The organism is Zobellella taiwanensis (assembly GCF_003012795.1).
In the GTDB taxonomy this organism is placed as follows: domain Bacteria; phylum Pseudomonadota; class Gammaproteobacteria; order Enterobacterales; family Aeromonadaceae; genus Oceanimonas; species Oceanimonas taiwanensis.
The window spans coordinates 1-57671 of sequence record NZ_PXYH01000013.1; the positions used below are offsets into that span (position 1 = coordinate 1).

Here is a 57671-nt window from a genome sequence, read left to right on the forward strand (position 1 = left end):
AAACAGTATTTTTTGTTTCCCAATCGACTGCGAGTGCCCACACAGTTTGCTTGATAGATTGTTAAAGAGCGTTGACCGTTATCGGGTCAGGGCTGCGTATTCTACGCAATCCTTGGTGTTCGTCAAGCGGTTAAACCGAAGTTTTTACTGCTTGTTGACGTTGGCGTGTTGTGCCGTGTCAGTGAGGGCGCATTATAGGGAGCCGCCGGATTTGCGCAAGGGCTTTTTGGTGAAAAAGCCCACTTTTAGCATCATTCGAACGAAAATCAACCAGAACGGCTATTTTGTTCTCTTTTCTCCTCAGGAACCGGCTCGGGCTGGCCTATCCGGGTCACCAACAGCTGGTCTATTTTATAGCTGTCGATATCCACCACTTCGAATTTATAACCGGCGTGCAAAACGAAATCGGTGCGTTTGGGGATCTTGCGCAACATGTACATCATGAAACCGGCGATGGTTTCGTAGTTTTCATCATCGGGAAAGCCGTCGATGTCCAGCACCCGCATCACGTCCGCCAGTGGTGTCAGCCCTTCCACCAACCAGGAGCTGTCGTCCCGGGCCACAATTTGTTCTTCCTCGGAATGCACCAGTTCGCCCATGACAATACTCATCACGTCCTTGAGGGTGATGATGCCCACGACCAGGGCATATTCGTTCATGATGATGGCGAAGTCTTCTCCCGTGCTCTTAAAGTGTTCCAGCACTTCATACATGGACAGGGTATCAGGAATGATCAGGGGCGTGCGGATGATGCCCTCCTTCTGCAGGGATATCGGCTGCTGGTGCAGTACCTGCATTAGGATATCACGTGAGTCCACATAACCGATGACCCTGTCCAGGCTGTCCTCGCACACCAGGAACTTGGCATGGGGATGCTCGGCAATTTTACCCTTGATGCTGTCCTGGGTTTCACTGAGGCTGAAATAAATCAGGCTCTCCCGCGCAGTCATAGCGGAGGTAACGGTGCGCGATTCCATCTCGAACACATTTTCGATCAGATGGTGCTCCTGCTCCTGCAATACCCCAGCCTGGGCGCCAGCATCCATCATGGCAATGATGTCTTCCGGTGTGATCTCGTCCTGACGCATGGTCGGCACCCGGAACAGGCGGAAGAAGAGGTTGGCCAGGCCATTGAAAAACCACACCAGGGGTTTGAGCACAACAATAAAAAAGCCCATGGGACGGACCACGGCAACGGCTATCTGCTCGGGCGCTATCATCGCCAGTCGTTTGGGCATGAGATCGGCAAACAGGATAAACAACGAAGTCACAATAAAGAAAGACATCACAAAGGCGGTCTTGTCGACCCAGGCCCCCTCAAAAAACAGCCCCAGCACCTCGCGAGCAAAGGGCGTAAAGGCTGCCTCACCCAAAATACCACCAAGGATGGCGACGGCGTTGAGGCCGATCTGCACTACGGTAAAAAAGTTACCTGGCTGCTCCTGCAGCAGCAGCACCTTCTCGGCATTGGCGTTGCCATCACTGGCCATCAGCCTCAGCTTCATCTTGCGTGCTGCCGCCAAGGCGATTTCGGAAACGGAGAAAAAGGAGCTGATGGCCACCAACAGGGCTATCACCAACACATGCTCTAGGACTGTCATTTTATGTATTACCGATAAGGGAGGGATACCGCCATAGCAGCAGAGTAAGAGAAAAAGTGTCACAAAATACTAAACAGGCAAAAAAGGTAGCAGAACGTTGACGGCTTTACCACTGCCTGTGTATGGAATCCCGAGCAGGGGCCCGCACTCCGATACACCTGACACAGATCTCAGTATTTAAGCAACTCAAACGAAACCCTTGGTATCTTTACCTCCATCTGGGTAGATTGGGGTTGCTAATTTAGCAAATTGCGTACCTGCAGCATGGTCTATTCTCTGAATAAGCAAGACAAACCAAGGGCCCGCCCGGGCCGGCGACGACTCTTTGTTACCACACCAACGCGATAAGGGACGTTCAAGATGAGTCAACACAGCAACACACCTTCCGGCAAGTGCCCCGTTATGCATGGCGGAAATACCACCACCGGCACCGCCATCATGGACTGGTGGCCCAAGGCACTGAATCTCGACATCCTGCATCAGCACGATGCCAAGACCAACCCTCTGGGCGAAGATTTCAACTACGCCGAAGAATTCCAAAAGCTGGACCTGAACGCGGTCAAGCAGGACCTCAAGAATCTGATGACCAACAGCCAGGACTGGTGGCCGGCGGACTGGGGCCACTACGGCGGCCTGATGATCCGCATGGCCTGGCACTCGGCCGGGACCTATCGCATCGCCGATGGCCGGGGTGGCGCCAATACCGGCAATCAGCGTTTTGCGCCCATCAGCTCCTGGCCCGATAACGGCAACCTGGACAAGGCACGGCGCCTGCTCTGGCCGATCAAGAAAAAATACGGCAACCGTCTGTCCTGGGCCGATCTGATGATACTGGCCGGTAACATGGCCTATGAATCGATGGGCTTTAAAACCTTCGGTTTCGCCGGCGGCCGCGAAGATATCTGGCACCCGGAAAAGGACACCTACTGGGGATCAGAGAAAGAGTGGCTGGCCAAATCGGGCAGTGAAGGCAGCCGCTACTCCGGCCAGCGCGATCTGGAAAACCCGCTGGCAGCAGTAATGATGGGGCTGATCTATGTCAACCCGGAAGGTGTTGACGGTCAGCCAGATCCGCTGAAAACCGCCCAGGATATGAGAGTGACCTTTGCCCGCATGGCAATGAATGATGAAGAAACCGTGGCGCTGACCGCCGGCGGCCACACCGTCGGCAAGGCTCATGGCAACGGCAGCGCCGCTAACCTTGGCCCCGAGCCTGAGGCCGCCGGCCTGGAAGAACAGGGGTTGGGGTGGATGAACCATCAAACCCGCGGCATCGGCCGAGATACCGTCACCAGCGGTATCGAAGGAGCCTGGACCACGCATCCTACCCGCTGGGATTACGGCTATTTCGACATGCTGCTGAACCATGAGTGGCAGTTGACCAAAAGCCCTGCCGGAGCCTGGCAGTATGAGCCGGTGAACATCAAGGAAGAGGACAAGCCGGTAGATGTGGAAGATCCTGCCATCCGCTGCATGCCGATGATGACCGACGCCGACATGGCACTCAAGGTTGATCCTGAGTACCGCAAAATCTCCGAGCGTTTCCAGCAGGACCCCGCTTATTTCGATGATGTGTTCGCCCGGGCCTGGTTCAAGCTGACTCACAGGGACCTGGGACCCAAGAGCCGTTACCTGGGTCCGGATGTTCCCGCCGAGGACCTAATCTGGCAGGATCCCGTGCCCACCGTCGACTACCGCCTGAGCGACACCGACATTGCCGATATCAAGGCAAAGATCCTGGTCAGCGGCCTTAGCATCGGCGAATTGGTTGCCACCGCCTGGGACAGCGCCCGCACTTTCCGCGGCTCCGACTATCGGGGCGGCGCCAACGGCGCACGCATCCGCCTGGCACCGCAAAAGGATTGGGAAGGCAACGAACCCAAACGGCTGCAAAACGTCCTGAGGGTACTGGAAAATATCCAGGCCGGCCTTGCCAAGAACGTCAGTATGGCCGACCTCATCGTGCTGGGCGGTACAGCTGCGGTAGAAAAAGCCGCCAAGGATGCGGGGGTCAATATCACGGTTCCGTTTGCGCCGGGCCGGGGCGATGCCAGTCAGGAAATGACCGACGTGGAGTCCTTCGAGGTACTCGAGCCGCTACACGACGGTTACCGCAACTGGCTGAAAAAGGACTATGTGGTCACGCCGGAAGAAATGATGCTGGATCGCACCCAGCTGATGGGTCTGACAGCACCGGAAATGACAGTGCTGGTGGGCGGCATGCGGGTGTTGGGCGCCAACCATGGCGGCAGCCGGCATGGGGTCTTTACCGACAGGGTCGGCGTACTGAGCAACGACTTCTTCGTCAACCTCACCGACATGGCCTACAGCTGGAAGCCGGCCGGCACCAACCTGTACGACATCGTCGAACGCAAGTCCGGCAAGGTGAAATGGACCGCCACCCGGGTTGATCTGGTGTTCGGCTCCAACTCGATACTGCGCTCCTACGCCGAGGTCTATGCCCAGGACGACGCCAAGGAGAAATTCGTCAAGGACTTCGTCAGCGCCTGGACCAAGGTGATGAACGCGGATCGTTTCGATCTGAAGTAAGAGCCATGCCGAAAACAACATGCCGGGGCAAGCCCCGGCATGTTTTTATCTACCCTACCGTCTTTCTTATTCAACCGTGACCGATTTTGCCAGGTTGCGGGGCTGGTCGACGTCGGTGCCCTTGATCAGGGCCACATGGTAGGACAGCAGTTGCAGCGGCACCGTGTAGACGATGGGTGCGATCAGCTCATCCACGTGGTTGAGCGGCATCACCTTCATGGTGGCGTCGCCCTTGAAGCCCGCTTCCTTGTCGGCGAACACATAGAGGATGCCGCCCCGGGCGCGGACTTCTTCCACGTTGGACTTGAGCTTTTCCAGCAGATCGTTGTTGGGCGCCACTACTATGATCGGCATGTCGGCGTCGATCAGCGCCAGCGGGCCGTGCTTGAGCTCGCCGGCGGCATAGGCTTCGGCATGGATATAGGAGATTTCCTTGAGCTTGAGCGCCCCTTCCATGGCGATGGGGTACTGATCACCGCGGCCGAGGAACAGGCTGTGGTGCTTGTCGGCAAACTCTTCCGCCAGGGCTTCGATGTCCCTGGCCAGCGCCAGGGTCTCGCCGATATGGGCCGGCAGGCTGCGCAGCGCCTGCACCAGCCGGGCTTCGGTGTCGGCATCCATGTTGCCGCGGCAGCGGCCGATGGCGGCCACCAGCATCAGCAGGCCGGCCAGCTGGGTGGTGAAGGCCTTGGTGGAAGCCACGCCGATTTCGGCGCCAGCCCGGGTCATGAACGCCAGATCGGACTCACGCACCAGGGAAGAACCGGGCACGTTGCAGATGGCCAGGCTACTCATAAAGCCGGAGGCCTTGGCCAGGCGCAGCGCCGCCAGGGTATCGGCGGTTTCACCGCTCTGGGACAGAGTGATCAGCAGGCTGTTGGGCCGCACCACCGACTTGCGGTAGCGGAACTCGGAGGCGATCTCGATATCGCAGGACACCCCGGCCAGGGCCTCGAACCAGTATTTGGCGACCATGCCGGAGTGGTAGGAGGTGCCGCAAGCAATCAGCTGAATATGCTCCACCCGTTCAAAAATGGCGCGGGCACCGTTGCCGAAGGACTCCACCACCACATGATTGTCGGCAATGCGCCCTTCCAGGGTGTCGGTGATGGCCTTGGGCTGCTCAAAGATTTCCTTGAGCATGTAGTGGCGGTATTCGCCCTTGTCGCCCGCATCGTGGGATACGTCGGACTCCAGCTCGTCGCGCACCACCGGCGCGCCGTTCACATCGAAGATGCGGATATCGCGGCGGGTCACCTCGGCCACGTCCCCTTCCTCCAGGAACAGGAAGCGGCGGGTCACCGGCAGCAGCGCCAGCTGATCCGAGGCGATAAAGTTCTCGCCCAGGCCCAGGCCGATTACCAGGGGCGAGCCGGAGCGGGCCACCACCAGCCGGGAGGGATCCCTGGTGTCCATCAGCACGGTACCGTAGGCCCCGCGCAATTCCTTTACCGTGGCCTGTAGCGCCGCCAGCAGGGAGTCGCAGTGCTGGCGGTGCCAGTGCACCAGGTGAGCAATCACTTCGGTGTCGGTGTCGGACACGAACTCGTAGCCCTTGGCCTGCAATTCGACGCGCAGCTCCTCGTGGTTTTCGATGATGCCGTTGTGCACCACTGTGATATCGCCGGACACATGGGGATGGGCGTTGCGTTCCGAGGGCTCGCCGTGGGTGGCCCAGCGGGTATGGGCGATGCCGGTGCCGCCGGCCAGCGGCTGCTCATTCAGGGCATCGGCCAGGGCCTGCACCTTGCCGAGGCGCCGCATCCGGCCGAGTTTGCCCTCGTTGTCGATCACCGCCACCCCGGCCGAGTCATACCCCCGGTATTCCAGGCGGCGCAGGCCTTCCACCAGTATTTCCGCCACGTCCCGCTGGGCAACCGCCCCTACAATTCCGCACATAGTCAAATCCTCAGTGTTCGGGGGCAATAACCAGGTTAATGCCCTTCTGTTCAAGTTGTTCTCGGGCGGCGGCCAACAGGCCGCCGTCGGTGATCAGGGTGTGGATGGCCGTCCAGGGCAGCTCCAGGTTGGGGATCTTGCGGCCTATCTTGTCCGACTCCACCATCACCACCACCTCCCGGGCCACTTCCGCCATCACCCGCGACAGGCCGGTCAGTTCGTTGAAGGTGGTGGTACCGCGCTGGATGTCGATGCCGTCGGCGCCGATAAACAGCTGATCGAAGTCATAGGAGCGCAGTACCTGCTCCGCTACCTGGCCCTGAAACGACTCGGATGATGCATCCCAGGTGCCGCCGGTCATCAGCAGGGTCGGCTCCGGCTCCAGTTCGCGCAGGGCATTGGCGATATTGAGCGAATTGGTCATCACCACCAGGCCGTGCTTGCTGCCGAGTTCGCCGAGCAGCGCCGCCGTGGTGCTGCCGCTGTCGATGATGATGCGGTTGTGATCGCGGATGCGCGCCGCCGCCGCCCGGGCGATGGCCTGCTTTCGTTTCGAAACCGGCTCGCCGCCGTGCTCAGCCACCATTTCGCTGGGCACCGGCACGGCGCCGCCGTAGCGGCGCAGCAAGAGGCCGTTCTTCTCCAGGGCAGCCAGATCCTTGCGGATGGTCACTTCCGAGGTCTCGAAGCGGCGGGCCAGCTCGTCCACCGTCAGTTCGCCCCGCTCGTTGAGCAGGGAGACGATGATATGACGGCGCTGTTGGGTATTGCGTTTCGACATGGTCGCACTAAGTTTCGAATCGAAACCGAATGCTAGCAGATCAAAAGATAAACGATCAAGAACTAAAGCTGGAAGAATACGGAGCAGAGTTAATGCTATGAAGCGCCGAGGAAATAAAAAAACGCGGCTGTGAAATCGCAGCCGCGCCGTCTCTCTTCAAGCTTAAAGCTTATAGCTATTTTTTAACCGGTCTGGGCCAGTTTTTGATATGGCGCTGGGGCACCCGCGTGATCACCAACTCGGCCTCGGCCACGTCCTTGGTGATAGTGGAGCCGGCGCCCAGGGTGGCGTTTTTGCCGATGCGCACCGGGGCCACCAGCTGGGTATCGGAGCCGACGAAAACGCCGTCCTCGATCACCGTCTGGAACTTGTTTACGCCGTCATAGTTGCAGGTGATGGTGCCGGCGCCGATGTTCACCTTATCGCCTACCTGTGCATCGCCCAGGTAACTCAGATGGCCGGCCTTGGAGCCCTTGCCCAGCCGGGCCTTTTTCATTTCCACAAAGTTGCCCACGTGGGCATCTTCCGCCAGCACGGCGCCGGGGCGCAGCCGGGCAAAAGGGCCGGCGCTGCTGGCCTGGCCCAGTTCGGCACCCTCGATAAGGGAGTAAGGCTTCACTTCGGCGTCGTCCCCGATCACGCAGTTTTTAAGGATGGCGCCGGCGCCGATACGCACCCGGTTGCCCAGCCGTACCTCGCCTTCGATGATGACGTTGACGTCGATCACCACCTCTTCGCCCACGCTCAGCTCGCCGCGCAGATCGAAGCGGGCCGGATCCAGCAGGGTTACCCCTTCGCGCATCAGCCGCTCGGCCTGCATCCGCTGGTAGGCCCGCTCCAGGCCGGCCAGCTGCAGCCGGTCGTTGGCCCCTTCCACCTCAGCGGTGCTGGCCGGGTGCACGGTATTGATATCGCAGCCCTCGGCATGGGCCATGGCGAAGATATCGGTCAGGTAGTACTCACCCTGGGCGTTGTCGTTGTCGAGCCGGCCCAGCCAGGACTTGAGCTGTCCGGCCCTGGCCACCAACACCCCGGTGTTGACCTCGTCGATGGCCAGCTGTTCGGGGCTGGCGTCCTTCTGCTCGACGATGCCCACCACCTTGCCATTTTCCCGCACGATCCGGCCATAGCCGGTGGGATCGGGCAGCCGGACGGTGAGCAGGGCGATACCGTTGTCGGGATGGGCGGCCAGCAGCCGGCCCAGGGTGTCGGCCTGCAACAGGGGGGTATCGCCGTAGAGCACCAGCACCCTGTCGTCGTCGTCGAGATCCGGCAGCGCCACCGCCACCGCATGGCCGGTGCCCAGTTGCTCCTGCTGGTGTACCCAGGTGATGCCGGGTTCCTCGATCCTGGCCTTGAGCTGGTCGGCGCCATGGCCGTAGACCAGGTGGATGCCGTCCACGCCGCAGGCCCTGGCCGCCGCCAGCACATGGCTCACCATGGGTCTGCCCGCCACCGGGTGCAGCACCTTGGGCAGGGAAGAGCGCATACGGGTGCCCTTGCCCGCCGCCAGAATAACCGCCTGAATACTCATAAGCTTGATAATCCCATCTCTGTTTGCTGAATTCTGCTGCGGGTTATTCTGATTTTTTTACAAAAAAAAAGCGACCCTGAGGTCGCTTTTTCGCACGTTAGGCTTAACGCACGTTTTTCTTAACCAACTGCAGCACTCGCAGTTTTGCCATAGCCCGGGCCAGCTCGGCGGCTGCTTCCGCATAGTCGGTGTCATGAGACGAACCATGCAGCTTGGCTTCCGCCGCTCTTTTGGCTTCTTCGGCCTTGGCTTTATCCAGATCTTCGGCGCGAATCGCAGTGTCGGCCAAAACCATTACACTGCTGCCCTGCACTTCCAGCATACCGCCGGAAACGTACAGGACTTCCTGCTTGCCGGCCTTGGTGACGTACTGTACCAGGCCGGGACGGATTGCCGTCAGCAGGGGGGCGTGTCCATAACGGATCCCCAATTCACCCTCAGAGCCGGAGACAGTCACCGCACTGACAGAGCCGGAGTACAGACGTTCTTCGGCGCTGACGATGTCCAGGTGAAAGCTATAATCAGCCATCAGGTCCTCCTTCGAGGCTTACAGTTTCTTGGCTTTTTCGACCACTTCGTCGATGGAGCCAACCATGTAGAACGCCTGCTCGGGCAGCGTGTCGTAATCGCCGTTCAGAATACCCTTAAAGCCGCTGATGGTGTCTTTCAGCGACACGTACTTGCCGGGAGCACCGGTAAATACTTCGGCCACGAAGAACGGCTGGGACAGGAAACGCTCGATTTTACGGGCACGGGCTACGGTCAGCTTGTCGTCTTCGGACAGTTCGTCCATCCCCAGGATGGCGATGATGTCTTTCAGTTCCTTATAGCGCTGCAACACGGTCTGCACGCCACGGGCCACTTCGTAGTGCTCCTGGCCAACTACCAGCGGATCCAGCTGACGGCTGGTGGAGTCCAGCGGATCAACGGCCGGATAGATACCCAGGGCGGCGATCTGACGGCTCAGTACCACGGTCGCGTCCAGGTGGGCGAAGGTGGTGGCCGGTGACGGGTCGGTCAGGTCGTCCGCGGGCACGTAAACGGCCTGTACGGAGGTGATGGAGCCGGTCTTGGTAGAGGTGATACGCTCCTGCAGAACGCCCATCTCTTCGGCCAGGGTCGGCTGGTAACCTACTGCGGAGGGCATACGGCCCAGCAGTGCGGATACTTCGGTACCGGCCAGGGTGTAACGGTAGATGTTGTCCACGAACAACAGCACGTCACGACCTTCGTCACGGAACTTCTCGGCCATGGTCAGACCGGTCAGGGCCACGCGCAGACGGTTGCCGGGCGGCTCGTTCATCTGACCGTATACCAGAGATACCTTGTCCAGTACGTTGGACTCGGACATTTCGTGGTAGAAGTCGTTACCTTCACGGGTCCGCTCACCCACACCGGCGAACACGGAGTAACCGCTGTGCTCAATGGCGATGTTACGGATCAGTTCCATCATGTTTACGGTTTTGCCCACGCCGGCGCCACCGAACAGACCCACCTTACCACCCTTGGCGAAGGGGCAAACCAGGTCGATAACCTTGATGCCGGTTTCCAGCAGCTCGGTGCTGTTGGACTGCTCTTCGTAGCTGGGGGCTTCGCGGTGGATGGACCAGCGCTCTTCTTCGCCTACCGGACCTTTTTCGTCGATGGGGTTGCCCAGCACGTCCATGATCCGGCCCAGGGTTTTCACGCCCACCGGCACCTGGATAGGCGCATTGGTATTTTCCACATCCAGGCCGCGGCGCAGGCCGTCGGAGGAACCCATGGCGATACAGCGTACTACACCGCCGCCGATTTGCTGCTGAACTTCCAGAACCAGACCCTGGCCCTGGCCTTCAGTCGTGATCTTCAGTGCGTCGTAGACGTGAGGAACCGCATCTTGCGGGAATTCCACGTCCACGACCGCGCCGATGATTTGGACTATGATACCCTTACTCATGTCAAATCCTCTAAACCTTTGAATACCTTTGCCTTTATACGGCACCGGCCCCGGCAACAATCTCGCTCAGTTCCTGGGTAATGGCGGCCTGACGGGCCTTGTTGTACACCAGTTGCAGATCGTTGATGAGGTTGCCGGCGTTGTCGGTGGCAGCCTTCATCGCCACCATGCGCGCAGCCTGCTCGCTGGCCAGGTTTTCCACTACACCCTGGTACACCTGGGATTCCACAAAGCGCACCAGCAGCTTGTCCAGCAGCGATTTGGGATCCGGTTCATAGATGTAGTCCCAGCTGTAGTTGTGGCTGGTGACTTCTTCATCCGATGCAGGCAAAGGCAACAGTTGATCGACCCTGGGCTTCTGGACCATGGTGTTTTCAAACTTGTTATACACCAGATACAGCCTGTCTATCTCGCCGTTGTCGTATGCCTCGAGCATGACGTTAACGGAGCCGATCAAGTCGCTAAGGGACGGGTTGTCACCCAGGCCGGTTGCCTGCGCAATAACCTTGCCGCCATAGCGGTTGAAAAAGCCTACCGCCTTGCTGCCGATAAGGCCGAGGTCAATGCTCACGCCCTTGTCGGACCATGCCTTCATTTCGTTCATGGCGGTTTTGAACAGGTTGATGTTCAGGCCGCCACAGAGGCCTCGGTCGGTCGAGATGATGATAAAGCCTACGCGCTTGACCTCGCGGTCTTCCAGGTAGGGGTGCTTGTATTCCAAGTTCCCCTGCGCGATGTGGCCTATCACCTTGCGTATGGTTTCAGCGTATGGGCGGCTGTGGGCCATGCGATCCTGCGCCTTGCGCATTTTCGAGGCGGCCACCATTTCCATAGCGCTGGTGATCTTTTGAGTGTTTTTCACACTCCCGATCTTGCCGCGTATTTCTTTTGCGCCGGCCATGTCGCTTCTCCAATTCAGGTGGCAGCTGACGCTGCCACATGGTTACCAGGACTGGGTAGCCTTGAAGCTATCCAGCAACGCAGTCAGCTTGGCTACAACATCTTTGTTGTAGTCGGCTTGCTCGTTGACCTCCGCCATCAGGGCGGCATGTTCTGAATTGGCGTAAGCGAGCAGGGCCTCTTCAAACGTGGTGATGAGCTTGAGCTCGACATTGTCCAGATAGCCGTTTTCGGCAGCGAACAGCACCAGGGCTTGCTCGGCCACGGACATCGGACGATATTGCTTCTGCTTCATCAGCTCGGTGACTTTCTGGCCATGGCTCAATTGCTTGCGGGTGGCTTCGTCCAGATCGGAAGAGAACTGGGCAAAGGCCGCGAGTTCGCGGTACTGGGCCAGGGCGGTACGGATACCACCGGACAGTTTCTTGATGATCTTGGTCTGGGCAGCACCACCAACCCGGGATACAGAGATACCCGGGTCAACCGCCGGACGGATGCCGGAGTTGAACAGCTCTGTGGTCAGGAAGATCTGGCCGTCAGTGATGGAGATCACGTTGGTCGGAACGAACGCAGACACGTCGCCGGCCTGGGTTTCGATGATCGGCAGCGCGGTCAGTGAACCGGTCTGGCCTTTCACTTCACCCTTGGTGAACTTCTCAACGTAGTCGGCGGACACGCGGGATGCGCGCTCCAGCAGACGGGAGTGCAGGTAGAAGACGTCACCCGGGTAGGCTTCACGGCCCGGCGGACGACGCAGCAGCAGAGAGATCTGACGGTAGGCCACGGCCTGCTTGGACAGGTCGTCATACACGATCAGGGCATCTTCGCCGCGGTCGCGGAAGAACTCACCCATGGCACAGCCGGAGTAGGGCGCCAGGTATTGCAGGGCAGCGGACTCGGACGCAGAAGCCACCACCACGATGGTGTTCTTCAGGGCGTCGTGCTCTTCCAGCTTGCGCACCACGTTGGCGATGGTGGACGCTTTCTGGCCGATGGCCACGTACACACACTTAATGCCGGAGTCTTTCTGGTTGATGATGGCGTCAACGGCCAGGGCGGTTTTACCCACCTGACGGTCGCCGATAATCAGTTCCCGCTGGCCACGACCGATGGGGATCATGGCGTCAACGGCCTTGTAACCGGTCTGTACCGGCTGATCCACCGACTGACGGTCGATAACGCCGGGAGCGATAACTTCCACCGGAGAGAAGGTGTCGGCATCGATGGCGCCTTTGCCGTCGATCGGTTCACCCAGAGTGTTGACCACCCGGCCCAGCAGGCTGCGGCCTACCGGTACTTCCAGGATACGGCCGGTGGACTGAACCTTCATGCCTTCGGCCAGGTCCGCGTAGGGACCCATCACCACGGCACCCACGGAGTCGCGCTCCAGGTTCAGCGCCAGGGCAAAGCGGTTGCCCGGCAGTTCGATCATTTCGCCTTGCATGATGTCAGCAAGGCCGTGAATACGAATGATGCCATCGCTTACGGACACGATGGTACCTTCGTTTCGTGCTTCACTGACAACATTGAATTGCTCGATACGCTGTTTGATCAGCTCGGCAATTTCAGTTGAATTCAGTTGCATGCTCTATTCCCCAATCAAGATTGCAGCGTTTCAGCCAAGCGGGACAGTCGGCCCCGAACACTTCCGTCGATGACCATGTCGCCGGCTTTGATAATGATGCCGGCCATCAGGGCCTTGTCGACGCTGCAATTCAGCTTCACCTTGCGCCCCAGGCGCTTCTCGAGGGAAGCCTGAATCTTGGCCACTTGTTGCTTGGTCAGTTTGGCGGCGGAAACCACATCGGCTTCCACTTCCTGGTCCAGTTCCGCCTTCAACAGGGAGAACTCCCGGACCACTGCCGGCAACACACTCAAGCGTCCGTTTACGGCCATGACCTTTATCAGGTTCTGGCCTTGCTCATCGAGCTGTTCGCCACAGACAGCCAAAAACACCTCGGCCATCTTTTCCGCGTTCAGATCGCTGCTGAGCACCTGGGCCATGTCCTTGTGCCGCGCCACTTCGGCGGCAAAGGTCAGCATGGACAGCCAGTTGTCAACCGCGTTTTTCTCAACGGCAAAATCGAAAGCTGCTTTGGCATAGGGGCGAGCAATGGTTTTCATTTCCATAGCTCTATGTCCCTTACAGTTCAGCTACTACTTTCTCAACGATGTCGCTGTTGGCAGCGGCATCAATCTGACGCTCGAGGATCTTCTCTGCACCCACCAGGGCAAGAGTAGCAACCTGCTTACGCAGTTCCTCTTTGACACGATTGCGTTCGGCTTCAATTTCCGCCTGGGCTTGTGCCAGAATTTTTTCACGCTCGGCCTGGGCCTCACGCGTTGCATCCTCGATGATCTGGGCCTTGCGCTTGTTGGCCTGCTCAACGATTTGAGCGGACTGCAGCTTGGCTTCCTTCAGTTGTTCGGTTGCATTGTTTTGCGCCAGGGCCAGGTCTTTCTTGGCTCGCTCGGCCGAGGACAGGCCTTCGGCGATTTCTTTCTGGCGCTTTTCGATGGCACCCATGATGGGCGGCCATACATACTTCATGCAGAACCAAACGAACAGGATAAACGCGATCGTTTGACCGAGGATTGTTGCGTTCATGTTCATCGCAACGCTCCTTTAAAGTTGGTTAGCAAACTGATTGACAGACCGGCCATTAGGCAACGGCGAAGATCAGGTACAGAGCCATACCAACGGTGATCATGGGGATGGCGTCAACCAGACCGACCACGATAAAGAAGTTAGTACGCAGGGCAGGCAGCATGTCGGGCTGACGCGCGGCGCTTTCCATGAACTTGCCACCCAGCATAGAGATACCGATAGAAGCAGCGATGGCAGCCAGACCCAGCATGACGGCGGCAGCGATGTAAATGATTTCCATGTTTTCTTCTCCAATTGTTAGTGGTTAGAACGACAGCTTGTTAAAGTTTTGTTATCTTTGATTAATGTTCTTCATAGGCCATCGACAGGTAGACGATGGTGAGGATCATGAAGATAAAGGCCTGCAGGCTGATAACCAGGATATGGAATATCGCCCAGGGCACATGAAGGGTCCATTGAGACCACCACGGCAACAGACCGGCGATCAGGATAAACACCAGTTCACCAGCATACATGTTGCCGAACAGTCGCAGGCCCAGAGAGATGGGCTTGGCGATCAGGGACACGGTCTCGAGCACCAGGTTAACGGGGATCATGGACCAGTGGTTCAGCGGTTGCATGGTCAGCTCTTTAACGAAGCCGGACACGCCCTTCATCCTGATGCTGTAGAAAATGATCAGGAAAAAGACACCAAACGCCATGGACATGGTCACGTTAACATCGGCAGTAGGAACAACCCTCAGGTAAGGAACACCCAGCAATTGCGCACCGTAAGGCAGGTAGTCGACCGGGATAAGGTCCATCAGGTTCATCAGGAAGACCCAGACAAAAATGGTCAGCGCCAGGGGCGCGATCAACGCACTCTTGCCATGGAAGACGTCCTTGACGGATTTATCCACGAATTCAACCAACAGCTCAACGGCACATTGCCACTTCCCCGGAACCCCGCTGGTTGCACGGGATGCAACCTTGCTAAAGCCCCACAAGAACAGCATTCCCAGGACAACGGAAACAAGCAAAGAATCGATATTTAACGCCCAGAATCCCGAACCGACCTGCAGGTGAGCCAGGTGGTGAGAGATATAATCCTGGGAAGTTAAGACATCTCCTGTTGCAGCCATGTGTTTTCCTAGTAACGGTTGTTGAGAGTGAATGAAAGAATCCACTGCATCAGCAATGCTAGGGCGTAAGCCGTGTACAGGGGCAAGGCACTCACCTCCATGTACTTCAGCACCACCACAAACAGCATGACGGTACTTAGCAGCTTAATCCCTGCCCCGCTGTAAAAGCTCGCCACAACACTGTGCGGCGTCGCGTGTTTGGCACTGTGTGCCAGCACCCGAACGCTGAACAGGCATTGGGGAACCCAGTAGATTCCGCCCCCGAGGAGAGCGGAACGGGCGGCCGCTTCGCCCTGCCAGTAAAAAAACAGGGATGAAACCGCCACCACCAGGAGCAATTGGTAAAACAGAATCAACAGCGCCAGTTGTCTGTCACTGAGGAGCCACCTTTTCTGCTTCACAACAACTCCTGATACAGTTAGGGGCTTGGCCGGCGAGCTTGCAGCAGCGTCGGTTAAGCCCCAAAAAAGCAGGTCAAATTATACCCGTGAACGGCGCAAATGCAATTGCAGGAAATCCTTATTTTTTACGGAGTTCCGCGCATTTTCCGAGCATTTCACGGCCAGCGGTGTAGTTGTTTTATTACTACAATAGCCACTTGGGGTTCAGGTGTCGGGCTCTTCCCCCAAGCCAAAGAACTGGCCTATTTTATCAAGCTCACTCAATGAGTTATATGAAATAACCAGCTTACCCTTGTCTTTGTGGGTAGACTTTATCTCTGCTTTTATTCCTAGTTTTTCTCCAAATTCTTGTTCCAGTTGGGTCATGAACAGGGATCTGGGCTGCTCTACCCTGGGCTTCCTGGGAACCTGAAACTGCTTGATCAGGCGCTCGGTCTCCCGCACCGTCAGCCCTTGCTGAGCCACGGTCTGCGCCAGTTCGGACTGCCGGATACCTTCCACCGCCAGCAATGCCCGAGCATGGCCCATTTCCAGGGAACCATGCTCCACCAGTTGCTTGACGTCGTCGTTGAGCAGATTGAGGCGCAACAGGTTGCTGACCGTGCTGCGGCTTTTCCCCACGGCGTCGGCCACTGTCTGGTGAGTAAACGCAAACTCCTCAATCAGGCGAGCCAGGGCGCGGGCTTCTTCGATAACATTGAGATCTTCCCGCTGGATGTTTTCGATAAGGCCGATGGCCAGAGCCTCCCGGTCTTCCACCGGCTTGATCAGACAGGGCACCTGAGCGAGCCCCGCCAGCCGGGCCGCCCGCCAGCGCCGTTCGCCGGCCAGGATTTCATAACCGCCGGCTTCAAGCGGACGCACCACTATCGGCTGGATGATACCCTGCTGGCGAATCGACTCAGCCAGTTCCTCCAGCGCCACCTGGGACATATCCCGGCGGGGCTGGTATTTGCCCGGGCGCAGTTCGCCCAGGGCAAGGCTTTGCAGTTCACCGCCCGCGCCCTCGCGGGAATGAGTATCGGCCTGCTGCTGGCGCAGGTTGGCGGCAGAACTGGTACTGAGCAGGGCATCGAGTCCCTTGCCCAGGCCGCGTCGCTTGATATTCATGCTGTCTGCTCCACCGGTTGCGGATTCGAAAGCGCGTGCTCGGCCCGGCGCAGTATTTCGCCGGCCAGCGCCAGATAGGATTTTGCCCCCACAGAAGATTTGTCGTAGTGCATGGCAGGCATGCCGTGGCTGGGGGCTTCCGCCAGCCGCACGTTGCGGGGGATCACGGTGCGGTAGACCTTGTCGCCAAAATGGTTTTTGAGCTGCTCCGACACTTCGTTCGACAGCCGGTTACGATGATCGAACATGGTGCGCAAGATGCCTTCGATCTTGAGGTCGGGATTGACCACGGCCGCCAGCTTGCTGATGGTGTCGACCAGGGCGGTCAGCCCTTCAAGAGCGAAATACTCGCACTGCATGGGCACCAGCACCGAATCCGCCGCCGACATGGCGTTGACGGTCAGCAGGTTGAGCGAGGGCGGACAGTCGATGAATACATAGTCGTAATAGTCACGCACCGGAGCCAGGGCATTGCGCAGGCGGACTTCCCGGGCAAAGAATTCCATCAGCTTGATCTCGGCGGCGGTAACGTCGCCGTTGCCGGCGATCAGGTGATAACCGCCGCTGGTTTCCTTTTCCACCACCTGCTCGACCGGCAACTCGTCCACCAGCAGGTCATAGGCGGTACAGGGTACCTGATATTTGTCGACACCGCTGGCCATGGTGGCATTGCCCTGGGGATCGAGATCGATCACCAGCACCTTGCGTTTGGTGGCGGCCATGGACGCGGCCAGATTGACACAGGTGGTGGTTTTACCCACACCGCCTTTCTGATTGGCAATGGCAATGACTTTTCCCACCGGAAACCCCTATTGGCTGGCTTGCTTGATGACCACCAGATGGCGGTCTCCTTCCTGCTCGGGCACGGTCAGCGGATACACCCGGTGACATTCGAGATGAGCGGGCAGGGATTGTAGCTCTTGCTCCGGATATTGTCCCTTCAACGCAAGAAACCTGCCCTCTGCCGTCGGCAGGTGCGCGCACCAGCTTAGCATGTCGTCCAGGGAAGCAAAGGCCCGGCTCAGTACGCCGTCGAATTTTTGTTCAGGGCAAAAATCCTCTACCCGGCTCTGCACCGCCTCCACATTCTTCAGCCCCAGCTGATGCACCACGGTACGAATAAAACGAATCCGCTTGCCCAGACTGTCGAGCAGCACAAACTGTTTATCGGGGTTGACGATAGCCAGCGGCAGCCCCGGCAGGCCAGGTCCGGTGCCCACGTCGATAAACCGCCTTCCTTCGAGGTAAGGGCTCACTACCAGGCTGTCGAGGATATGGCGCACCAGCATGTCACTGGGGTCGCGCACCGAGGTGAGGTTATAGGCCTTGTTCCATTTATCGAGCAGCGCCACCAGTTCCAGCAGTTGCCGTTGCTGATCATCACTGGCCTGAAGGTCTGCCCGGACCAGCAATTGTTGCAGTTTTTCTTTCATGTTCGCCTCAGGCCGATTTGCGCAGCAGGCCGCGCTTTTTCAAGTGCACCAACAGGATGGAAATGGCCGCCGGGGTCACTCCGGAAATGCGCGACGCCATGCCCAGGGTTTCGGGCCTGGCCTGGTTGAGCTTGGCCACCACTTCGTTGGACAGGCCGGGAACCTCGGCATAGTCCAGATCCAGCGGCAACCGGGTGTGCTCGTTGCGCAGCTGCTTCTGTATTTCATCCTGCTGGCGTTCGATATAGCCGGCGTATTTGGTCTGGATTTCCACCTGCTCCGCAGCCTGTTCATGCTCAATGCCAGGGCCTATGCCTTCAATCGACATCAGGCCCGCATAGTCCAGCTCAGGCCGGCGCAGCAGTTCCTCGAGGTTGTGTTCCCGGCTGAGCGGGGTTTTCAGTTTCTCGTTAAGGGCTGCCGCCGCCGCATGCCTGGGGGTAATCCAGGTGCCGCGCAGACGCTGGCTTTCCTGCTCAATGCGCTCGACTTTGTCGCAGAACAGGGCCCAGCGGTGATCGTCCACCAGGCCCAGTTTGCGGCCTTCCTCGGTCAGGCGCAGATCCGCATTGTCCTCCCGCAGCAACAGGCGATATTCGGCGCGGCTGGTGAACATGCGGTAGGGCTCCTGGGTACCGAGAGTGGACAGGTCGTCCATCATTACGCCGAGATAGGCCTGATCCCGGCGCGGCGACCAGGCTTCCCTGCCGAAAGCGCGCAGGGCGGCGTTAAGGCCCGCCAGCAGGCCCTGGGCACCGGCTTCCTCGTAACCGGTGGTGCCGTTGATCTGGCCGGCGAAGAACAGGTTGTGCAGGCACTTGTTTTCCATGTTGGTCTTCAGATCCCGGGGATCGAAGTAATCGTACTCGATGGCATAGCCGGGACGGACGATATGGGCCTGCTCGAAGCCGCGGATGGACCGGACGATCGCCAGCTGCACGTCGAAGGGCAGGCTGGTGGAAATGCCGTTGGGGTAGAGTTCGGTGCTGGTCAGCCCCTCCGGCTCCACGAAGATCTGGTGGGAGGCCTTGTCGGCAAAACGCATGATCTTGTCTTCGATCGACGGACAATAACGAGGGCCTATCCCCTCGATCACCCCGGCATACATGGGACTGCGATCCAGGTTATTGCGGATCACCTCATGGGTCCGATCATTGGTATGGGTGATGTAACAGGGCACCTGGCGAGGATGATCCGCCCGGCTGCCGATAAAGGAAAATACCGGCGCAGGATCGTCTCCGGGCTGAGGCTGCATCACCGAAAAATCGACACTGCGGGCATCGATCCTCGGCGGAGTACCGGTCTTGAGCCGGTCGATCCGCAACGGCAGCTCCCGCAGCCGTTGTGCAAGGGCGATCGAGGGAGGATCGCCGGCACGACCGCCCTTGTAGTGACCCATGCCGATGTGGATCAAACCGTTCAAAAAAGTTCCCACTGTGAGCACGACGGTTTTTGCCCTGAACCTGAGTCCGGTCTGGGTAATAACCCCGGTGACGACATTGCCGTCAAGGATCAGATCGTCGCAGGCCTGTTGGAAGATCTTCAGGTTGGGCTGATTTTCCAGCATGGTCCTGACCGCCAGCCGATACAGCTGGCGATCCGCCTGTGCCCGCGTAGCCCGCACCGCGGGTCCCTTGGAAGCGTTGAGGGTACGGAACTGGATCCCTGCCCTGTCTGCCGCACGGGCCATGATGCCACCCAGGGCATCGATTTCCTTGACCAGGTGGCCCTTGCCGATCCCGCCGATGGCCGGGTTGCAGGACATTTGTCCCAGGGTATCAATGTTATGGGTCAACAGCAGGGTATTCGCTCCCATGCGGGCAGCGGCAGCGGCGGCTTCGGTACCGGCATGGCCGCCTCCGACCACAATGACGTCAAACCATTCTTCATATTGCATAACAGATACTCTTGAAACGGACAGGCGAAAGGATCCCAAGGGGCGGTATTTTAGCGGTTTTACCCTTGTGATGGAAACCGGATCGGAAGGGGATCCGGGGATCTTAATAGATCTTAGATCTCTAGATCGATCTTCTGTTGGATCTATTATTAGTCTCGCCCAGATCTGTGAATAAGCCTCTTTTGATCTGGAAGATCATGAGCTTACTCATGATCGATTGATGTGGACAACAGTCTGGTCAGTCGGGTATGGACAGTGGCTAACCAGACTGGTTATGCACATAGACCAGGCAAAAATAAATTGATTAATAGGATAACTATAGGTTTAACACCGGTTTTATGCCTTGTTATCAACAAGGCATCTGAAGATATCGATGCGGTCGTGAATGATGCCCGGGGCTGGATCTGTTGATAACTCGGTGGAAAGAATCCCGCCGCCAGGTTGGCGATCGGCGGCGGGGATCTTGATTAGAGATCGATATCAGCGGATCTCCGCCTGCTTCAGGGCGCGATCGAGCCAGATCTGGGCCTTGTTTTCCGGAAGATCGTCGTCGGCCATGTCGATTTCCAGTCGATCTCCGAGCCGGATCGCCCCCAGCCTAATCAGCCGATCGTCCAGGCTGCGTATGGCCTGGCAGAAACTATCGTAACTGCTGTCGCCGATCCCGACGGCAAAAAAGGGCAGCCCGGTCAGCGCCGGTGCCTGCTGTTCCAGGGCGGAACAGAAGGGCTGGATATTGTCGGGCGGATCCCCCGCACCATGAGTGGAGCAAACCAGCAGCAGATAATGATCGGGCCTGATCAAGATGTGATCAAGTTGGGGAGAAGTGTGAATAACCACTTGATGCCCCCGATCCCGCAAGTTTTGGGCCAGTACGTCGGCCAGATCCTCCGCATTGCCGAGGGTAGAGCCGACCAGCAGGGTAAAGTGACTCATGGATTTCCTTGGTGGGAAAAAGAAGAAGCCATTGTAGGCTCTGGCCGGGCCACTGCAAATGGTCCTGGATGGGGATCAGCCGCCCACCGAGTTCAGATGGAATTCCTGCTCCTCAAAACCGAGGATGACTCCCTTGGGGGTGATCATCCTGACCTGCAAGGGCCCGAGCCTTTGCCCTTCCCGCAGCATCTGGCCGTTGATGTTCGCCATGCGGGCGGCGGGGTTGTCCGAGTAGATATGGACCGAAATGACCAGCTCCGGCAGCCGGCTACGCAGGGAAGTGGGCAGTTCGCGCAGGTCCGGCACCCCGGGATCAAAAGAGGGCTGGGGGCGAGCGGGCGCGATCGGCGTCGGCTGGGAAGGGCTTGTGGCCTGTGGTTGCCTGGCCGGGGCGGGCTCGTTCAGGCGAAGGGGAGGCGGTTCATCGACCAGTATGCGTACCGGAGGCGAGTCGATAATAATGGGCAAAGGATCCGCTTGCTGCCCGGGGGCCGGCGTGGCGGCGGCGGCGGGCGGGGGAGCCGGGACCTGCGCCGTCACGTCCGGGGCCGGGGTCAGCCAGCCCTTGAGCAGCAGGTATGCCCCCAGCATGGCCAGCAGCAGCAATAGCAGTAACCAGTAGGGCCAGCGCAGGGGGCGGGGCACCGGCCGGGCAAGGCCGGTGGAGGGATGGGGATCTGTGCCGGCAGGCCGCTGAGGGCGGCGGCGCTCGGATTGCCTGAGGGCATCAAGGATATAGGACACGGGATTCCTCCTGTTGCCTGCCCAGCCGGGGCAGGCCCTCCAGCAGGCTGGCGCTGAAATAAATGCCGGTTTGCGGCCCGAATATACCGTCTGCGGCCAGCCCCTTGCTGAGCTGGAAGGCTCGGATACCGCCGGCCAGCACCTCGTCGTAATGCTGCACCTGGCGAGGTTGTCGCCCCTGCCAGGGAGCCAGGTGCTGTTCCAGCCAGGCCACGGCTTCACCCCGGCTGCCTGGATAAAGTGGTGCCTGGTAGCGGGGCGGCGGTTGCCACAGCAGCACATAACTGCCGGGCCAGTGGGCTTCCAGTTCGCTCAGGGGAACCCGGATATGTTGGCCGCCAAGCATCAGCTCCGCCTCTTCCCCCTCGATGCGGTCAAGGGTGGCGTAGATCGACTCTCGCTCCGGGAGTTCCAGGCGAAAGACCGCCGGATGGTTCTGCCGCCGCAGGGTCTCCAGGTCGGCATTCTGAGAGGCGCAGTCCAGCCGGTGCAGCCGGGCGAAACGGCAGACCACGGGGTTGGCTAGGGGATCGTAATCGAGCCCCCACAACGCAAACAGATGCTGATAAGCCATGACCTGGCTGGCATCGGTACCGAGCGAAGCCGGCCACTGCCATGGGGATTTGGACGGCGGCGGGGCGGTTTCCGGGACGGCCGGCTCCATCTCGGGCGACGGCTCGGCAACAGGCTCGGAAGCCTGAGTGGCCATGATACCGGACCCGGTGGCGGCCGCTTCGGACGGCTCCGGGTGCAGCCCGCTCTGTGCCGGTGCGTCCCGGGCCAGCAGGGCGGCGACGGGGCCTGGCTGCCAGCCGGGATTGAACATCAGGATACTGGCCACCGCCAACGTGAATATACCGGCAGCCAGGGCCAAGGGCAGCCGGGCCGAACGGCTGGCCGGCTGGCCCAGCACTTCGGTGGCCGCCCGTTCCAGCGTGGCCAAATCGACCCTGGGCAACCGCTGTACATAGGCGCCGAGCAGGGCGCGGTCGCAGATCACGTTGATCAACCTGGGGATGCCTCCGGTCAGCCGATACAGACGGCGCAGGCTGGCGGGATGAAACAGTTGGGCCTCTATCCCCGCCACCGACAGGCGGTGGGCGATATAGGCCTGCATTTCGTTGAAGTCGAGCGGATTGAGGTGATAGCGCGCGGTGATCCGCTGGGACAGCTGGCGCAGCTCCGGTTGCTTCAGTTTATCCGCCAGTTCCGGCTGGCCCAGCAGGATGATCTGCAACAGCTTGTGGGTGTTGGTCTCCAGGTTGGTCAACAGCCTCAGCTGTTCCAGCACTTCGGTGGACAGGTTTTGGGCTTCATCGATGATCAGTACCGCCTGGCCGCCCCGGCCATGGATATTCAGCAGGTGATGGTTGATGGCATCGGTCAGTTGCTTGAGGCTGGCCTGCGCCGGCAGCGCAATGGCCAGTTCATCGCAAATGGCGGCCAGTAGCTCGAGGGAGGTGCATTTGGGGTTGAGGATAAAGGCCAGCTCGGTGTGCTCCGGCACCTGTCCCAACAGGCAGCGGCAAACCGTGGTCTTGCCGGTGCCCACTTCTCCGGTCAGCAGCACGAAGCCGCCGGGGCACCCCAGCCCGTATTGCAGGTGGGCGAGGGCCTCCCTGTGCTGGGCGCTGAGATAGAGATAACGGGGATCCGGCGCTATCGAAAAGGGCATCTCGCTGAGGCCGAAGTAGCTGTTGTACATGATGACCATCCTTGGCTGCACCTGTCATAACTATAGATGCCATCCAGGAGAGAGGAGCAATAGCGGCGGCTTTTCCTGTTGCCTGACCTGCCTGTACTAAACTAGTGGATATCTGTTCCAGGACGGGCCGCAGATCAATGACAACCACATCCGAACATCTCTATAAAGCGGATAACGGGAAAACGGTACCGAGAAAGGTCCTTTATCTTTGTCTTGCAGCAAAACAGCACGAGGGTATAGCCGCCAGCCTGGAAGGCTGGCAGGTCATCAAGGCCAATTCCATTCAGGAGGCCAGGGCGGCCATCTATGAATGCAAGTTTCAGGTGGTGCTGGTTTGTTTGGGAGATCTGACCGACGAACAGCAGGCCGCGTTTGAACAACTGGTGGAAGAATCACCCCCGCTGCATTGGATAGCGCTGATTGAAGCCGATAAAGTGGAAAAAGGCACTTTCAGTCAGTTGATCCACGATTATTTTTTCGACTACTACACCCTGCCCCTGGCGGACAAGACACAATATCTTTCCGCTACCCTGGGTCATGCTCATGGATTGGGATGCCTGAGGGACATGGAATACGAACAGCGCCGCTACCGGGAAGAATGCCAGATGGTGGGCGCCAGCCCCGCCATCATGCTGGTGTTCAGCCAGATCCGCAAGGTGGCGGGGGTGGATGCTACCGTGCTGATCACCGGCAGTAGTGGTACCGGCAAGGAATTGATCGCCAGGGCTATCCATCAGCGCTCCCGCCGGCGGGCAGGGCCTTTTGTGGCGCTCAACTGTGGTGCCCTGCCGGAAAACCTGGTGCAGGCGGAGTTGTTCGGCCATGAGAAGGGGGCTTTTACCGGAGCCCACTGCCGTAAGATAGGGCGAATAGAAGCCGCCATGGGGGGGACCCTGTTTCTGGATGAAATCGGCGATTTGCCACTGCCGTTACAGGTCAATTTGCTGCGTTTTTTACAGGAGGAAACCATTGAAAGGGTGGGAGGCAGCGAAACCCTCTATATCGACGCCAGGGTGATCGCCGCGACCCACAAGGATCTGGAAGAGGAGGTCAAGGAAGGGGAATTCCGGGAAGACCTGTACTACCGCCTCAATGTGCTGAGCATAGAGGTGCCGGATCTCAAGGAGCGGGAGGGAGACATAGAGCTGCTGGCCAACTTTTTTTTCCGCAAGTTTACCGAGGGCCAGCACCACAAGGTGCGTGGGTTCAGCCGCAAGGCCATCTCCGCCATGAACCGGCACGACTGGCCCGGCAACGTACGCGAGCTGATCAACCGGGTACGCAAGGCAATCGTCATGACCGACAACCGCTTGATCACCGCCGCCGATCTGGGTCTGGAAAGCGGCGAGGCCGTCAGTGCTCTGCCGACCCTGGAGCAGGCCAGGGATCAGGCCGAACTGCAGGCGATAAAACGCGGCTTGCTCCATGCCCGCAACAACGTTTCCCTGGCCGCCCGGATGCTGGGTATTTCCAGGGTAACCCTGTACCGGCTGCTGGAAAAACATCGGCTGCTGGATGCGAAGAAGAACTGACTGTTTCCCGGGCTTAACAGTTTTGTTTAAGCATCCCGGCGCCTGCCGGTAAAAGTCTTTGATTCCATTGTTATTGCCTGAATTGGTGCAGAAATTGCTTTTTCTACTTATCGCAATGAAATGGCGCAGCGATCGTAACAAGGCAAAGAAACTACACCATGAAACACTCGAGAATATACAGAGCCCCCGGAGCCTGCCACGGCAGCAAAAGACTTTGTCGAGTCTGTGTTTGCCGCGCCGGTTGTTGTGCTTTTCGTTATTTTCCCTGCTGCTCTTGCTTTCGGGCCATCATTCTGTGGGATGAATACTGAGCCATTTGGCTCAGCCCTGCCTTGAATTCCCCTGCCGGCCCGTTTACCGGCCCTTGTGCTCGGGGCGGCGGAAAATGATGTTTCGTTTGAGAATGTGTATGACAAAAATTGACTTCACCATGCCTGCAGTTTTAATAACCAAATCTCAAGTGGTTAATAAATAAACAGTTTGATAATGCCATTAATATCCAATACTTAACCTTTTATAATCATTTCCAATAGACTCCTTTTGCTTTTTATTTAGATGTTTTTACCTCTTTTATATCAACGGGGAATAAAAACAGCCAATTCCCCGTGCTATAGTGCCCGCCGTTTGGTCACTGAAGAACCATTTGAGTTTCTTACTGACCGCTGCCTTGGCAAGTCATCCGTTAATAAAGATTTGAATGATCCCACTCAGGGGCAGAAACTTTTGTGTTTAATTGTTGGGAGAAACCGATGCGCCTCTCCAGGCCTGCTATTGTCGACGGCTCTGAATGGAGCATTTTGAAACCGATTAAACGTCCCCTGCTGGGCAGCCTTGTCGTCCTGACTCAGTCCATGCTGGTGGCCGGCGGTATCGCCGCCACGCTGAGTATGCCGTTGCCGGCGTTGGCCGAAGTGGGACATCAAAACCGGCCTGTCGCAGCCGAAGTGGTAGCGGACAGGAAAAAGGCTGGGCAGCAGGCCGAGGAACAGACCCGTGCCCTGCTGGCGCAGCAGCGGCGCTGGCAGGCCGCCGCTGCCGCAGAGAAGCCCCGCGCCCTGGCAATGCTGGTTGAGCTGGCCGAAGCGAGGCGGCTGTTGCTGACCGAACTGGCCGAAACACAGCCGCAAGCGGTGCTGCGGGTGGTGATCCCCGCCGAACGGCGGCAAGGCATGCCGGACGAGGTCAGATCCAGGCTGGAGCAGCGCTTCGAGGTGGAGGGCGAGCTGGATGCCCGTTACGAAGATGATGCCGGCGGCCGCCATCGCCTGCTGCACCGGCTGGTCACGGAGCAGGGGAATAGCATTATGCTGTTCGGGACTGAACCGCAGTCCGCTCTGCCTCACGGAAGCCGGGTCAAGGCCAGGGGCTGGTTATTGCCGAAAATGGCGGATTCAACAGTTGATGCCGGCGTGGTCGATGCCGAGTTGGAGATCCTGAATACCGGAGGTGGCGACGGTGCTGGCGGCTCGGGAACCACAACCAGCGGGCCCAGTCTGGGTGAACAGAAGACTTTGGTGTTGCTGGTGAATTTTTCCGATAACACCACTCAGCCCTACAGCAGGGAGTTTGCCCGGGAGCTGGTGTTCGGCCAGGTCAACGACTACTACCAGGAAAATACCTATGGCCGCACCTGGCTGAAGGGGGAGGTGGCCGGCTGGTTTACCCTGGCGCTGTCGAGCCAGCAGTGTGATGTCAACACCCTCGCCAGCCAGGCCCAGGCCGAGGCGTCCGCCGCCGGTGTGGCGGTGGCCAACTACCAGCGGTTTGTTTATGTGTTTCCGCGCAATGCCTGCGGTTTTTCCGGCAGTGCCACTGTGGGAGGCACCAGCTCCCACGCCTGGATTAACCAGAGCCTGACCCTGACCACCATGGCCCACGAATTTGGCCATAACCTGGGTACGGTGCACGCCCACTCGCTGGTGTGTTCCGACGGCACCAGTGTGGGGTCCGGTGGCGGGTCCGTGGGCACCTATCCCTGGTCCAACTGCCAAAACCTGGAGTACGGCGACGGCCTGGACGTGATGGGCTGGGCCTCTTCCGGCCATTTTAACGCGGTGCAAAAGCACCGGCTGGGCTGGCTGGACGAGCAGGAAGTAGCCACGGTAACCGGTGGCGGGCAGTACCGGCTGATACCGGTGGCCGATGCCAGAGCCGGGGTAAAGGCGCTGAGGGTTCTGAAAAATATCAATGAGAATGGTCGCAAGACCTGGTACTACCTGGAATATCGCCAGCCTGTCGGCTTTGATGGCTTTATCGATGGCGGCATGATGGATGCCCATAATATCGCCAATGGCATCAACGTTCGAGTGCACTACGAGGGCGGGGGTTCCAACGGGGTTTACCTGCTGGATATGACGCCGGAAACCCATGCCGATCTCTATACCCGGGATCCGGCGCTGGAAGCGGGCAGAACCTTTGTCGATCCGGAAGGCCTGCTGGAAATCACGCCGGTGCGGGTGGAGGCCGACGAGGCGGTGGTCGATATCCGGCTGTTTGATCAACCCTGCGCCTTGCAGGAGCCCGTGCTGGAGCCCATTCCTGCCAGCCAGCAAGGAGGGGCAGGTTCCACCCTGAACTACCGGCTGCGGCTCACCAACCCCAACGGAGCCGGTTGTGGCAGCATGGATATCGCGCTGGAGGCACAAGGTCCGGCCGGTTGGTCGCTGCACCTGGACGACGTTCTGGTGTCCCTGGCGCCGGGTGACGTGCTGGAAACGACCCTGGCGGTGACTTCTCCTGCGGGGAGCAATCAGGGGGCTTACGGACTGACGCTCAGTGCCTTGCATCAGGATGGCCTGCGCCAGGCCGGGCTGGTTTATGAGGTTGTTGCCGGGGAGCAGCCGCCGGTGGCGGTGGATGACGATGCAGTTATGGAAACGGTGGCGCCCATCAACGTCTTTGTATTGCACAACGACTGGGATCCGGCCGATGCCCCCTTGCAGGTGGTGGGAGTGACCCAGGGTGCCAGGGGCAGTGTGACCATCAACGACGATGGCAGCCTGAGCTATACCCCGGCGCGCAACTTTAAAAACAGCGACAGTTTCGACTACCTGATTAGCAACGGACACCGCCAGGCCCAGGCCAGGGTCAGGATTAACCTGAACACCACCGACAGCGGGGGCGGTGGTGCCGGCAAGGGAAAGGGCGCTAAGTAAACCAAATAAAAGCGGTGGCAGATTGCCACCGCTTTGCTGTTGGCCATCAGGTATTATCAATTGGCCGTGGTTTTAGCGGGCAGGGTCACCGCGACCACTTCGCAGGCGTGTGCCACGGATTTGTAGTTATTGTCTCCCTTGTAGGTTGCCTTGTAGGACACATGGCTGGTGGTGTTCAGTGCCTTGACGATGACTTCTTGGGTCATGCGGGCAATCAGATCGCCATTGACGTCAGCCAGGGCTACATTGGTTACGGTTTCTTCGGGGGTACCGGCACAGTTGTTGTTGAGATAGATATCAAAGTCGACGACCCCGCCGGGGTCTCCTACCCCCACTATGCTATTGCCGTCTCCTTCCACCTTGGCCTGGTCGAGCAGTATGACATGGGTTTCGATACTGGGGTTGCGTTTGCTGACGGTCAGCGGTTCGCAGTTGGCCATGGCCGGGGCATAGTTGGTGTCCCCGCTGTAGCTGGCCTTGATCGACAGGCCCCGGGTATCGGTGTTGGAGAGATAGCCCACTGTACTGTAGTCGTTGGACTCGGCGGTGGCCACCACTCCCGCCCCGCTGAGGGCTTTGTTGCCGTGGGTGGCCAGCTCGTTGCCGTCACAGGTCAGGTTGTCGTAGAAGACAAAGCTGATGGTACCGGTTGGCAGCAGGCCGCTGGCGCCGGTGACTTCGGCCAGATCGTGGATGGTGGTGCCCACCGGGACAGTGCCGTTCTGGATATCCACATCCGCATGGCCGACAACCGAGACAGAACCCTGGTGGATACGGGTCACTACCGAGGGAGTCAACTGGTTCACGTTAAGCTGTTCGCAGTGATAGTCGGAATCGGGGATACCATTGGTTTCACTCTCGAACCGGACCAGGTAGGCAAAGGGACCCGGAGCCGGGAAATCGGTATCGCTCCTGGTGAGGCCTCCGCCGGTGTTGCCGTTGGTCCAGCCGTTGGTTTCCACCATCAGGGTATTGTCGCCTGCCAGGTCGTAGTTCACGTTGACGACGTAGGTGTCCAAGCTGTCCGGCAGGGGCACAATCGGCTCGCCCTGGCTATCCAGCAGTTCGTTACAGGCGGCGGCAAAGGTGTCGAAGGTAACGGTACCCAGCACATTCAGGCCGCTGGGGCCACTGAAGGTGATCAGGGCCAGGTCGTGGATACCTGTGCCGGCATTGATGGCGGTGTTCTGAATATCATCGTCATGATTGCTGTCCGAGTGGATCTCGGTGGTGATATCGGTGGAACATACCGGGAACTCGTCCAGCACAAAGTCCTTCAGGTCGGCGGTAAAGGAGCTGGAGGCACGGGTCTCGGCCAAAAAGCTGGCGAAGCAGCCGTCGCTGTCCGGAAACAGTTTGGTCAGGTTGATGCCGCCTTCAAAAAAGGTTTCGTACGGGAACTGATTTACGAAGCCATCCTTGGAGGTATAGTCCCAGGGGGAGTCGATGGTCATATCATTGGTAATGGCGCAGGCATCCTCTATGCCACCGTTGCCGCAGATGGCGCCGGCGCCGGAAGTGCCCGCTACCAGCCTCAGGTTGTTGGCAACACAATCACCATCCTTGTAGCCGTTATTGACGATCTTGTTGGCGCCCTTGCCGTCGCAGCTGCTGTCCCACTCGACTACCTGGATAAGCGGTACCGCGTTGTTGGCCTGGGGAAAGTTAACCAGTACCAGGGTGTCGCCATCCTTGTGTATCCCGCTGAATTCGTCGATGCTGCCTTCGGGAATGGTGATCTTGTTCTTGAAGAACCAAAAGCCCATAAAAGTGTCGCCCACGTTGCTGAAGCGGTCGGCACCGAAATAAATGATCCTGTCTCCATTGTTGGGGTCATTTTCGTCATTGGGGTTGTTGTAGACCATGGACGCGGCGTAGGCATTCTTGATATTGCTCTTGTCGGGGACCGAGCCGGTTGTCCATTTCCAGACCTTGGAGGTGATCCCGCCTAAGGATATGTCCTGAATATCCTTTACCCCCCCGGCAAGGATGCGCTGAGGATTTTCCGGATCGGGATTGATGCCGGTAAAAACAACGCCAGCCGGTACGCCTTCATGCAGGGTTTCCCAGTCATAGGGTGGTGGTAAGGCATCATCTTGCATGGCATTGCCATCGAGCTCGAATAGCCCCAGGTTTTCCACATCAACCGCCAGAGTCAAGGGGGAAGCCAGGCTCAATACGGCTCCCAATAGCCAGGCAGAAAATGTGCCTGGTATTTTATCTGTTCGTTTCATGTTGCACCTCCAAGCCGGGGCCCTGGCCTCGGCGAACAAAAATCCCGGACATTCGTCTTCCGAAGGCCGGCATCGGCTTTAGCCTGGTAGGAGTGGAATGCTAAGGAAAGACCACTGCCAGGTTGTGATATACAGCTCATCTCTGTCTGGCTTTAATGCTATCCATATCAGCCTGCAAGCCAACAAACACGGACAAGGCAACGGGTATTAGGCAATACCTGTGCCATGGTTCTATGTGGCTGATTTATATGGTTATTGATGTTTTTACCAGGGTCTGGTGGTCGCTGACTGTTAATTTTTAGATACATCTTTTCAGGGCACCGGTTATCGGCTGTTGATTTTCAAAGGAATTGTAAGGAATTGAAACTGTTAACCATGGGGTCTTGATCCATTCCCGGTATGCCGCTGTGTCATCCCGTCGCCGAGGCCTGTTTGGTGGAGGCGAATTGCATCCGGTCGGGCTGGATATTTGGGCGGGTGATTTAAATAACTGATCATAATAGTGTGCTACATCGACCGAGTGCCGCACGCAGACACGCCGTGAACCCATCCATGGGAGCTGTGCCACGCTTCTGACCGCCAGGGATGGTGGGAATGCCGGAACGGCAGGAGCATTTTCCGGCCCTGGCGCGGAGGGTCTGCTTAGCGGAACCCGGTCGCTGCCGGCAGTGATCTACCATTCGGAACTGTTATTTAGAGGAAACGGTAATGGGAGCGTCTTGACAGTATGGCCATGATCCGGGAGAACAATGTCGGGTTGGATATGTTCCAATTGAGAATATAGATGACAAAAATTGACCCGACCATGACAGTCTATTCAAACTGAATATTTTAAGTGGTTAAAATATAATCAGCTTAATAATTTCATGAATATCCGTTACTTAACATTTTTTATCATTTCCAATAGGCTCCTTTTGCTTTTTATTTGGACGAATGGTGTTTTTTTATATCAATAGGGAATAAAAAGTCATCAATTTGCCGTGCTATAGTGCCCGCCGTCTGGTCAGGTAAGAACCATTTGAGTTTGTTACCGCCTGCATGGATCAATATCCGCCGTGCGGCTCTCTGGTTGGATAACCCGTTTTAAAGATTTAAATGACCCTCATTTCCAGGGGGCAGGATTTTTTTGCTTTATTTTTGGGAGAAACCGATGCACCTCTCCAGGCTTGCTATTGCCCGTTTTCTGGTGGCTGGCGGTGTTGCCGCCGCACTGAGTATGCCCATGTCCGCTTTGGCCGCTCCCGAGCATCAGGCTCGGGGTTTTTCCGATCTCAAGGTGTCTGGCCAGGTCAGGGCCGCTCAGGTGGTTGAGGAGCATAACAAGGCGCTGAAAAACCTGATGCAAGAGTGGCGCTCGGCTACCGGCGCCGACCAGGCCATGGCCGAGGTCCGGTTGATTGAATTGGTCAGCCAGCGAAGGGAAGCCCTGCGTGAGCTGGCCCAAGGCCAGCCCGGCCAGGCACTGCAGCTGGTGGCAACTGACGGATGGGCATCCATGCCGGATAGGATCCGGGCCTTGCTGGAACGGCGCGTCGAGTTGCAGGGCGAGCTGGAACTGCGCTATGAGCACCATGAAGAAGGTGGCAGCCGGTTGCGTTACCTGCTGCATACCCCCAATGCTGAACGGTTGGAGCTGTATCTGGCCGGCCATGCGGGTGATCTCCACAGCGGCCAGCTGGTGCGGCTTAGCGGCTATGCGCTCGGCCGGCCGGTTGATTCTGCCGATGACGAGATACTGCTGTCCGCCGACGAGTTGCTGGTGCTGGCTGCCGAAGGCGGAGCGGATGGCGGCAGCAATGGCGGCAGCGTCGGCTCCGGCTACCTGAGCCTGGGCGAGCAGCGTACCGCCGTGATCCTGGTCAATTACCGGAACGCGCCCGACGACAAGCCCTGGAGCCGGCAGCAGGCGGCCGACTTTATGTTCGGCCCGGTGAGCAACTATTTTATGGAAGCCTCCTATGGCCAGACCTGGCTCGGCGGCGAGGCGCTGGGCTGGTATACGGTGCCGCTGGACGGCGGCAACTGTCCCTCCGCCACCATAGACGAAGCCAACAAACTGGCCACCCAAAGCGGGGTGGATCTGAGCCGTTACGATCGGCTGGTGTATTTTGTGCCGTCTTCCAGCGGTTGCAACGCCAACTGGGCCACCGTCGGCGGTTCGCCGTCCCGCGCCTTTATCACCGCCGGGCTTAACCTTAAGTTTGTCGCCCATGAGCTGGGTCATAACATGGGCCTGATGCATGCCCACGGCCTGAGCTGCAGCGAGGGCGTACTGGCGGGAAACTGCACCAGCCTGGAGTATGGCGATACCATGGATATCATGGGCAATGCCGCCAGCCATACCAACCCCTTCCAGAAAGAGCTGCTGGGCTGGCTCAACCGGGAGCTGGCGCCGGCCGTGACCGAGGTCACCACCGGCGGTACCTACATACTGGCGCCCACGGCCAGCCAGGACAGCAGTCCCAAGGGGCTCAAGGTGTTGCGCGGGCTGGACGCGAACGGCAGAAAACAGTGGTATTACCTGGATCACCGCCAGCCCATCGGCGCCGACAAACCCCTGTTTGCCAGCTCCACCTTCGGCGATCCCGAGACCCTGGCCAACGGCATCTTGCTGCGCCTGGCCACGGAGGGGGATCGCAACAGCAGCTACCTGCTGGACATGACCCCGGGCAGCGTCACCTGGGCTCCCGAGTTCGATCTGATGGATCCGGCCCTGGGAGCGGGCATCTCCTATGTGGATGCGGACAGCGGCCTGACCATCACCCCCCTGTGGGCGGATGAAAAGGGGATGACGGTGGATATCCACTTCGAGGGCGGCGAGCCGGAAGCCGCCAACCGGGCGCCGGTGGCGGTCAACGACAGTACGGGCACCCGGCAGGATACCGCCGTGACCATAGCGGTGCTGGCCAACGACTGGGATCCGGACGCGGACAAGCTGAGCATCACCGCTGTCGGGAGCAGTACCGGCCAGGTGGCCATCAGCGGCAACAGCCTGGTCTATACGCCGCCCGCCGGATTCAGCGGCACCGAAGTGTTCGGTTACCGCATTGCCGATGGCCGGGGAGGGGAAGCCGGCGCCAGCGTGACGGTGGTGGTTGAGGCGGTCGAACAAGAAGCCGAGCCGGAAGTGGCCAATCAGGCGCCGGTGGCGAGCAATGATGAAGTCGCGCTGGACGCGATTCAGGCCATAACCATAGACGTATTGGCCAATGACGATGATCCGGATGGCGACATGCTGGCGATCACGGCCGTGGCCCCGGGTGGCAAGGGCTCAGTGGTGCTCAATCCGGACGGTACCCTGACCTATACCCCGGCCAGGAACTTCAAGAATAACGACAGTTTCGGTTATACCATCAGTGATGGCAGGCTGAGTGCCAGCGCCACCGTGTCCATTCGCCTGCAGGGAGGCGATGGCGGCGGCAAGGGGAACGGCAAAAAACGTTGATACCGGAAAGGGCGGCCCGGGCCGCCCTTTTGATACCGGAGCCATCAATACTCCATGTCTTTTTCTTCACATTCCGGGCAGGGGGCACAAAGCGGGCATTCGGCCACCCATTCTCCTTTTTCTTCATCCCAGGTATAGGTGGTATCCGAATCGCTGGCGGTGCCGCCGAAGAAGCCGCTGGCGTCAACCGTTACCTTGTTGAAGAAGGCGGCGGTGGCGCTGGCATATCTGCCTTCGGTATCCATGATGGTATCCATGGGGTCAGCCACGACATTCATGAACTCATCCAGGGTGGCGCCTTCCGGTGCAGCCGGCAGGTAGCAGTAGTCGTCTAGCACTATGCTGTTGCCTGCGGCCAGGGCGCCCAAATCGCCCAGGAGCGCCAGTTCCGGAATGGCCGGATCGTTGACGAACACCGACTTCAGATCTTCGGCACCGGTATTGGTGATAGTGATCACAGGGCACACTTCCACTACCAGCATATTGTCCATCGACATCAGGCGCACGCTTTCATCGGCCGGGCAGGTCTTGTCGACGCTGACCATGGGGCTGGGCGCGAACAGGCACTGGGCGCTGTCCATGTCGGTCACGGTGTCACCGTCGTGGGTGCCTTCCACATGGATTTCGTTGACCAGGTTGATTTCACCGGCGGTACAGGTGATACCGATATCCACATAGTCACCCGGATCCAGGGTGCCGATGCCATTGACCGCCACAAAGCTGCCCAGGGTGAGCGCCTGCTCCGTGACCGGACTGCCGTTGAGCGAGGTCACGACACAGCTGTCAAAGCCGGTATTGGCTTCTTTCAGCATGATGCTGGTCAGCGGGAAGCTGCCGTCGTTGGTGACGGTGGCGGTGTAATTATAGGTGGCGGTAGTACCGGAAAGATCGGTGCTGTCGCAGATCTTGGAGATATCGATGCTGGGGGCTCCCGGTTCATAACAGAAGGAAATATGGCTCAGGCCATAAAACTTGCCGTTGCTGTGGTTGACCGGGGAATGCAGGAAGGTATCGGCCACCGCGTTGGTGTGCGGGGGATCGTATTGGTAATAGTTGGCATTGGGCCCGCCCTTGACCACCATGTCCTTGACCACGCCACCCGACGCCGACCAGTCGAATGCCTGGCCGGAAGGGCTTGAGTAGACATTAAGGGTAAACTTGGTGCCATCGGGCGCCGTAAAGGTGCCGTTGCCCACTTCGTTGATTTTATATTCGGTAAATTCCGAACCCAGGGATGAACAGGTCGGGTTACCCGCCACGAATACGGGCTGTACATTCAGGGTGGTCGTCGGCCCCCCCGGATGGTTGGCATAGGCCGGTGGCGTTGCCAGCATCAGTACCAGGGCGCCTGCCGCCGCTGCGGCAAAACCCTGCAGGGTGCCGAGGCAGGCGCCGGATTTACAGTAATTCCATATAGACATGATGCAATCCTCCATATCTTTGGGTTGGCGCCTGCCCTGCAAGACAGGACACCGTCCCGCGGCCCGGGGCCTCGGGGAATCGACTCCCGCAATCGGTACTGCTCATATCAGTGCCAGGGAGATAGCCATAAGGAGGCATAGTTAGTGCCATGTTTTTATCTATATGAAATAAAAGGAATTTTTTATTTTCAGATAAGTGAGATGTTGAAAACTGTAAGGCTAAGATAACAGTCGGCGGAGGCCGGGCTAGAAGATGTATGAAATATCAATGATATAGGTCTTGCGGAGTTGTATCGGGGCCGATACAACTCCTCGCCGGGCGTCTGTCGCCCCCGGCTTCTGCTACATCGCCACCCCCTGCAGCTTGCGGCGGTATTCCTGGGTGACGGCGCGGGCGTCCTGGGGGTTGGTCACGGCAGTGGGGGTGATCAACACCACCAGTTCGGTGCGCCTGACGTTGGTGCCGCTGCTGCCGAACAGCCAGCCCAGTACCGGTACATGGCGGATGCCGGGCAGGCCCTGGCTGTCCTGGGATTTGTTTTCGCGGATAAGGCCGCCGAGCACCAGGGTTTCGCCGCTCTGTATGGCCACCCGGGTATCTATTTTGCGCTGAGTGATGGTGGGCGACTGGATGTTGGAAGTGGTGGTGGCGGCCACGTCGTTGACCTCCTGGATCAGCTCCAGCACCACCATGCCGCCCGCGTTCACCCGCGGGGTGACTTCCAGCAGCACACCGGTGTCCCGGTACTGGATGGTGCTGGTGATGTTGCCCACGTCGCTGTTGAGGTTGGTGGTTTCCGAGGTACGGATAGGCACCTGGTCGCCCACCCGTATCTGGGCTTTCTGATTGTCCAGCACCATCAGCGAGGGGGAGGAAATCACGTTCACCTTGGAATCGCTGGCCAGGGCGGTGAGCAGGGCGCGGGTGCCGCTGGCGCTGAATACCTCGTAGCTGGCGCTGGAGGCGGCCAGGCTGTCGGCGGTGGGGATCGGCAAGGGGCCCAGGCCGCCGGCACCGGTACGCCCGCCGCCCAGGTTGTTTTTGAAATACCACTGCAGGCCGTAGCGCAGCTCGTCCTCCAGGCTCACTTCCACTATGGTGGCCTCCACCAGTACCTGCAGCGGCAGCTGGTCCAGCCGTTTGATGGCCTGCTCCACTTTTTCGTAGTCGGCACTGGCGGCCATCACCACCAGGGCGTTGCGTTCGGTGTCGGCGATCACGCTTACCTCGCCCACGTCCAGGTTGGCGGCGTTGATGCCGGTGGCGATTTGCAGCGGGGCCCCCTCTTCGCCGGGGGCGCTGGCCGGCGGCAGGGGCGAATCCCCCCGGTTGCGGCGCTGGCTGTCGAACAGTTGGTTGAGCAGCTCGGCCAGGTGGTCGGCCTTGCCGTTCTGCACATGGTACACGTACATGTTGAGCCCGCGCGGGTTCTCGGCCCTGTCCAGCCGCTCTATCCATACCCGGGCGTCGGTCAGGTAGCGTTCCTGGGGGGTGATCACCAGCAGGGCGTTGAGCCGCTCTATGGGCAGGTAGCGCACCATGCCGGCCAGCGGGCCTTCGGCCTGGTCGCCGAAAATGGCCTGCAGCTCGCCGGCGATGACATCGGCGCTGCTGGCCTGCAGCCGGAACAAGCCCACCGACATGCCGCGCAACTGGTCCACGTCGAACAGGTTGACCGTTTCGCGGATGTTGAGCAGTTCGTCCCGGGTGCCCACCAGGGTGAGCATGTTGCGCCTGTCGTCCACCATCAGGGTGCCCTGGCGGGGTTTTACCGGCTCCAGTATTTTTTCCATTTCCCGCGCCCCGATATAGCGCAGCGGCAAAATCAGCATCTGGTAGCCCCGTTGTGCGGTGGGTGCCAGCCGGGGGTTGAGCACGGAGGCCGGAACCTCGCTGGCCGGCACCACGTTGAACAGGCCGTTGCTGTGCACCAGGGCGGCGCCATGGGTTTGCAGCAGGCTTTCCAGGGTGGGCAGCAGGGCCTCCTCGCTGACGGGGCTGTTGGTCTGCAGGTACACCTGGCCGCGTACCCTTTCGTCGAGGGAATAGTTGAGCTGCAGGATGTCGCCCAGTATGGTCTTGACCACCTCGGCGATGTCGGAGCCCTGGAAGTTGAGGGTGATGTCGCCGGGGGCGGGCGCCTGGGTTTCCGCTCGCGGATCCAGGCGGACGAAATTGCCCGATCCCCGGTAAATCTCGGAGCGGGTGCTCGGCTGGCCGGCCGGATCCATGACATTGGACTCCGGAGTAGGGGACGCTGCCGTTTCCCGGGGAGGCAGCCGGACCGGGTCGTAGCCGCTGCTCATCCTGGCCTCGCCCCAGGGTTTGTCCAGGGCGCCCCTGTCCCCGGTGGGGGTGGTGCAGGCGAGCAGCAGGGCGCAGGAAACGCCGATGCACAGCCCTTTAAGGCGGTAAACGTTGTTCATGATGACTCCCCGTTACTTCCCTGTTCGTGGTTGTCCGGAGCGGCCTGGTCTTCACCGGACCCTGCCGGGGCCGCTTCCCTGTTGTCTTCTTCCTGTGCCGGGGGCTCGGCCGGCGTTGCCGACCCCTCGACAAGAGGCCGGCTGGGCGGCAGCCTGGGCTCCCACAGCTCAAGGCGCAGGCGATCGGCGCCATCGCCCAGGGTGACCGCATCCACCCCTATCTCTTCCAGTTGCCAGCCGCCGTCCAGGTACATGCCCACCTTGAGCCGGGCCCGCCTTTCTCCCTGGCGCTCGCTGAACAGTGCCAACTGCTGATCGCCTTCCCATACCACACCCGACAAACGCCACTTTTCCCGCATGGCGGAAGCGCTTGCACTGACGTCATCCTGGCTTTCATCGATCGCCGGCCTGCGGCTTTCCTCGAACAGCGGCCGTTCGAGGATACCCTCGAAGTGTTCGAGGGGGGGAAAGGCCGGCGCCGGTCCGGCGTTGTCCTGGCCCCGGGTTCCCGGCAGCCACAGCAGTGCCAGGGTGAGCATGATCCACCTGGGTTTCATGGTGTCTCCCTCTGGGTGTAGCCAATCAAGTCGAAGCGCACATCGAGCGAGGGGATCTGCTGCCGGCGGGGATCCTGCCGGCGGACCACCAGGTTGCGGTTAATCTGGACGGCCGGCCGGCGTGGATTGGCGGTAATCACCAGGCTGCGGATAAAGAGCGCGGGCTGGCCCGATTCCAGGGCGTGGAGCAGGGGCACCAGCTGGTCCAGCTCGCCGCGCAGGTGCACTCTCAGCATCACCCCGGACAAGGGGCCTTCGGCATCCAGGGGGGCATTCTGGATGCTGACCAGTTGGCCTCCCCCCCGGCCTACCAGCCGGTTAAGGTGCTGTTGCAGCCAGGCCGAGGCCAGCGCCGGGCGCCGCTCCGGCAGGTAGAGACCGGTATCGGGGGTTTCCGCCCGCAGTTGTTGCAGGGCCTGTTCGGTCTGTTCCAGTTCGGCGGACAGCCGCTGGTAGCGGCCCAGTTGATCTTCCAGCTGGGTCAGGGTGGTGCCTTGCTGCCAAAAGAGCCGGAGCAGGGGGTTGATGACCAGGCCAAAGGCCAGCACCAGCACCAGCACCAGGATCCCCAGTGCCGCCAACTGTTGCTGGCGCGCGTTCAGGTTCATGGGGTGGCCTCCTTGCCGAAGCGGGCATCGATCATGAAGCGATCCCTGTTGGTGGCCGGGTTGTTGGTCACCGGCGAACTGAAGCGGACGTCGAAGAACAGGGGAGAGGATTCCAGCAGGCCGATCAGTTCTGAGGCATTAGCCGACTCGCCGCGGATCTGTACCGCGCCCTCGAGCAGCTCAAACCGGCTGATCCAGGCATGATCGGGCAGTATCCGGGTCAGTTCGGCCAGCAGCGGCAGAACAGGCTGGCTGCTGCTGCTGGCCCGGGACAAAAACTGTTTGCTCTGTTGCAACTCCTCCAACTGCCGTTTGAGGAGGGCGGTTTGTTCGGCCCGCTGCCTGGGCTGGTCCAGCTGCTCGCTCAGGACCGCTATCCGGTTTTGGCGCTGATACAGGGGCACGGCGATCAACAGCAACAGCATCACCAGTGCCAGGGCGCCGTTGAGGCCGTTTATCCGGCCGGATTTGGGGGCACCCGAATGACGGGCGGGCAGGACGATAACCGGAGCCTGCGGATCATCGGCGTGACCAAGGCTGTCGGGCGCTACGCCCAGTGCCTCCAGCTCCGCCAGCACGGGATCCACCTGCTCCCGGGGCGCCAGCAGCAGGCTGACCTGGAGCTGGGTATGATCTTTTTCCCGGGGCTCGGTTTTGAAGCCAAAGTAGACCTGATCGGCACTGAATGGGGTGTGTCTGTCCATCTCGAAGCGCAGCACATCGACCAGGTTGCCGGCGGCGGCCACCGGCAGGAGCAGACGGGTCGACAGCAGCAGGTCGGATGGCAGGCAAAGACGGATGACTTGCGCCTGTTTCAGCAGGGGGGCCAAGAGTTCGCCCGGAGGGGGAGTCGTCAGCATCAGTTGCTCGCCCTTGGGTTCCAGTTCCAGGCGGTAACCGTCCTGTACCGGATGGATGGAAAGCCGCTGTTGCTGAATGAGCCAGTATCGGCTCAGGCGTTGCGGCAGCATGGCCAGCAACTGCCGGCTCCACCATTGCCAAAATACTCCCGTCCACAGTCCCAGCAGATAGCCGTAATGACGCAATAGTCGGGTCAGCTTTTCCCCATCCATAGGGAATCTCCGTTAGTCGGCAGGCTCGGTGAACAGCGGCACGAATTCCTGGGTAACCTGTTCCACCCTGGCCTGGCCGCGGCGGTTGATCAGGCTGGCCGTCAGGTGGTAGCGATATACCGTATTCATACGAGCTTCAGTATGAATAGTGTAGTTGACCCCGGGGGCGCCGCCAGAGAGGAATGGGCGGGGGAAGAGGTCGGTCGCCGGGGGCGGCAGGCCGTCCTCATGGTTGCGGCGCCTGTCCTCGATAAACTGGTCGACGGTCGCCTCGTCGGTCCCGGGCAGGGCCAGCAGCACCTGGCGCGGCGCATAGAGAGGATGGATGGCATTGCGCGGATTGCGGATGGTCAGGCTGTGCTTGATCCGGCGATAAATCTCCGGCGTCATGCCCAGCACCCGCTTCACTTCTTCCACCGCCGGAAAGGGCGCGTTGGCCGGACCATAGTCCAGCCCGGCGGCGAGGTAGTCGTCGGCTTCGGCGCCGTTGAGCCGGCGTTGTTCGTCGCCATCGCGCCAGTCCATGATGGCGTCCACCAACTGGCCACGCAGGCTGTCGTCCAGATCCAGGGTGGCCAGCAGGCCGTCGAGCAGCTCGGGGCCAGCGGCATTGAGATCGATTCGCCCGTTTTCGTTGAACAGAGCCACCTGGATGTCGATATCGTCCAGCTGTATCAGGTAGGGGCTGCCGTCGGCCAGCCAGGGCTGGCGCTGCTGTGGCTGGGCCAGCGCCAGCAGTGCCAGTTGCAGCCCGGCATCGGCGGCGTGGCGAACCTGGGCGGCGTGGGTGAGGTTGCGGCTCTGCTGAGCCTGGCTGCGGCTGTTGAGCGACAGCCCGGTCGCCATCAGGGTCAGCAGCATCAGTACCCAGAGCACGCTGACCAGGGCGATGCCCCGCGGCCTAGTACTCATCCTTGATCTCATGGCGGCGATCTCCGGGGGCGATGATCAGGGCGGGCCAGTCCGGGTCCAGTTGCAGCCGGATCAAGGCCGGCAGCTGCGCCTGCTCCAGCCAGTCCGCCTGCCAGAGGGGTTGGCGGCTGTCTTCTTCCCGGGGCAGGTACTGAAGCTGCAGCTCGTCCACCTCCAGCGCCAGCAGGGGCGGCAGCAGTCCGGGCTGGCGGAAGTCGTCCAGCAGTTGATGCCAGTCGAAGGGATCGACATCCTGTTGTCGATCCGGGTTGCCATCGGCCATGAACGGCTGGGTTTTCAACTGCAGCAGGGGATGGCCGGCATCGGTTTGATCCAGCGCCAGGTAGAACCAGGCCGGCCGGGCCGGGTTGTTGCCTTGTACGGGCAGGGGCGCCAGGAACAGCAGCGCGTCCTGGTTGCCCTGGAACGACAGCAGCTGGGTCTGGCGGATGTCCCAGATATCCCTGGACTCGGCCCGGGACAGCAGGGTGCGCAAAAACAGCTGCAGCTGCACTGTTTCGCCAAGGCGTTCCTGCCGGCGCTCTACCGTTTCCCAGGTCCGGCCGGCGAGGCGCAGGCCGCCGAACATCAGCCCAGAGAGCAGGGTCAGCAGGGTCAGCGCCACCACCAGCTCAAGCAGGGTAAAGCCGGCCTGGCGCCTCATCTTGCCTCCAGCCTCACCAGTCGCAGGGTGCTGAGCCGGTACTGCCGGTCAGGATCCCAGCCTACCACCACTTCCATCCGGTAGGGCATCAGCATGGATTCGTTATCCATCAGTTCCCGGCTGTCGAATTCCTCCACCCGGGTTTCCCACCAGTAGTGGTCGTTGAACCAGCCCCGTTCCCGGCCCGGCCGCAGGCGGCCGGCGTCCAGCTCGGTCAGTTTCGACTCCGCCAGCAGCATGGCCTGCTGTTGCTCCAGGGCGCTGTGGGTGGTGCGGATGGCCAGCGAAAAGATGTTGAGCAGCACCCCCAGGGTGACGGTCAGTACCGCAAAGGCGACCAGCACCTCAAGCAGGGAAAATCCCTCCTGGCTGTTCCCCCTAGTCATCAAAGGCCACCTTGCCGGTCAGCCAGTGCACTTCTATGCGGTAATTCCGGCCGGATCCGGCCAGCACCAGGGTGCCGCCGCTGCTGGTGCCGTCCGGGTAGAAGACGATGCCCGGCTGCCCGGGCTCGGTGGTTTCCGCCAGCCGCAGTTCAACCTGTTCCGGCCAGGGATAGGGCATTTTCCGTCCGGACAGCCGGCTCTGGCGAGCCTGCCGGTCGAGCACCAGGGCGACTTCTTCACCGGTGGCGATGGCCTGGCTGCGCGCCAGCCGCAGCAGGGCGGCGGTTTGCCGGCTGTAGTTTTTCAGTTCGGCACCGGGCAGCAGGGCGGCGAAACGGGGCAGGGCCACCGCCAGTATCAGAGTGGACAGGGTCAGCACCACCAGCAGCTCCAGCAGGGTGAACCCCTTATTCCCAGCTGACCACGTCCTGATCCTCACCCGTGCCTCCTTCCCGGTTGTCGGCGCCCAGGCTGAACAGGTCGAATTCTCCGAACTGGCCCGGGGAGCGGTACTGGTAATCGTTGCCCCAGGGATCCCGGGGCAGGGTCCGCTTGGTCAGGTAGGGGCCGTTCCAGCCCCGGGCCCCGGCGGGGGCGCTGAGCAGGGCATCCAGCCCCTCGGCGGTGGTGGGATGGCGGCCCACCTCCAGCCGGTACAGGTCCAGCGCGGTGCCGAGTTCCCGGATTTGCAACTGGGCGGTTTTGGTCTTGGATCCGCCCAGCTGGCGCAGCACCTGGGGGCCGACCAGGCTGGCGAGCAGGCCAAGGATCACCAGCACCACCAGCAGCTCCAGCAGGGTAAAGCCGAATTGTGATGTTTTTCTCTTGTTGTTACGCACACTTGCCTCCTGCCTAGATGGGCAGTTCGTTGATACCGAGGATGGCCACCAGGATGGAAATAATGATGCCGGCGATGGCTACCCCCAGGCCGACGATCAGTACTGGCTCCAGTATGGTCAGCAGTCGGTGGATGGCGTTTTCCACCTCCCGATCGTAGGTGTCGGCCACCTTGAGCAGCATGTCCTCCAGTTGGCCGGTTTCCTCGCCTACCCGGATCATCTGTATCGCCAGGGTCGGGAACTGGCCCGAGGCCTGCAGCGGCTCGGCCAGCCGGCGCCCTTCCTTAAGGCCGGTGGCGGCCTCCAGCAGGGTGGCTGCCAGCAACCGGTTGCCGATGGTGTCGCGGGCGATGTTCAGGGCGCCGAGCAGGGGCACGCCGCCCTTCATCAGGGTACCCAGGCTGCGGCTGAAACGGGCGACCTCCAGCCGGCGCACCAGCTCGCCCGCCAATGGCAGGCGCAGCACCAGGCCGTCCCAGGCCAGGCGCCGGTCGGGCTTGGCCAGCTGGCGCCGGCCGTAGATCAGGCCCAGCAGCAGCAGCAGCAGCAGCCAGGGACCCAGGTCGCGCAGCAACTCGGCGGCGCCGATCACCACCCGGGTGGGCAGGGGCATGGCCTGGCCCATGTCGGCGAACAGTTGCTGGAACTGGGGGATTACATAGGTGAGGATGATCAGCAGGGACACCGCCGATACCAACAGCAGTATGACGGGGTAGATCAGGGCCGACATCGCCTTTTCCCTGAGCTGGCGGCTGCGCTCCAGGTACAGGGCCAAATCCGCCAGGCCCCGGTCCAGGTTGCCCGATACCTCGGCGGCCCGCACCATATTCAGGTAAAAGGGAGAGAAGGCCGCGTCCTGCTCCGCCAGCACCGTCGACAGGGGCTGGCCACGCTGTATGCCATCGCGGATCTGGCCGAGCAGGCGGACGTCGTCGCCCTGGCCGCGCACCTGGATCATGATGCCGAAGGCCCGCTCCAGGGGAATGCCGGCCTTGAGCAGGGTGGCCAGCTCCTGGGTCAGAAGCTGCACCTGGCGCTCGCCTACCCGCTTTCGTCCCGGCCACCTCAGGCCCGGGCCGGCATCCCGCCCGCCCGCCGGCTCCACGCTGAGCGGGATCAGGCCCCGCTGTTGCAATTGGCGCACTATGGCCTGCTGGTCGGCACCCTCGAGCCGGCCTTCCTGCTCCTCGCCGCTCTGGCTGACCGCCCTGAACCGGAACCATGCCATCTCAGGCCTCCTGGGTGACCCGGATCACCTCTTCCACATGAGTGATCCCCTGCAGGGCCTTGTGCAGGCCGTCGCCGTACATGGTCCTCATGCCATGACGGATGGCGGCGTCCTGGATTTTTCCGGCGTCGGCGTGTCCCAGCACCAGTTTGCGGATATCGTCGTTCATGATGAGCAGCTCCTGGATCGCCAGCCGGCCGTGGTAGCCGGTGCCGGCACAGCGGGCGCAGCCCACCGGGCGGAACAGGCGGATGGGCCCGCCCGTTGCCAGCGGCGCCAGTTTCAGCTCCCGTACCAGCTCCGGCAACGGTTGGTAGCCTTCCTTGCAGTGGGGACAGAGTATCCGCACCAAACGCTGTCCGATCACCGCATTGAGGGTGGAGGTGAGCAGGTAGTCCTCCACCCCCATTTCCAGCAAGCGGGTGACGCTGCTGGCGGCGTCGTTGGTGTGCAGGGTGGACAGCACCAGGTGGCCGGTGAGGGCCGACTGCACGCAGATGCGGGCGGTTTCCAGGTCGCGCATTTCCCCCACCATGATAACGTCCGGATCCTGGCGCACGATGGAGCGCAGGGCGCTGGCGAAGCTGAGCCCGATAGACGGTTTCACCTGTATCTGGTTGACCCCCTCCAACTGGTACTCAACCGGGTCTTCCACCGTGATCAGCTTGCGCTCCGTGGTGTTGAGCTGGTTGAGGGCGGTATAGAGGGTGGTGGTCTTGCCGCTGCCGGTGGGGCCTGTGACCATCAGCATGCCATGGGGGATCTTCAGCACCTGTTGCAGCCGGGCCTTGGTCTCCGCGGCAAAGCCCAGGGCGTCGAAGTCCAGCACCACGCTTTCCCGGTTGAGCAGCCGCATGACCAGGCTTTCGCCGTGCATGGTGGGCACGGTGGAGACCCGGATATCCAGCTCCATGCCCTGGATTTTCAGTTCGATGCGGCCGTCCTGGGGCAGGCGGCGTTCGGCGATGTTGAGCCGGGCCATGATCTTGATACGGGAGATGATGGCCGGACTCATGTTTACGGGTGGCGCCTCGCCTTCCTGCAGTACGCCGTCAATGCGGTAGCGGATTTTGAGCCGGTTTTCGAACGGTTCCACATGGATGTCGGAGGCGCGCAGGTCGACCGCCTTCTGGATGATCAGGTTGACCAGGCGGATCACCGGCGCCTCGCTGGCCATATCCTTGAGCTGGGCGATGCTTTCTTCCGTTTCCTCTTCCTGCTGCACCGCCGAGAGGATGTCGCCCATCTTGCTCTGGCCCTCGCCGTAGAGCCGCTCGATGGCGGCGGCGATCTCCGAACTGACTCCCACCTGGGGGCGGACCGGCCGGCGGCACATCATGGCCATGGCGCGCAGGGCGAAGTCATCTCCCGGATCGACCATGGCCAGCACCAGGCCATCGCCGTCCTGGCGCAGGGGGACCAGGTGATGTTCCTTGAGGAAGCGGTAAGACAGGGCCTGCTCGAGGGGAGGCGCGTCGGGATACTGTTCGCTGTCGGTCAGCGGCAGGCCGTTGAGCTCGGCCAGTGTCCTGGCCAGTTCCCGCTCCGATATCATGCCCAGGTTGAGCAGCAGCAGCGCCAGCGGATCGCCGCCGGACTGGCTCCGGCGCATTCTGTCCAGGCGGGTCAGCTCCTTGTCGGTGAGCTGGCCCTGGCGGATGAGCGCCTGGCCCAGGGCCGCTTCTTCGGTTGACCAAGACTCGGTGGTATCCATACCCGTGGTTCTCCCTGCATCCCTGATCAAGCATAGACCGCTTTGCCGGCAAGCCGGGCCCCCGCAATCGGCTCGACGGTTCTAAGAAAGCATAAATATTCTTATTTTTAGTATATGTATTTGAAAATTAGTCATTGACCGGAACGCGGCGCCATATTTCAATAGTGCAGGGTCTCTTTAATGTGTATCCCGGATCAAAGTTTTACAAAAAAATAACAAGGAAGATATCGTGACGTATATTCATGACACCATCGTCAAGCTCCAGAAAACCAGCCCGGCACAAGCAGAGTTCTATCAGGCGGTGGAGGAAGTGCTGGACTCCCTGCAGCCCATTCTCGAAACCAGCGAGAAGTACAAGAAGCACGCCATCATCGAGCGCATCGTTGAACCCGAGCGCCAGATCATGTTCCGGGTGCCCTGGGTGGACGATCAGGGCAATATCCAGGTCAACAAGGGCTACCGCATCGAGTTCAACTCCGCCCTGGGTCCCTACAAGGGCGGCCTGCGCTTTCACCCCAGCGTCAACGCCAGCATCATCAAGTTCCTGGGCTTTGAGCAGATTTTCAAAAACGCCCTCACCGGCCTGCCCATCGGCGGCGGCAAGGGCGGCGCCAACTTCGATCCCAAGGGCAAGTCCGACGGCGAAATCATGCGCTTCTGCCAGTCCTTCATCAATGAGCTGTACCGCCACATCGGCCCCACCACCGACGTGCCCGCCGGCGACATCGGCGTGGGTGCCCGGGAGATCGGCTATATGTTCGGCCAGTACAAGCGCCTGACCGGCAACTACGACGGCGTCTTCACCGGCAAGAGCCTGCTGTGGGGCGGCTCTCTGGTGCGCAAGGAAGCCACCGGCTACGGTTGCGTCTATTTCGCCCAGTACATGCTGGAAGCCAAGGACGACAGCCTGGCGGGCAAGCGCTGCCTGGTGTCCGGTGCCGGCAACGTGGCCATCTACACCATCGAGAAGCTGTATCAGCTGGGCGCCGTTCCGGTGACCTGTTCCGACTCCAGCGGCACCATTTATCATGAGGCCGGCATCAACCTGGAGACCCTGAAGGAGCTCAAGGAAGTGCGCAAGGTGCGTCTGGACGAGTACGTGACCGCCCACCCGGATGCCAAGTTCATTCCTGCCGCCGAGTACCCGGCCGACGGCCATGCCGTGTGGCGTATTCCGGCCCAGCTGGCCTTCCCCTGCGCTACCCAGAACGAGCTGACCGAAGCCGATGCCCAGGCGCTGGTAGCCAATGGCGTGATCGCCGTGTCCGAAGGCGCCAACATGCCCTCTACCCAGGATGCGGTGGAAGTGTTCCTGGATGCCAGGATCTGCTACGGCCCGGGCAAGGCCGCCAATGCCGGCGGCGTGTCCACCAGCCAGCTGGAAATGGCCCAGAACGCCAGCATGCAGCGCTGGAGCTTTGAGGAAGTGGACGAAAAGCTGAAGGTGATCATGAAGAACATCTTCCTGAGCGCCAGCGAGACCGCCGCCGAGTTCGGCGAGCCCCACAACCTGGTGCTGGGCGCCAACATTGCCGGTTTCCGCAAGGTCGCCGACGCCATGATCGAACAGGGCGTGGTGTAAGCGAGCCATTCGCTGCCTCACGTCTAAAGGCCCGGTGTTCCGGGCTTTTATTTTTTGTGTTAGGTGCCTTTTGGGACTAAACCAGGAGCCGGCCCAAGAGCGGCCGGCAGTGCAACCACCAAAAGCCCGGGCAACCGGGCTTTTGACATAAGACGGCGGCTCAGGCCGCCGAGGCCGGGCGGGTTCAGCGCAGGGCCTGCAGCCGCTCCTGCAGTTCGGGGTTGGTTTGCAACTGGTTGGCGATGAGGTTGTAGTCTTCTACCGACAGGCCAGAGTCATTCACCGCATCCACCATGTTTTCGTTGGCTTCCTGCTGGATAGCCTGAGCCTTTTGCTGGTCTTCCACCTGGCTCAGCCGGGCCATGGCGTCTTCCTGGATCTTGGCGATGTCATCGAGGGCGGCGGCGAACTTTTCGAGCTGGGCGTCATCGATGTTGGCCGCGGGCTGCTGGGCCGCCGGCGGCGGAGTCTGGGCGTCGGACTGGGCGTGAACCGGGGCCGTGGCCAGCAACAGGGCAGACAGCAGGGCGGAAGCGGTCAGGGTCTTTTTCATCATGGACTCCTTGGTTTGGGTTGTGATTACTCCCTGATTACTGCGGAGAACATGCCAACTGTGTACTGTTGAAATATAAGAACTTGATTCTCTTGATTTTTTATTTTTGTGTCACTGTTTTTGTCGTTGTCCGGCCCGGCGGGGCTGCGCCGGGTGTATCTTTTTGTCATAGTGTGTTTTATCCACTTGAGACAAAATGACTCACTATGACTCTATTCGGAACCCTGGCCGGCGGCGGCATCGGACGACAACTGGTGCTCTATGTGGTGCTGCCCCTGTGGCTGATGCTGGCGCTGGGGATTGGCCTGACCTTGCATTATGTCAGCCTGGAGCAGAGCGACAGGCTGAAGGAAGACATCAAACTGATCGCCCGGGCGGTGCGCGGTCCCATCGGCGAGGCCCTGGCCAGCGGCGATGAAGGGGCGCTGGAGCGCACCCTCTCGGCGGTGTTCTCCCTCGGCCAGGTTTACGGCGCCTCGGTATTCGACGCCGACGGCAGGGTGCTGGCCTCGTCCGGCATTGCCGACCTCAGCCTGCGCGACACTCCCCTCGCTACCCGGGTGATGCTGACCGGGGAAAACCAGGAGCAATACCAGCAAACCGCCGGCAAGGATGTGTTTTCCCACTTTGTGCCGCTGACCGACGCCGGCGGGCGGATCAACGGCCTTATCCAGATCACCCGCCGGGCCAAGGACTTCGATCAATCTTTCGAATTGTTATTCAAGACCGCCTGGCTGAGCTGGCTCGGCCTGGGCGCGCTGATGATGGGGGTGGTGATCTGGGGTCACTATCGGGGCCTGGGGCGGCATGTCAACGCCCTGGTGGCGGTAATGGACAGGGTCAGGGAAGGCGACTGGCAACGGCAGGCGGACATCGCCGGCCCTCAGGAGCTGCGCCGTATCGCCCAGGGACTGAACGACATGCTGGCGGAAATCCGCAACCACCAGGCCCAGGAGCGGGCGCTCAACCAGCGGCTGCGACATCAGCAGAAGATGGCGGCGGTGGGTACAGTGGTGGGCGGCATTGCCCACGAGCTGGGGGCCCCGCTCAATGTTATCGACGGCCGTGCCCGGCGGCTGCAGAAGCTGACCGGCGAGCCCGAGGCCCGGCGCCAGCTGGAGGCCATTCGCGGTCAGGTGTTGCGGTTATCGCGCATCGTGCGCCAGTTGCTCGATTTCAGCCGTCCCGAGTCCCGGCAGGGCGGGCCGGTGGAGCTGAACCGGCTGCTGGAGCAAAGCTGCGCCGCGGTGCGGCACGAACAGCTGTCCGGGGCCCGGCTGAGCCTGCGGCCCGGCGCGTCGCCGCTGTGGCTGGAGCTGGACGGAGCCCGACTGGAGCTGGCCCTGGTCAATGTGCTGCGCAATGCCCTGCAGGCGGCCCGCAGCCAGGTACAGGTTGGGATACGGGAGCGGGGGGAGTGGCTTGCCATCGAGGTCGATGACGATGGTCCCGGCTTTCCCGATGAGGCCGAATGCCTGCTGGCCCCCTTTGTCACCACCAAGCCCAAGGGCGAGGGCACCGGCCTGGGGCTGGCCATAGTGCACAATATCATGGCCGAGCTGGACGGCGGTCTGGCGCTCACCACAGCCCCGGGCGGCGGCGCCCGGGTGATACTGACAGTTGCGAGGAGTTCTCATGCCCAAGGCATCCATACTGCTGATTGAAGACGACGCCGCCCTGGCCGAGCTGCTGCTGGAGGAGCTGGAGGCGGAGTCCTATCGTGTGCGCCACGCCGGCTCGGCGGAGCAGGCCAGGGTTGAACTGGAACGGGAAGCACCGGACCTGGTGATCAGCGATGTGCGCCTGCCCGGCGCCGATGGCCTCAGCCTGTTACCCCTGGTCAAGGGGCTGGAGCCGGCCCCGGCCATGCTTATCATCACCGCCTTCGGCACCGTGTCCCAGGCGGTGGCGGCGCTCAAGGCCGGCGCCGACGATTTTCTCACCAAGCCGTTCGATATGGACCACTGCCTGCTGACCGTGGCCCGGCTGCTCGAGCACCGCGGCCTGCGTCAGCGGCTGGACCAGGTGCTCAAGGGCGAGCGCTTCCACGATATCCTCGGCCAGAGCCTGCCCATGCGCCGGCTGTTCCAGCAGATCCGCCAGGTGGCCGGCGCCGAAGGCCCGGTACTGGTGCTGGGCGAGAGCGGTACCGGCAAGGAGCTGGTGGCCCGGGCCCTGCACCGGGAAAGCGCCCGGGCCGGCGGCCCCTTCCTGGCGGTAAACTGCGCGGGTATTCCCGGCGAACTGCTGGAAAGCGAGTTCTTCGGCCATGCCAGCGGTGCCTTTACCGGCGCCAGCAAGGCACGCACCGGCCTGCTGCGGGAAGCCGACGGCGGCACCCTGCTGCTCGATGAAATCGGCGAAATGCCGCTGGAGCTGCAGGCCAAGCTGCTCAGGGTACTGCAGGAAGGCACCCTGCGGCCGGTGGGCTCGGATCGGGAGCTGACGGTGGACGTGCGCATCATCGCCGCCACCCACCGGGATCTGGAGCAGAAGGTGGCGGAAGGCAGCTTTCGCCAGGATCTGTTCTTCCGGCTGGAGACCTTCTCCCTGCGGGTGCCGCCGCTGCGCGAGCGGGGCGAGGACATAGAGCGGCTGGCGCTGCTGTTCCTGCAACAGGGCAAGGAGCGCAGCGGCAAGGGGATACTGGGCTTTGGTCCCGACTGCCTGGAGCTGTTCTACCGCTATCCGTTTCCGGGCAATGTGCGCGAGCTGCAGAACGCGGTGGAACGGGCCCTGGTGTTCTGCGAGGATGACTGGATCCAGCCGGAGCACCTTCCGGTCCGGATGCTGAAGGCCGTGGCCGAGTCGCCGGCTCCCGCCGTGCCCGGCTGGCCGGACAGGACGAAGGCTCAGCTGCCGCCCCTGAGCGAGCTGCAGCGGGACTATGTGCGTTATGTGCTGCAACAGACCCGGGGCAACAAGCAGCGGGCGGCCGAAATCCTGGGAGTGACTCGGCGCACCCTGTACCGCTGGCTGGAGCAGGCAGAGGGTTAACGTTCGGCAGCGATCACCGAGATTTCCACCAGCAGCTCGGGGCGGGCCATGGCGGCTTCCACGCAGGCCCGGGCCGGGGCATGGCCCTCGGGCACCCAGGCGTCCCATACCGCGTTCATGGCGGCAAAATCGGCCATGGTGTTCAGGTAGATGGTGGCGGAGAGGATATGCTCCCGGCTGGATCCGGCCTCCTGCAGCAGGGTGTCCACCTTGTCCAGCATGGTACGGGTCTGTTCGGTGATATCCTGAGTGGCATCCTGGCACACCTGACCGCACAGGTAGATGGTGCCGTTGTGCTTGACGATGCGGCTCATGCGCTGGCCGGTTTGCTGGCGTTCGATAGACATTTGTACTTCCTTTATGGCTTTTGTTTAGAACTAAAAGCCAGACCTTACCGCTTGTTTCTGGTTTGTAAACTTCATCCTTCGAAAAAGGTAAAACAATATGGCGTCGATCACGGGAATTCATTGCTACCCACTCAAGTCTGCCAGTGGCCTGGGCCTGACGTCGGCACTGGTCACCCGAGAGGGGCTGGCGGGAGATCGCCGCTATATGCTGGCCAAACCGGACGGCACCTTCGTCACCGCCCGCACCCATCCCCGGCTGCAAGGGGTCGGGGTGACGCCGGTGGCCGGCGGCCTGGAGCTGAAGTATGGCGACCAGTCGCTGTCGGTGCGCCACCAGCAGTTCCGGTTGCAGCCGGTCGCCACCGGCGTCTGGGGCGACAGCTTCACCGCCTGGAGTACCCACGCCGATTACGATGCCTGGCTCAGCGCCATCCTAGAAGAGCCGGTGCAACTGCTGTGGCTGGGCCAGTATTCCAACCGCTACCGGGAAAAGCTGGGCAGCGGTGTCAGCTTTGCCGACGGCTATCCCCTGCTGCTGATCTCGGAAGGGTCGCTGGCCGATCTCAACCTGCGTGCCGATGCCCGGCTGGAGATGTCCCAGTTCCGCACCAACCTGGTGGTGCGGGGCGGGCGTCCCTTCGAGGAGGACGGCTGGCGCCGCATCCGGGTCGGCGAGGTGGAGTTCCTGGTGGCCAAGCCCTGCAGCCGCTGTATCATGACCACCATAGAGCCCGGCTCCGAGCGCTTCAACGCCATGAAGGAGCCGCTCGCCACCCTGACCCGTTACCGCCGGGGGGAAGACGGCGAGGTCTATTTCGGCCAGAACCTGGTGCCGCTGAACGAGGGCGAAATCCGTCTGGGCGACCGGGTGGAGGTGCTGGAATACGCCAGTGCACCCATCTACCCGGACGCGGCGCCCAGACGCCGGCAATTGGTGTGCGTGGAGCGCGAGCCCCTGGCTCGGGACATGGACACTTACTGGCTGGAGGCCATGGACGGCAAGCCCCTGGCCGACTACCGGCCCGGCCAGCACCTGCCGGTGGCGCTGGACATCGATGGCCGCCGCCACCTGCGTCATTATACCCTGAGCTCCAGCCCGACCCGGCCCGGGCGCTACGGCATCAGCGTCAAGCGCCAGCCTGATGGCGTGGTATCCAACTGGCTGGCCGAGGCGCTGCAGCCCGGCCATGCCCTGCTGGCCCATGCTCCGGCGGGGGAGTTTTACCTCAGGCCCGCCGGCCGCTATTTGCTGTTGTCGGCGGGCTCGGGGGTAACGCCCATGTTGTCCATGGTGCGGGCCATGGCGGATCTGGAGCAACTGGAGGATGTGGACTTCCTGCATGTGTGCCGTGCCGAAGCGGACCTTCCCGCCGCCGCCGAACTGAAGGCGCTGGTTGGGCGTCATCCGGGACTGCGTTTACGGTTTTTGCTGACCCGTCCACGCCGGGGCCAGGGGGAACGGCTGGAGCTGTCCCATCTGGCTACTATCGACCGCTTGCCGGAACGCCATGTCTACCTGTGCGGCCCGGCGGGCTTTATGCTCCAGGCCAGGGCCTGGCTGCTGGCCCTGGGAGTGCCGGCGGGACGCATCCACCAAGAGAGTTTCGGCGGCACTGTCGCCGCCGATGTTGCACGTGAAACAAAAGCGGTGCGGGTGCGCATCGGCAGGCGGGAGTTCACTGGCAACAACCAGCAGGATCTGCTGACCCAGGCCGAGGGCCAGGGCCTGCAGTTGCCCTGGTCCTGCCGTGCCGGCATCTGCGGCAGCTGCAAGCAGAACCTTAAATCCGGCGAGGTGGCGCAGCCCGAGGCCCCGGCCCTGTCTGCGGCGGAGCGGGAAGCGGGCGTCGTCCTGACCTGCTGCTGCGTGCCCCTGTCCGATATTGAACTGGAGTAACCAACTAAAAAGGGGTCGGAGTCATTTTTGCACATTGCAAATAAATGACTCCGACCCCTTTTCCAGCTCCCGTTTACCGGCTGGCCTCGTCCACCAGATAGAGGATGGACTCGTAGTTGATGCCGCTGTGGTGGCTGAGGCCCAGCTCGCAGGTGCGGCTGTTGCTCACCCCCCGGGTACAGTCGGCGGGTACCTGGGCGCGCAGCGGTTTCAGGGCCGAGGCGTTGAGTTCGGGGGTGGTGAAACCCTTGTCGCCGGCGAAGCCGCAGCACTCGATGTGTTCCGGCACCACCACCCGGGCGGCGCAGCGTTTGGCCAGCGCCAGCATCTTGTCGGCCAGCCCCAGGTGCCGGCTGCTGCAGGTGACGTGCAGCATCACCGTTTCCCGTACCGGCTTCAGTTCGAGCCGGTCCAGCGCCTGTTCCAGGATGAACTGCACCGGCTCGAAGATCGCCAGCGGCAGCTTGCCCTGCTCCCGGCTGCGCTTGGCGCAGGGGCTGGTATCCATCAGTACCGGCCAGCGGCCCTGCTCCGAGGCCTGCCACAGTTTTGCTTCCAGCTCTGCAGCCTTGTCGTCGGCCAGCGCCAGCATGCCCTTGCTCTGCCAGGGCTGGCCGCAGCACAGGCTGGTCAGATCCTTCGGTATTATCACCTCAAAGCCGGCTTTCTCCAGCACTGCCAGGGTCACCTCGGTAAGGGAGCGGCCGTCTTTGGCGCCCGGTGACTGGCCCAGGGTGCGGCTGGCGCAGGAAGGAAAGTAGACCACTTTGGGCCGTCCTTCATGGGGACTGCTGGCGCTGGGCCGGTGCCGGTTGGCGGCCGGGGTCTCCGGCAGCCACAGCGGCACCTTGTTGTGGCTGACTTTGCGCAGCCCCCGGTTGAGCTTGCTTAAGTTTCGTTCGCCCAGCAGCCGGCGGCCGAGGGCGGCCGAGTTCAGGCCCAGCCCTACCAGGGTGGTGGTGGCGGCGAAGTGATCCGCGGTCCAGCGGGTGATGGGGTCGAACTTGCGGTAGCGCGCGGTGCGCAGTTGGCGCACCAGATCACCGGTATTGATGCCCACCGGGCAGCGCTGGGCGCACAGGCCGGTGGCGGCGCAGGTGTCCACCCCCTGGTACTGGAACACCTGCTCCAGGCCGTCTTCGGTGGCTTCGCCCTGGGCGGCCCGGCGGCTTAGCTCGCGGAACAGCACGATGCGCTGGCGCGGGGTCAGGCTGAGATCCCGGGACGGGCATACCGCCTCGCAGAAGCCGCACTCGATGCACTTGTCGACGATGGCGTCGGCGGCGGGCAGGGGCTTGAGATCCTTGAGGTGGGCCTGGTGGTCGTCGTTGAGGATGACCCCCGGATTGAGGATGCCGTCCGGATCGAACAACGTCTTGATCTGCTGCATCAGGGCATAACCGTCCTGGCCCCATTCCAGCTCCACATAGGGCGCCATATTGCGGCCGGTGCCGTGCTCGGCCTTGAGCGAGCCCTGGTATTCCACCGCCACCAACTGGGCCACGGCGTCCATAAAGCCGCCGTAACGCTCCAGCTCGGCTTGCGAGTCGAACCCCTGGGTGAACACAAAGTGCAGGTTGCCGGCCAGGGCATGGCCGAAAATAATGGCTTCCGAGTAGCCGAAACGGTCGAACAGGGCGGTCAGCTTGCGCACCGCCGGGGCCAGCTCTTCCACAGGAAAGGCCACGTCCTCGATGATAACGGTGGTGCCGGTTTCGCGCACCGCGCCCACCGCCGGAAACATGCCCTTGCGGATGCCCCAGAGGGTGGCGCAGGTGGCCCTGTCCTGGGTGAAGGCCACCTGATCGAGGCGGTTAAAGCCGGCCACCGCCGCCATCGCCTGCTCGCATTTGGCCAGCAGCCCGGCTTCGTCGGCGCCGTGCACTTCCACCAGCAGGGCGGCGGCCTCCAGATCCAGTTCGCGGATAAAACCGGGCATGCCCGGCTTGTCGGCGATGGATTTCAGCGCCCGGCCGTCCATCAGCTCCACCGCCGCCACTTCGGTGCCGGCCAGGGCGGTTACCGCCCGGCAGGTGGTTTCGATGTCCGCATACACCAGCAGGCAGGAGGCCTTGAACGGATGATCGGGCACGGTGTGATAGCTGACCTCCGCCATAAAGCCGAGGGTGCCTTCGGAGCCAATCATCAGGTGGGCCAGGATGTCGAAGGGATCCTCGAAGTCGACCAGGGCGTTCAGGCTGTAGCCGGTGGTGTTCTTCAGCCGGTATTTGTGGCGGATGCGCTCGCAAAGCTCCCGGTTGGCTTTCACTTCTTCGCTCAGCCGCTGGAGACCGGCCAGCAGTTCGGGCTTCTGCCCGGCGAAGCGGGCCCGGCTTTGTTCGTCCCGGGTGTCGAGCCGGGTACCGTCTGCCAGTATCAGCTTAAGGCCGTGCAGGGTCTGGTAGGAATTCTGGGCGGTGCCGCAGCACATGCCAGAGGCATTGTTGGCGGCGATGCCGCCGATCTTGCAGCTGTTGATGGAGGCCGGATCCGGGCCGATTTTACGGCCGTAGGGTGCCAGGTAGCGGTTGGCATCGGCGCCGATCACCCCGGGTTGCAGGGCGATCTGGTGGCCGTTATCAATAATTTTGTGCCTGCGCCAGTCGTCGGTGAGGGTGATCAGCACAGAATCGGACACCGCCTGGCCCGACAGGCTGGTGCCGGCGGCGCGGAAGGTGCAGTGAATGCGGTGCTGGCGGCACAGTTCGAGCACCCGCGCTACTTCGTCGGTGCTTGCCAGGCGCAGCACCATTCTGGGGACCAGCCGGTAGAAGCTGGCGTCGGTGCCATAGGCCAGGCAGAGGGACGGATCCTGGATAATGCGCCCGGCGGGCAGGAAGCCGGCCAGCTCGTTGGCCAGTTGCCGATAGCGGGCTTCCATCAGGCGTCCTCCAGGATCAGTACCAGCAGTTCCTTGGGCCCGTGGGCGCCGTAGGCCAGGGTCTGCTGGATGTCGGCGGTCTTGGACGGGCCGGACACCAGCAGCAGGTTGGTGGGCATGGCCTGGTGCCAGCCCTGGGCGGCCATCATGGCCGGCAGGTTGGGGTACAGGGTGGAGGCCTTGAGAATGGCGATATGGCGCGGCGGCACCAGCGACAGGGTGCGCGGCTCGGCCGGGCCCGGCCACAGCACCAGGCTGCCGGTGGCGGCGATGGCGCCGTGGCAGCCGGTGATGCCGGCGTCTACCCGGTTGAACAGCTCGTCCTTCCAGGCTTCCAGGGGGCGGTCGAACAGCACCTGTTCGGCGGTGTCGGCCAGGGCCTGGCTGATTTCCCCGAAGAAGTCGCCGCCGGTGCCGGTGGCGACGCGCTTAAGAGCTGCCTGTTCCACATGGGTTTTCAGGGTGGCGACCAGCTCGGCCCGGGGCAGGCGGCGCACCTCGGCGTGGTTCTGCTCCAGCAGCTCGGTCAGGCGGGCCAGCATCTCTGCCTGCCCGCTCTGGTTCCAGATGGGATAGTCCGGGTCGTTTACCGGCAGCGGCTTGGCCTTGGCCTGGCGCAGCCGGTCGAGAATGGCGTGACGGGCGTTCGACATTACTTGTTCCTCTCGGCCATAAGTTCGCGCAGGGTTCTGGCGGCGGGTTGGGGGGCGGTGCGGCAGCGGGTCCAGGGGCCCAGTTTTTTCGGCATCAGGCCGCGCAGCCGGGTTGCGCACCAGCTCAGCATACGGTACAGGGCCGGCTTGCTGGTGACCAGGCCGAAGCTGCGCCAGACAAAGGCTTCGGCATTGCTGGCCGCGGCCTTCTGGCCGCGCAGGGGCGGCACGCCGGGGCGCGGATCCTGCTTGGCCTCGTGGCGCAGCCGCTGCAGCAACTCGGGGATGGGAATGCGCACCGGGCATACCTCGCCGCAGGCGCCGCACAGGCTGGAGGCGGTGGGCAGATCCTGGGTGGCTTCCAGCCCCATCAGGTGGGGCGAGATGATCTTGCCGATGGGGCCCGGATAGACGGTGCCGTAGGCGTGGCCGCCGATGCGGGTGTACACCGGGCAGTGGTTCATGCAGGCGCCGCAGCGGATGCACTGCAGGGTCTTGCGCATTTCCTCGTCCACGAAGGCCTGGCTGCGGCCGTTGTCGAGCAGCACCAGGTGCACCTCCCTGGGGCCGTCCAGCTCATCGTCCTTGCGCGGGCCGCTTATCATGTTGAAGTAGGTGGTGATGGCCTGGCCGGTGGCGGAGCGGGTGAGGGCGCTGAACAGGGGTGGCACGTCGGCCAGGAACTCCACCACCTTCTCGATGCCGGTGATGGCGATGTGCACCTCGGGCACAGTGGTGCACATGCGGCCGTTGCCTTCGTTTTCCACCAGGCAGAGGGTGCCGGTTTCGGCCACCGCGAAGTTGACGCCGGAGACCCCGATGTGGGCTTCGCGGAATTTCTCGCGCAGCACATTGCGGCCGGTCTGGATAAGCCGATCCACGTCCAGGGTGTGCTGGAAACCGGGCACGTGCTCGGCGAACAGGTCCGCCACCTGCCGCTTGTTCTTGTGGATGGCGGGCATGATGATGTGCGACGGGGTCTCGTTGCCGAGCTGGACGATGTATTCGCCCATGTCGCTTTCCAGGCAGCGGATGCCTTCTTTTTCCATCTGGTGGTTGAGCTCGATTTCCTCGCTCACCATGGACTTGCCCTTCACCGCCAGGGTGCCGCCGTGGGACCGGATGATGTCGGCGAAGAGGGCGTTGGCCTGCTCGGCGTTTTCGGCCCAGTGCACCCGGATGCCGTTGGCGATGCAGTTGGCTTCCAGTTGCTCCAGCAGCGCGGGCAGCTTGCTCAGGCAGCGCTGGCGGATGGCCTCGGCCCGGTCGCGGATGGCTTGTTCCTCGCCGGCGTCGGCGAAGGCGGTTTTGCGCTTGTCGCGCAGGTAATCCATGGCGCCGCGGAAGTTGGCGCGCAGCTCCTTGTCGGCCAGGGCCGCCTCGGCCTGGGGATGGAACAGCTGGGGTTTA

The 57671-nt window shown here is 61.2% G+C and carries 47 protein-coding genes (2 of these 47 only partly in view); 8 read left to right on the forward strand and 39 right to left on the reverse strand.

The features are described from left to right. Positions 1 to 266: 266 nt before the first annotated feature. Positions 267 to 1601: a polyamine export protein PaeA gene (gene paeA / locus C7I36_RS10345; protein WP_106453642.1), complete on the reverse strand. Its 1335-nt coding sequence runs from the start codon at positions 1599 to 1601 to the stop codon at positions 267 to 269. 360 nt (positions 1602 to 1961) lie between these two features. Here paeA and katG point away from each other — a divergent pair, with 360 nt between their 5' ends. Next, positions 1962 to 4151: a catalase/peroxidase HPI gene (katG, locus tag C7I36_RS10350; protein ID WP_106453643.1), complete on the forward strand. Its 2190-nt coding sequence runs from the start codon at positions 1962 to 1964 to the stop codon at positions 4149 to 4151. Between the two features lie 66 nt (positions 4152 to 4217). On the opposite strand, the gene glmS is transcribed toward katG, so the two are convergent. From glmS to C7I36_RS17870, 19 genes are all read right to left on the reverse strand, one after another. Then, complete coding sequence (gene glmS / locus C7I36_RS10355) at positions 4218 to 6050, reverse strand: glutamine--fructose-6-phosphate transaminase (isomerizing) (RefSeq protein WP_106453644.1); 1833 nt, start codon at positions 6048 to 6050, stop codon at positions 4218 to 4220. Between the two features lie 10 nt (positions 6051 to 6060). Further along, positions 6061 to 6831 carry a DeoR/GlpR family DNA-binding transcription regulator gene (locus C7I36_RS10360; protein WP_106453645.1) on the reverse strand — a complete coding sequence of 257 codons (771 nt, stop codon included), beginning with the start codon at positions 6829 to 6831 and terminating at the stop codon, positions 6061 to 6063. Positions 6832 to 7006: 175 nt separating this feature from the next. After that, positions 7007 to 8365, reverse strand: a complete 1359-nt coding sequence (gene glmU / locus C7I36_RS10365) for a bifunctional UDP-N-acetylglucosamine diphosphorylase/glucosamine-1-phosphate N-acetyltransferase GlmU (protein WP_106453646.1) — start codon at positions 8363 to 8365, stop codon at positions 7007 to 7009. A gap of 103 nt (positions 8366 to 8468) precedes the next feature. Further along, positions 8469 to 8894, reverse strand: a complete 426-nt coding sequence (locus tag C7I36_RS10370; protein WP_106453647.1) for a F0F1 ATP synthase subunit epsilon — start codon at positions 8892 to 8894, stop codon at positions 8469 to 8471. Positions 8895 to 8912: 18 nt separating this feature from the next. Then, a complete protein-coding gene (gene atpD / locus C7I36_RS10375) occupies positions 8913 to 10301 on the reverse strand; it encodes a F0F1 ATP synthase subunit beta (protein WP_106453648.1) in 1389 nt (462 codons plus the stop codon). Positions 10302 to 10335: 34 nt separating this feature from the next. After that, positions 10336 to 11202, reverse strand: coding sequence for a F0F1 ATP synthase subunit gamma (atpG, locus tag C7I36_RS10380; RefSeq protein WP_106453649.1), 867 nt, complete (start codon positions 11200 to 11202; stop codon positions 10336 to 10338). A gap of 42 nt (positions 11203 to 11244) precedes the next feature. Continuing rightward, a complete protein-coding gene (gene atpA, locus C7I36_RS10385; protein ID WP_106453650.1) occupies positions 11245 to 12786 on the reverse strand; it encodes a F0F1 ATP synthase subunit alpha in 1542 nt (513 codons plus the stop codon). Positions 12787 to 12800: 14 nt separating this feature from the next. Next, positions 12801 to 13331: a F0F1 ATP synthase subunit delta gene (gene atpH / locus C7I36_RS10390; RefSeq protein ID WP_106453651.1), complete on the reverse strand. Its 531-nt coding sequence runs from the start codon at positions 13329 to 13331 to the stop codon at positions 12801 to 12803. Positions 13332 to 13344: 13 nt separating this feature from the next. Further along, a complete protein-coding gene (gene atpF / locus C7I36_RS10395) occupies positions 13345 to 13815 on the reverse strand; it encodes a F0F1 ATP synthase subunit B (RefSeq protein WP_106453652.1) in 471 nt (156 codons plus the stop codon). 49 nt (positions 13816 to 13864) lie between these two features. Further along, complete coding sequence (atpE, locus tag C7I36_RS10400) at positions 13865 to 14089, reverse strand: F0F1 ATP synthase subunit C (RefSeq protein WP_094038960.1); 225 nt, start codon at positions 14087 to 14089, stop codon at positions 13865 to 13867. 61 nt (positions 14090 to 14150) lie between these two features. Further along, a complete protein-coding gene (gene atpB / locus C7I36_RS10405; protein WP_106453653.1) occupies positions 14151 to 14930 on the reverse strand; it encodes a F0F1 ATP synthase subunit A in 780 nt (259 codons plus the stop codon). Positions 14931 to 14938: 8 nt separating this feature from the next. After that, on the reverse strand, positions 14939 to 15331 hold the full coding sequence (locus C7I36_RS10410) for an ATP synthase subunit I (RefSeq protein WP_106453654.1): 393 nt from the start codon (positions 15329 to 15331) through the stop codon (positions 14939 to 14941). A gap of 204 nt (positions 15332 to 15535) precedes the next feature. Beyond that, on the reverse strand, positions 15536 to 16441 hold the full coding sequence (locus C7I36_RS10415; protein WP_106453655.1) for a ParB/RepB/Spo0J family partition protein: 906 nt from the start codon (positions 16439 to 16441) through the stop codon (positions 15536 to 15538). Beyond that, complete coding sequence (locus C7I36_RS10420) at positions 16438 to 17241, reverse strand: ParA family protein (protein WP_106453656.1); 804 nt, start codon at positions 17239 to 17241, stop codon at positions 16438 to 16440. The genes C7I36_RS10415 and C7I36_RS10420 overlap by 4 nt, the downstream gene beginning before the upstream one ends. Before the next feature lie 9 nt (positions 17242 to 17250). Further along, on the reverse strand, positions 17251 to 17874 hold the full coding sequence (gene rsmG, locus C7I36_RS10425) for a 16S rRNA (guanine(527)-N(7))-methyltransferase RsmG (RefSeq protein ID WP_106453657.1): 624 nt from the start codon (positions 17872 to 17874) through the stop codon (positions 17251 to 17253). Between the two features lie 7 nt (positions 17875 to 17881). Continuing rightward, positions 17882 to 19771, reverse strand: coding sequence for a tRNA uridine-5-carboxymethylaminomethyl(34) synthesis enzyme MnmG (gene mnmG / locus C7I36_RS10430; protein ID WP_106453658.1), 1890 nt, complete (start codon positions 19769 to 19771; stop codon positions 17882 to 17884). 480 nt (positions 19772 to 20251) lie between these two features. Beyond that, a complete protein-coding gene (locus C7I36_RS10435; protein ID WP_106453659.1) occupies positions 20252 to 20707 on the reverse strand; it encodes a flavodoxin domain-containing protein in 456 nt (151 codons plus the stop codon). 75 nt (positions 20708 to 20782) lie between these two features. Further along, entirely contained in the window at positions 20783 to 21451 is a 669-nt protein-coding gene (locus C7I36_RS10440; RefSeq protein WP_106453660.1) for a general secretion pathway protein GspB, read from the reverse strand. Then, positions 21435 to 23156, reverse strand: coding sequence for an ExeA family protein (locus C7I36_RS17870; RefSeq protein WP_106453661.1), 1722 nt, complete (start codon positions 23154 to 23156; stop codon positions 21435 to 21437). Before C7I36_RS17870 ends, C7I36_RS10440 begins: the two co-directional genes overlap by 17 nt. Positions 23157 to 23293: 137 nt before the next feature. On the opposite strand from C7I36_RS17870, the gene C7I36_RS10450 reads away from it, so the two are divergent. Further along, positions 23294 to 24688, forward strand: a complete 1395-nt coding sequence (locus tag C7I36_RS10450) for a sigma-54 dependent transcriptional regulator (protein WP_106453662.1) — start codon at positions 23294 to 23296, stop codon at positions 24686 to 24688. 797 nt (positions 24689 to 25485) lie between these two features. Next, on the forward strand, positions 25486 to 27843 hold the full coding sequence (locus tag C7I36_RS10455) for an Ig-like domain-containing protein (RefSeq protein WP_181256347.1): 2358 nt from the start codon (positions 25486 to 25488) through the stop codon (positions 27841 to 27843). Positions 27844 to 27899: 56 nt separating this feature from the next. On the opposite strand, the gene C7I36_RS10460 is transcribed toward C7I36_RS10455, so the two are convergent. Further along, complete coding sequence (locus C7I36_RS10460) at positions 27900 to 30020, reverse strand: Ig-like domain-containing protein (protein WP_106453664.1); 2121 nt, start codon at positions 30018 to 30020, stop codon at positions 27900 to 27902. A 1279-nt stretch (positions 30021 to 31299) separates the two neighbouring features. On the opposite strand from C7I36_RS10460, the gene C7I36_RS10465 reads away from it, so the two are divergent. Further along, complete coding sequence (locus C7I36_RS10465; RefSeq protein ID WP_181256349.1) at positions 31300 to 33522, forward strand: Ig-like domain-containing protein; 2223 nt, start codon at positions 31300 to 31302, stop codon at positions 33520 to 33522. Positions 33523 to 33566: 44 nt separating this feature from the next. On the opposite strand, the gene C7I36_RS10470 is transcribed toward C7I36_RS10465, so the two are convergent. The 12 genes from C7I36_RS10470 to gspE all read right to left on the reverse strand — a co-directional run bounded on the left by C7I36_RS10470 (position 33567) and on the right by gspE (position 45351). After that, positions 33567 to 34943, reverse strand: coding sequence for a COG1361 family protein (locus C7I36_RS10470; RefSeq protein ID WP_106453666.1), 1377 nt, complete (start codon positions 34941 to 34943; stop codon positions 33567 to 33569). Positions 34944 to 35285: 342 nt separating this feature from the next. Beyond that, positions 35286 to 37370, reverse strand: a complete 2085-nt coding sequence (gene gspD / locus C7I36_RS10475; protein ID WP_106453667.1) for a type II secretion system secretin GspD — start codon at positions 37368 to 37370, stop codon at positions 35286 to 35288. Then, positions 37367 to 37927, reverse strand: a complete 561-nt coding sequence (locus C7I36_RS10480) for a hypothetical protein (RefSeq protein ID WP_106453668.1) — start codon at positions 37925 to 37927, stop codon at positions 37367 to 37369. Before C7I36_RS10480 ends, gspD begins: the two co-directional genes overlap by 4 nt. Then, the gene (gspM, locus tag C7I36_RS10485; protein ID WP_106453669.1) at positions 37924 to 38535 is read right to left on the reverse strand and encodes a type II secretion system protein GspM; all 612 of its coding nucleotides are present in this window, start codon (positions 38533 to 38535) and stop codon (positions 37924 to 37926) included. Before gspM ends, C7I36_RS10480 begins: the two co-directional genes overlap by 4 nt. Then, entirely contained in the window at positions 38532 to 39608 is a 1077-nt protein-coding gene (locus C7I36_RS10490) for a PilN domain-containing protein (protein WP_106453670.1), read from the reverse strand. The genes gspM and C7I36_RS10490 overlap by 4 nt, the downstream gene beginning before the upstream one ends. A gap of 12 nt (positions 39609 to 39620) precedes the next feature. After that, positions 39621 to 40520 carry a type II secretion system minor pseudopilin gene (locus C7I36_RS10495; RefSeq protein WP_245880092.1) on the reverse strand — a complete coding sequence of 300 codons (900 nt, stop codon included), beginning with the start codon at positions 40518 to 40520 and terminating at the stop codon, positions 39621 to 39623. Beyond that, entirely contained in the window at positions 40510 to 41184 is a 675-nt protein-coding gene (locus tag C7I36_RS10500) for a prepilin-type N-terminal cleavage/methylation domain-containing protein (protein WP_106453671.1), read from the reverse strand. Before C7I36_RS10500 ends, C7I36_RS10495 begins: the two co-directional genes overlap by 11 nt. After that, a complete protein-coding gene (locus C7I36_RS10505) occupies positions 41181 to 41570 on the reverse strand; it encodes a type IV pilus modification PilV family protein (protein ID WP_106453672.1) in 390 nt (129 codons plus the stop codon). The genes C7I36_RS10500 and C7I36_RS10505 overlap by 4 nt, the downstream gene beginning before the upstream one ends. Further along, entirely contained in the window at positions 41563 to 42009 is a 447-nt protein-coding gene (locus C7I36_RS10510; RefSeq protein WP_106453673.1) for a GspH/FimT family pseudopilin, read from the reverse strand. The genes C7I36_RS10505 and C7I36_RS10510 overlap by 8 nt, the downstream gene beginning before the upstream one ends. Further along, positions 41978 to 42409 carry a type II secretion system major pseudopilin GspG gene (gspG, locus tag C7I36_RS10515; RefSeq protein ID WP_106453674.1) on the reverse strand — a complete coding sequence of 144 codons (432 nt, stop codon included), beginning with the start codon at positions 42407 to 42409 and terminating at the stop codon, positions 41978 to 41980. The genes C7I36_RS10510 and gspG overlap by 32 nt, the downstream gene beginning before the upstream one ends. A 13-nt stretch (positions 42410 to 42422) precedes the next feature. After that, positions 42423 to 43637: a type II secretion system F family protein gene (locus tag C7I36_RS10520; protein WP_106453675.1), complete on the reverse strand. Its 1215-nt coding sequence runs from the start codon at positions 43635 to 43637 to the stop codon at positions 42423 to 42425. A 1-nt stretch (position 43638) separates the two neighbouring features. Then, the gene (gene gspE, locus C7I36_RS10525; protein ID WP_106453676.1) at positions 43639 to 45351 is read right to left on the reverse strand and encodes a type II secretion system ATPase GspE; all 1713 of its coding nucleotides are present in this window, start codon (positions 45349 to 45351) and stop codon (positions 43639 to 43641) included. A 229-nt stretch (positions 45352 to 45580) separates the two neighbouring features. On the opposite strand from gspE, the gene gdhA reads away from it, so the two are divergent. Further along, positions 45581 to 46933: an NADP-specific glutamate dehydrogenase gene (gene gdhA, locus C7I36_RS10530; RefSeq protein WP_106453677.1), complete on the forward strand. Its 1353-nt coding sequence runs from the start codon at positions 45581 to 45583 to the stop codon at positions 46931 to 46933. A gap of 184 nt (positions 46934 to 47117) precedes the next feature. Here the strand turns inward: gdhA and C7I36_RS10535 are convergent, their stop codons facing one another. Next, positions 47118 to 47486, reverse strand: coding sequence for a DUF4168 domain-containing protein (locus C7I36_RS10535; protein WP_181256351.1), 369 nt, complete (start codon positions 47484 to 47486; stop codon positions 47118 to 47120). 206 nt (positions 47487 to 47692) lie between these two features. On the opposite strand from C7I36_RS10535, the gene C7I36_RS17280 reads away from it, so the two are divergent. Further along, the gene (locus C7I36_RS17280; RefSeq protein WP_146137329.1) at positions 47693 to 49150 is read left to right on the forward strand and encodes an ATP-binding protein; all 1458 of its coding nucleotides are present in this window, start codon (positions 47693 to 47695) and stop codon (positions 49148 to 49150) included. Next, positions 49122 to 50483 (forward strand): sigma-54-dependent transcriptional regulator, encoded by a 1362-nt coding sequence (locus tag C7I36_RS10550; RefSeq protein ID WP_106453679.1) that lies wholly within the window; start codon positions 49122 to 49124, stop codon positions 50481 to 50483. The genes C7I36_RS17280 and C7I36_RS10550 overlap by 29 nt, the downstream gene beginning before the upstream one ends. On the opposite strand, the gene C7I36_RS10555 is transcribed toward C7I36_RS10550, so the two are convergent. Continuing rightward, positions 50480 to 50830 carry a RidA family protein gene (locus tag C7I36_RS10555; RefSeq protein WP_106453680.1) on the reverse strand — a complete coding sequence of 117 codons (351 nt, stop codon included), beginning with the start codon at positions 50828 to 50830 and terminating at the stop codon, positions 50480 to 50482. The genes C7I36_RS10550 and C7I36_RS10555 overlap by 4 nt on opposite strands. Before the next feature lie 97 nt (positions 50831 to 50927). On the opposite strand from C7I36_RS10555, the gene C7I36_RS10560 reads away from it, so the two are divergent. Continuing rightward, positions 50928 to 52727: a hybrid-cluster NAD(P)-dependent oxidoreductase gene (locus tag C7I36_RS10560; protein ID WP_106453681.1), complete on the forward strand. Its 1800-nt coding sequence runs from the start codon at positions 50928 to 50930 to the stop codon at positions 52725 to 52727. Between the two features lie 73 nt (positions 52728 to 52800). Here C7I36_RS10560 and C7I36_RS10565 read toward each other — a convergent pair whose 3' ends face one another. After that, a complete protein-coding gene (locus C7I36_RS10565; RefSeq protein WP_106453682.1) occupies positions 52801 to 55608 on the reverse strand; it encodes an FAD-binding and (Fe-S)-binding domain-containing protein in 2808 nt (935 codons plus the stop codon). Then, positions 55608 to 56261 carry a LutC/YkgG family protein gene (locus tag C7I36_RS10570; RefSeq protein ID WP_106453683.1) on the reverse strand — a complete coding sequence of 218 codons (654 nt, stop codon included), beginning with the start codon at positions 56259 to 56261 and terminating at the stop codon, positions 55608 to 55610. Before C7I36_RS10570 ends, C7I36_RS10565 begins: the two co-directional genes overlap by 1 nt. Continuing rightward, positions 56261 to 57671, reverse strand: partial view of a LutB/LldF family L-lactate oxidation iron-sulfur protein gene (locus C7I36_RS10575; protein ID WP_106453684.1) — the 3' portion only. Its footprint extends 8 nt past the window's final position; the window shows 1411 of its 1419 coding nt (coding positions 9-1419); the start codon falls outside the window, past its right edge — the gene reads right to left on this strand; its stop codon occupies positions 56261 to 56263. Before C7I36_RS10575 ends, C7I36_RS10570 begins: the two co-directional genes overlap by 1 nt. After that, a protein-coding gene (locus tag C7I36_RS10580) for a (Fe-S)-binding protein (RefSeq protein ID WP_106453685.1) crosses the window boundary here: on the reverse strand, positions 57669 to 57671 show its final stretch. Its footprint extends 771 nt past the window's final position; the window shows 3 of its 774 coding nt (coding positions 772-774); the start codon falls outside the window, past its right edge; the stop codon is at positions 57669 to 57671. The genes C7I36_RS10575 and C7I36_RS10580 overlap by 11 nt, the downstream gene beginning before the upstream one ends.

Coding starts and splice junctions, on each gene's coding strand:
- C7I36_RS10490 (WP_106453670.1), bottom strand. CDS start 39,608: ATGGATGGGGAAAAGCTGACCCGACTATTGCGTCATTACGGCTATCTG.
- C7I36_RS10550 (WP_106453679.1), top strand. CDS start 49,122: ATGCCCAAGGCATCCATACTGCTGATTGAAGACGACGCCGCCCTGGCC.
- C7I36_RS10435 (WP_106453659.1), bottom strand. CDS start 20,707: ATGAGTCACTTTACCCTGCTGGTCGGCTCTACCCTCGGCAATGCGGAG.
- C7I36_RS10570 (WP_106453683.1), bottom strand. CDS start 56,261: ATGTCGAACGCCCGTCACGCCATTCTCGACCGGCTGCGCCAGGCCAAG.
- gspM (WP_106453669.1), bottom strand. CDS start 38,535: ATGAACCTGAACGCGCGCCAGCAACAGTTGGCGGCACTGGGGATCCTG.
- C7I36_RS17870 (WP_106453661.1), bottom strand. CDS start 23,156: ATGTACAACAGCTACTTCGGCCTCAGCGAGATGCCCTTTTCGATAGCG.
- glmU (WP_106453646.1), bottom strand. CDS start 8,365: ATGAGTATTCAGGCGGTTATTCTGGCGGCGGGCAAGGGCACCCGTATG.
- C7I36_RS10415 (WP_106453655.1), bottom strand. CDS start 16,441: ATGAATATCAAGCGACGCGGCCTGGGCAAGGGACTCGATGCCCTGCTC.
- C7I36_RS10370 (WP_106453647.1), bottom strand. CDS start 8,894: ATGGCTGATTATAGCTTTCACCTGGACATCGTCAGCGCCGAAGAACGT.
- atpA (WP_106453650.1), bottom strand. CDS start 12,786: ATGCAACTGAATTCAACTGAAATTGCCGAGCTGATCAAACAGCGTATC.
- C7I36_RS10480 (WP_106453668.1), bottom strand. CDS start 37,927: ATGAAACCCAGGTGGATCATGCTCACCCTGGCACTGCTGTGGCTGCCG.
- gspD (WP_106453667.1), bottom strand. CDS start 37,370: ATGAACAACGTTTACCGCCTTAAAGGGCTGTGCATCGGCGTTTCCTGC.
- C7I36_RS10560 (WP_106453681.1), top strand. CDS start 50,928: ATGGCGTCGATCACGGGAATTCATTGCTACCCACTCAAGTCTGCCAGT.
- paeA (WP_106453642.1), bottom strand. CDS start 1,601: ATGACAGTCCTAGAGCATGTGTTGGTGATAGCCCTGTTGGTGGCCATC.
- C7I36_RS10565 (WP_106453682.1), bottom strand. CDS start 55,608: ATGGAAGCCCGCTATCGGCAACTGGCCAACGAGCTGGCCGGCTTCCTG.
- atpD (WP_106453648.1), bottom strand. CDS start 10,301: ATGAGTAAGGGTATCATAGTCCAAATCATCGGCGCGGTCGTGGACGTG.
- atpG (WP_106453649.1), bottom strand. CDS start 11,202: ATGGCCGGCGCAAAAGAAATACGCGGCAAGATCGGGAGTGTGAAAAAC.
- C7I36_RS10465 (WP_181256349.1), top strand. CDS start 31,300: ATGTCCGCTTTGGCCGCTCCCGAGCATCAGGCTCGGGGTTTTTCCGAT.
- katG (WP_106453643.1), top strand. CDS start 1,962: ATGAGTCAACACAGCAACACACCTTCCGGCAAGTGCCCCGTTATGCAT.
- C7I36_RS17280 (WP_146137329.1), top strand. CDS start 47,693: ATGACTCTATTCGGAACCCTGGCCGGCGGCGGCATCGGACGACAACTG.
- C7I36_RS10360 (WP_106453645.1), bottom strand. CDS start 6,831: ATGTCGAAACGCAATACCCAACAGCGCCGTCATATCATCGTCTCCCTG.
- rsmG (WP_106453657.1), bottom strand. CDS start 17,874: ATGAAAGAAAAACTGCAACAATTGCTGGTCCGGGCAGACCTTCAGGCC.
- C7I36_RS10505 (WP_106453672.1), bottom strand. CDS start 41,570: ATGACTAGGGGGAACAGCCAGGAGGGATTTTCCCTGCTTGAGGTGCTG.
- mnmG (WP_106453658.1), bottom strand. CDS start 19,771: ATGCAATATGAAGAATGGTTTGACGTCATTGTGGTCGGAGGCGGCCAT.
- gspE (WP_106453676.1), bottom strand. CDS start 45,351: ATGGATACCACCGAGTCTTGGTCAACCGAAGAAGCGGCCCTGGGCCAG.
- atpH (WP_106453651.1), bottom strand. CDS start 13,331: ATGGAAATGAAAACCATTGCTCGCCCCTATGCCAAAGCAGCTTTCGAT.
- atpE (WP_094038960.1), bottom strand. CDS start 14,089: ATGGAAATCATTTACATCGCTGCCGCCGTCATGCTGGGTCTGGCTGCC.
- C7I36_RS10535 (WP_181256351.1), bottom strand. CDS start 47,486: ATGAAAAAGACCCTGACCGCTTCCGCCCTGCTGTCTGCCCTGTTGCTG.
- glmS (WP_106453644.1), bottom strand. CDS start 6,050: ATGTGCGGAATTGTAGGGGCGGTTGCCCAGCGGGACGTGGCGGAAATA.
- atpB (WP_106453653.1), bottom strand. CDS start 14,930: ATGGCTGCAACAGGAGATGTCTTAACTTCCCAGGATTATATCTCTCAC.
- C7I36_RS10495 (WP_245880092.1), bottom strand. CDS start 40,520: ATGAGTACTAGGCCGCGGGGCATCGCCCTGGTCAGCGTGCTCTGGGTA.
- C7I36_RS10450 (WP_106453662.1), top strand. CDS start 23,294: ATGACAACCACATCCGAACATCTCTATAAAGCGGATAACGGGAAAACG.
- C7I36_RS10520 (WP_106453675.1), bottom strand. CDS start 43,637: ATGGCATGGTTCCGGTTCAGGGCGGTCAGCCAGAGCGGCGAGGAGCAG.
- atpF (WP_106453652.1), bottom strand. CDS start 13,815: ATGAACATGAACGCAACAATCCTCGGTCAAACGATCGCGTTTATCCTG.
- C7I36_RS10500 (WP_106453671.1), bottom strand. CDS start 41,184: ATGAGGCGCCAGGCCGGCTTTACCCTGCTTGAGCTGGTGGTGGCGCTG.
- C7I36_RS10555 (WP_106453680.1), bottom strand. CDS start 50,830: ATGTCTATCGAACGCCAGCAAACCGGCCAGCGCATGAGCCGCATCGTC.
- C7I36_RS10470 (WP_106453666.1), bottom strand. CDS start 34,943: ATGTCTATATGGAATTACTGTAAATCCGGCGCCTGCCTCGGCACCCTG.